This window comes from Flavobacterium sp. HJSW_4 (assembly GCF_042436695.1).
In the GTDB taxonomy this organism is placed as follows: domain Bacteria; phylum Bacteroidota; class Bacteroidia; order Flavobacteriales; family Flavobacteriaceae; genus Flavobacterium.
The window spans coordinates 57,672-115,342 of sequence record NZ_JBHNPP010000012.1 but is presented as its reverse complement, the minus strand read 5'-3'; the positions used below and the strand labels follow the sequence as shown (position 1 = coordinate 115,342).

At 33.4% G+C, this 57,671-nt stretch carries 53 protein-coding genes (2 of these 53 cut by a window edge); 12 read left to right on the top strand and 41 right to left on the bottom strand.

Translation table 11 applies throughout. The features are described from left to right. The 25 genes from ACE01P_RS13365 to truA all read right to left on the bottom strand — a co-directional run. Window positions 1–462 carry the 5' portion of an NmrA family NAD(P)-binding protein gene (locus ACE01P_RS13365; protein ID WP_379698599.1) on the bottom strand. 435 nt of this gene lie to the left of the window's left edge, so only the first 462 of its 897 coding nucleotides appear in the window; it begins with the start codon at window positions 460–462; the stop codon falls past the left edge of the window. A gap of 102 nt (window positions 463–564) precedes the next feature. After that, on the bottom strand, window positions 565–1,050 hold the full coding sequence (locus ACE01P_RS13360; protein ID WP_379698596.1) for an SRPBCC domain-containing protein: 486 nt from the start codon (window positions 1,048–1,050) through the stop codon (window positions 565–567). A gap of 104 nt (window positions 1,051–1,154) precedes the next feature. Beyond that, window positions 1,155–1,595: a hypothetical protein gene (locus ACE01P_RS13355; RefSeq protein ID WP_379698593.1), complete on the bottom strand. Its 441-nt coding sequence runs from the start codon at window positions 1,593–1,595 to the stop codon at window positions 1,155–1,157. Window positions 1,596–1,618: 23 nt separating this feature from the next. Further along, window positions 1,619–2,212, bottom strand: coding sequence for an NAD(P)H-dependent oxidoreductase (locus ACE01P_RS13350; RefSeq protein WP_379698590.1), 594 nt, complete (start codon window positions 2,210–2,212; stop codon window positions 1,619–1,621). Between the two features lie 79 nt (window positions 2,213–2,291). Then, window positions 2,292–2,498, bottom strand: coding sequence for a helix-turn-helix domain-containing protein (locus ACE01P_RS13345; protein ID WP_379698587.1), 207 nt, complete (start codon window positions 2,496–2,498; stop codon window positions 2,292–2,294). Window positions 2,499–2,508: 10 nt separating this feature from the next. Beyond that, window positions 2,509–3,051: a DUF2975 domain-containing protein gene (locus ACE01P_RS13340; RefSeq protein WP_379698584.1), complete on the bottom strand. Its 543-nt coding sequence runs from the start codon at window positions 3,049–3,051 to the stop codon at window positions 2,509–2,511. 135 nt (window positions 3,052–3,186) lie between these two features. Next, window positions 3,187–3,867: a DUF4919 domain-containing protein gene (locus ACE01P_RS13335; RefSeq protein ID WP_379698581.1), complete on the bottom strand. Its 681-nt coding sequence runs from the start codon at window positions 3,865–3,867 to the stop codon at window positions 3,187–3,189. A 182-nt stretch (window positions 3,868–4,049) separates the two neighbouring features. Then, window positions 4,050–4,436 carry a YdeI family protein gene (locus tag ACE01P_RS13330; protein ID WP_379698579.1) on the bottom strand — a complete coding sequence of 129 codons (387 nt, stop codon included), beginning with the start codon at window positions 4,434–4,436 and terminating at the stop codon, window positions 4,050–4,052. A 98-nt stretch (window positions 4,437–4,534) separates the two neighbouring features. Then, window positions 4,535–5,206, bottom strand: coding sequence for a DUF2625 domain-containing protein (locus tag ACE01P_RS13325; protein ID WP_379698576.1), 672 nt, complete (start codon window positions 5,204–5,206; stop codon window positions 4,535–4,537). A gap of 96 nt (window positions 5,207–5,302) precedes the next feature. Continuing rightward, window positions 5,303–5,689, bottom strand: a complete 387-nt coding sequence (locus tag ACE01P_RS13320) for a DUF1801 domain-containing protein (RefSeq protein WP_379698573.1) — start codon at window positions 5,687–5,689, stop codon at window positions 5,303–5,305. Between the two features lie 18 nt (window positions 5,690–5,707). Beyond that, window positions 5,708–6,139: a GNAT family N-acetyltransferase gene (locus tag ACE01P_RS13315; protein ID WP_379698570.1), complete on the bottom strand. Its 432-nt coding sequence runs from the start codon at window positions 6,137–6,139 to the stop codon at window positions 5,708–5,710. 13 nt (window positions 6,140–6,152) lie between these two features. Further along, window positions 6,153–6,491: a n-acetylglutamate synthase gene (locus ACE01P_RS13310; protein WP_379698567.1), complete on the bottom strand. Its 339-nt coding sequence runs from the start codon at window positions 6,489–6,491 to the stop codon at window positions 6,153–6,155. An 84-nt stretch (window positions 6,492–6,575) separates the two neighbouring features. After that, window positions 6,576–7,082 carry a TPM domain-containing protein gene (locus tag ACE01P_RS13305; protein WP_379698564.1) on the bottom strand — a complete coding sequence of 169 codons (507 nt, stop codon included), beginning with the start codon at window positions 7,080–7,082 and terminating at the stop codon, window positions 6,576–6,578. A 150-nt stretch (window positions 7,083–7,232) separates the two neighbouring features. Then, window positions 7,233–7,907, bottom strand: coding sequence for a carbonic anhydrase (locus tag ACE01P_RS13300; RefSeq protein WP_379698561.1), 675 nt, complete (start codon window positions 7,905–7,907; stop codon window positions 7,233–7,235). A 171-nt stretch (window positions 7,908–8,078) separates the two neighbouring features. After that, window positions 8,079–8,828: a DUF2314 domain-containing protein gene (locus ACE01P_RS13295; protein ID WP_379698558.1), complete on the bottom strand. Its 750-nt coding sequence runs from the start codon at window positions 8,826–8,828 to the stop codon at window positions 8,079–8,081. A 217-nt stretch (window positions 8,829–9,045) separates the two neighbouring features. Continuing rightward, complete coding sequence (gene lpdA / locus ACE01P_RS13290; RefSeq protein WP_379698555.1) at window positions 9,046–10,434, bottom strand: dihydrolipoyl dehydrogenase; 1,389 nt, start codon at window positions 10,432–10,434, stop codon at window positions 9,046–9,048. Window positions 10,435–10,772: 338 nt separating this feature from the next. Continuing rightward, window positions 10,773–15,896: a T9SS type A sorting domain-containing protein gene (locus ACE01P_RS13285; RefSeq protein WP_379698551.1), complete on the bottom strand. Its 5,124-nt coding sequence runs from the start codon at window positions 15,894–15,896 to the stop codon at window positions 10,773–10,775. 155 nt (window positions 15,897–16,051) lie between these two features. Then, window positions 16,052–16,636: an NUMOD4 domain-containing protein gene (locus tag ACE01P_RS13280; protein WP_379698548.1), complete on the bottom strand. Its 585-nt coding sequence runs from the start codon at window positions 16,634–16,636 to the stop codon at window positions 16,052–16,054. Window positions 16,637–17,133: 497 nt separating this feature from the next. After that, on the bottom strand, window positions 17,134–17,424 hold the full coding sequence (locus tag ACE01P_RS13275) for a ubiquitin-like protein (RefSeq protein WP_379698545.1): 291 nt from the start codon (window positions 17,422–17,424) through the stop codon (window positions 17,134–17,136). A gap of 358 nt (window positions 17,425–17,782) precedes the next feature. Next, complete coding sequence (locus ACE01P_RS13270; RefSeq protein WP_379698542.1) at window positions 17,783–18,073, bottom strand: ubiquitin-like protein; 291 nt, start codon at window positions 18,071–18,073, stop codon at window positions 17,783–17,785. Window positions 18,074–18,401: 328 nt separating this feature from the next. Continuing rightward, on the bottom strand, window positions 18,402–18,695 hold the full coding sequence (locus tag ACE01P_RS13265) for a ubiquitin-like protein (protein ID WP_379698539.1): 294 nt from the start codon (window positions 18,693–18,695) through the stop codon (window positions 18,402–18,404). 337 nt (window positions 18,696–19,032) lie between these two features. Then, window positions 19,033–19,326 (bottom strand): ubiquitin-like protein, encoded by a 294-nt coding sequence (locus ACE01P_RS13260; RefSeq protein WP_379698536.1) that lies wholly within the window; start codon window positions 19,324–19,326, stop codon window positions 19,033–19,035. Between the two features lie 347 nt (window positions 19,327–19,673). After that, window positions 19,674–19,967 (bottom strand): ubiquitin-like protein, encoded by a 294-nt coding sequence (locus ACE01P_RS13255; protein ID WP_379698533.1) that lies wholly within the window; start codon window positions 19,965–19,967, stop codon window positions 19,674–19,676. Between the two features lie 174 nt (window positions 19,968–20,141). Beyond that, the gene (locus tag ACE01P_RS13250; protein WP_379698530.1) at window positions 20,142–21,896 is read right to left on the bottom strand and encodes an ABC transporter ATP-binding protein; all 1,755 of its coding nucleotides are present in this window, start codon (window positions 21,894–21,896) and stop codon (window positions 20,142–20,144) included. A gap of 27 nt (window positions 21,897–21,923) precedes the next feature. After that, window positions 21,924–22,658 carry a tRNA pseudouridine(38-40) synthase TruA gene (gene truA / locus ACE01P_RS13245; protein ID WP_379698527.1) on the bottom strand — a complete coding sequence of 245 codons (735 nt, stop codon included), beginning with the start codon at window positions 22,656–22,658 and terminating at the stop codon, window positions 21,924–21,926. Window positions 22,659–22,903: 245 nt separating this feature from the next. Here truA and ACE01P_RS13240 point away from each other — a divergent pair, with 245 nt between their 5' ends. Next, a complete protein-coding gene (locus ACE01P_RS13240) occupies window positions 22,904–23,398 on the top strand; it encodes a metallophosphoesterase family protein (protein WP_379698524.1) in 495 nt (164 codons plus the stop codon). Between the two features lies 1 nt (window position 23,399). Here the strand turns inward: ACE01P_RS13240 and ACE01P_RS13235 are convergent, their stop codons facing one another. The 3 genes from ACE01P_RS13235 to ACE01P_RS13225 all read right to left on the bottom strand — a co-directional run bounded on the left by ACE01P_RS13235 (window position 23,400) and on the right by ACE01P_RS13225 (window position 25,514). Next, window positions 23,400–24,137, bottom strand: coding sequence for a sensor histidine kinase (locus ACE01P_RS13235; protein WP_379698521.1), 738 nt, complete (start codon window positions 24,135–24,137; stop codon window positions 23,400–23,402). A gap of 180 nt (window positions 24,138–24,317) precedes the next feature. Next, a complete protein-coding gene (locus ACE01P_RS13230) occupies window positions 24,318–24,977 on the bottom strand; it encodes a response regulator (RefSeq protein ID WP_379698518.1) in 660 nt (219 codons plus the stop codon). Window positions 24,978–25,103: 126 nt separating this feature from the next. Beyond that, window positions 25,104–25,514, bottom strand: a complete 411-nt coding sequence (locus ACE01P_RS13225; protein ID WP_379698515.1) for a DUF4293 domain-containing protein — start codon at window positions 25,512–25,514, stop codon at window positions 25,104–25,106. Window positions 25,515–25,696: 182 nt separating this feature from the next. On the opposite strand from ACE01P_RS13225, the gene rho reads away from it, so the two are divergent. Beyond that, window positions 25,697–27,532, top strand: coding sequence for a transcription termination factor Rho (rho, locus tag ACE01P_RS13220; RefSeq protein WP_379698513.1), 1,836 nt, complete (start codon window positions 25,697–25,699; stop codon window positions 27,530–27,532). Between the two features lie 163 nt (window positions 27,533–27,695). On the opposite strand, the gene ACE01P_RS13215 is transcribed toward rho, so the two are convergent. The 4 genes from ACE01P_RS13215 to ACE01P_RS13200 form a co-directional block, all read right to left on the bottom strand. After that, window positions 27,696–28,712 (bottom strand): M28 family peptidase, encoded by a 1,017-nt coding sequence (locus ACE01P_RS13215; RefSeq protein ID WP_379698512.1) that lies wholly within the window; start codon window positions 28,710–28,712, stop codon window positions 27,696–27,698. Window positions 28,713–28,721: 9 nt separating this feature from the next. Continuing rightward, a complete protein-coding gene (locus tag ACE01P_RS13210) occupies window positions 28,722–29,693 on the bottom strand; it encodes a DUF3667 domain-containing protein (RefSeq protein ID WP_379698509.1) in 972 nt (323 codons plus the stop codon). Between the two features lie 220 nt (window positions 29,694–29,913). Then, the gene (locus ACE01P_RS13205; protein WP_379698507.1) at window positions 29,914–30,687 is read right to left on the bottom strand and encodes a dienelactone hydrolase family protein; all 774 of its coding nucleotides are present in this window, start codon (window positions 30,685–30,687) and stop codon (window positions 29,914–29,916) included. Between the two features lie 108 nt (window positions 30,688–30,795). Continuing rightward, window positions 30,796–31,248, bottom strand: coding sequence for an Lrp/AsnC family transcriptional regulator (locus ACE01P_RS13200; protein ID WP_379698505.1), 453 nt, complete (start codon window positions 31,246–31,248; stop codon window positions 30,796–30,798). A 221-nt stretch (window positions 31,249–31,469) separates the two neighbouring features. Here ACE01P_RS13200 and rocD point away from each other — a divergent pair, with 221 nt between their 5' ends. Next, a complete protein-coding gene (gene rocD, locus ACE01P_RS13195) occupies window positions 31,470–32,723 on the top strand; it encodes an ornithine--oxo-acid transaminase (protein ID WP_379698503.1) in 1,254 nt (417 codons plus the stop codon). Window positions 32,724–32,869: 146 nt separating this feature from the next. Here the strand turns inward: rocD and ACE01P_RS13190 are convergent, their stop codons facing one another. The 5 genes from ACE01P_RS13190 to ACE01P_RS13170 all read right to left on the bottom strand — a co-directional run bounded on the left by ACE01P_RS13190 (window position 32,870) and on the right by ACE01P_RS13170 (window position 42,645). Then, window positions 32,870–34,486: a sulfatase-like hydrolase/transferase gene (locus ACE01P_RS13190; RefSeq protein WP_379698501.1), complete on the bottom strand. Its 1,617-nt coding sequence runs from the start codon at window positions 34,484–34,486 to the stop codon at window positions 32,870–32,872. 185 nt (window positions 34,487–34,671) lie between these two features. Next, entirely contained in the window at window positions 34,672–35,727 is a 1,056-nt protein-coding gene (locus ACE01P_RS13185; RefSeq protein WP_379698498.1) for a sterol desaturase family protein, read from the bottom strand. 180 nt (window positions 35,728–35,907) lie between these two features. Further along, on the bottom strand, window positions 35,908–37,824 hold the full coding sequence (locus tag ACE01P_RS13180) for an arylsulfatase (protein ID WP_379698496.1): 1,917 nt from the start codon (window positions 37,822–37,824) through the stop codon (window positions 35,908–35,910). A 201-nt stretch (window positions 37,825–38,025) separates the two neighbouring features. Further along, the gene (locus ACE01P_RS13175) at window positions 38,026–39,498 is read right to left on the bottom strand and encodes a RagB/SusD family nutrient uptake outer membrane protein (protein WP_379698494.1); all 1,473 of its coding nucleotides are present in this window, start codon (window positions 39,496–39,498) and stop codon (window positions 38,026–38,028) included. A gap of 15 nt (window positions 39,499–39,513) precedes the next feature. After that, a complete protein-coding gene (locus tag ACE01P_RS13170; RefSeq protein WP_379698492.1) occupies window positions 39,514–42,645 on the bottom strand; it encodes a SusC/RagA family TonB-linked outer membrane protein in 3,132 nt (1,043 codons plus the stop codon). 928 nt (window positions 42,646–43,573) lie between these two features. On the opposite strand from ACE01P_RS13170, the gene glp reads away from it, so the two are divergent. The 8 genes from glp to moaA all read left to right on the top strand — a co-directional run bounded on the left by glp (window position 43,574) and on the right by moaA (window position 50,148). Further along, window positions 43,574–44,746 (top strand): gephyrin-like molybdotransferase Glp, encoded by a 1,173-nt coding sequence (glp, locus tag ACE01P_RS13165; protein ID WP_379698490.1) that lies wholly within the window; start codon window positions 43,574–43,576, stop codon window positions 44,744–44,746. A gap of 241 nt (window positions 44,747–44,987) precedes the next feature. Next, entirely contained in the window at window positions 44,988–45,557 is a 570-nt protein-coding gene (locus ACE01P_RS13160) for a molybdenum cofactor guanylyltransferase (protein ID WP_379698488.1), read from the top strand. Between the two features lie 5 nt (window positions 45,558–45,562). Continuing rightward, window positions 45,563–46,351: a uroporphyrinogen-III C-methyltransferase gene (gene cobA, locus ACE01P_RS13155; protein WP_379698486.1), complete on the top strand. Its 789-nt coding sequence runs from the start codon at window positions 45,563–45,565 to the stop codon at window positions 46,349–46,351. A 2-nt stretch (window positions 46,352–46,353) separates the two neighbouring features. Continuing rightward, a complete protein-coding gene (locus ACE01P_RS13150) occupies window positions 46,354–46,593 on the top strand; it encodes a MoaD/ThiS family protein (RefSeq protein ID WP_379698484.1) in 240 nt (79 codons plus the stop codon). Window positions 46,594–46,602: 9 nt separating this feature from the next. Further along, window positions 46,603–47,694 carry a ThiF family adenylyltransferase gene (locus tag ACE01P_RS13145; RefSeq protein ID WP_379698482.1) on the top strand — a complete coding sequence of 364 codons (1,092 nt, stop codon included), beginning with the start codon at window positions 46,603–46,605 and terminating at the stop codon, window positions 47,692–47,694. A 104-nt stretch (window positions 47,695–47,798) separates the two neighbouring features. Next, complete coding sequence (locus tag ACE01P_RS13140; RefSeq protein ID WP_379698480.1) at window positions 47,799–48,230, top strand: molybdenum cofactor biosynthesis protein MoaE; 432 nt, start codon at window positions 47,799–47,801, stop codon at window positions 48,228–48,230. 9 nt (window positions 48,231–48,239) lie between these two features. Further along, the gene (gene moaCB, locus ACE01P_RS13135) at window positions 48,240–49,154 is read left to right on the top strand and encodes a bifunctional molybdenum cofactor biosynthesis protein MoaC/MoaB (protein ID WP_379698478.1); all 915 of its coding nucleotides are present in this window, start codon (window positions 48,240–48,242) and stop codon (window positions 49,152–49,154) included. Further along, on the top strand, window positions 49,141–50,148 hold the full coding sequence (gene moaA, locus ACE01P_RS13130) for a GTP 3',8-cyclase MoaA (RefSeq protein WP_379698476.1): 1,008 nt from the start codon (window positions 49,141–49,143) through the stop codon (window positions 50,146–50,148). Before moaCB ends, moaA begins: the two co-directional genes overlap by 14 nt. 175 nt (window positions 50,149–50,323) lie before the next feature. On the opposite strand, the gene ACE01P_RS13125 is transcribed toward moaA, so the two are convergent. From ACE01P_RS13125 to ACE01P_RS13115, 3 genes are all read right to left on the bottom strand, one after another. Further along, window positions 50,324–50,962: a hypothetical protein gene (locus tag ACE01P_RS13125; RefSeq protein WP_379698473.1), complete on the bottom strand. Its 639-nt coding sequence runs from the start codon at window positions 50,960–50,962 to the stop codon at window positions 50,324–50,326. A gap of 138 nt (window positions 50,963–51,100) precedes the next feature. Beyond that, on the bottom strand, window positions 51,101–52,531 hold the full coding sequence (locus tag ACE01P_RS13120; protein WP_379698470.1) for a rubredoxin: 1,431 nt from the start codon (window positions 52,529–52,531) through the stop codon (window positions 51,101–51,103). 81 nt (window positions 52,532–52,612) lie between these two features. Further along, entirely contained in the window at window positions 52,613–56,128 is a 3,516-nt protein-coding gene (locus ACE01P_RS13115; RefSeq protein ID WP_379698467.1) for a molybdopterin-dependent oxidoreductase, read from the bottom strand. Between the two features lie 155 nt (window positions 56,129–56,283). Between ACE01P_RS13115 and ACE01P_RS13110 the strand changes: the two genes are divergently transcribed. After that, window positions 56,284–56,988 carry a Crp/Fnr family transcriptional regulator gene (locus ACE01P_RS13110; protein WP_379698464.1) on the top strand — a complete coding sequence of 235 codons (705 nt, stop codon included), beginning with the start codon at window positions 56,284–56,286 and terminating at the stop codon, window positions 56,986–56,988. A 77-nt stretch (window positions 56,989–57,065) separates the two neighbouring features. On the opposite strand, the gene ACE01P_RS13105 is transcribed toward ACE01P_RS13110, so the two are convergent. Further along, window positions 57,066–57,671 carry the 3' portion of a class I SAM-dependent methyltransferase gene (locus ACE01P_RS13105; protein WP_379698461.1) on the bottom strand. Its footprint extends 18 nt past the window's final position, so only the last 606 of its 624 coding nucleotides appear in the window; its start codon lies beyond the right edge, outside the window; its stop codon occupies window positions 57,066–57,068.

Below are 57,671 nucleotides of genomic sequence, written 5' to 3'. Positions count from 1 at the left end.
CAAGTTGTAGTAAAAAGATGTCGGACGCATAAATGTAATCGAAACATCTAAAAGCTTGTTCAAAACCGCTTCGATTTCATTATAACGCTGAATAATTCCAGAACCCTGTTCTAAATGTGCACCAATACTGCTTAAAAACACGACACGTTTTACGCCAGATTTTGCGATAGCTTCTGCATAATTATTTCCAATTGCACGAGTAAAAGCATCCAAATCAAGATTCGGATCAAAATAATTTGCACGCGGAATCATGCAATATACGGCATCTGCTCCTGTAAAAGTTTGAGTTAAAAAATTGACATCATTTACAGAGCCAATTGCGGCTTGAGCTCCAAGATTTTCAATTTCCGATTTTCTTTCGCTACTGCTGGCAATTACCGTAATTTGATGTTCGTCATTTAATAAAGCTTTCGCTAAAGGCTTGCTAATGTTCCCTAGAGAACCTGTAATTATAATTTTCATAATACTATTTTTTTGATGATACAAAGTTGCGAAGCATCAGAGAAATAGATTTAGCCAAATCTATGATTGACGTAGTCTAAAATAATAATATGAAATATGATTTTATTTTTCGGATAATTTCCTTTCCGTTTCAATTTGAGGTTTTCCAGTAGCATTTGGCTGACCTTTTCCAGTTTCAATTAGCTTTTTCAAACTATTCTCGATGTAATTGGTCCAGCCTGCTTTGCAAACTTCAAAACATTCATATTCTGGAACTAGACCGACATGTGTAAAAGCGAGTTTTGTTTTGTCGTCTTCTTTCGAAATGTCAAAAACGGCTGTAGTATTAGTCCATTCCGTATCGTCTTTGGTGAAGCTGAAATAATTTTCCTCAATCAGCCAAACGATTTTCTGATTCGGAATTACTTCAATCAATTTTATTTTACAGCGATGAACATCTTCGTAATGATATTTAAATTCATCGCCTTGATTGGCTGTTTTTCCTTCAATTTCTTCAGACCACCAGCCACGAACATTTTGTATCGCTTTAAAAACTTCTCCTGGAGATTGATTGACAAGTATAGTTGTGGTAAAATCGTGAGTATTCATAATTAATTGATTTTTAAATTAGTAAAGTAAAATTACAATCTAAAAATCAATTGATTACGGTGTTAAAAAGACAATTTTAAGGTGTATTTCGGACAAGTTTTTTATTAAATGCCATAAAATAATATCGCAAGTGCCATAATTGAGGCAAATAAAATTGAAAAGCTCAGGAAAGCTATAAAAGTTACTCTCCATCCGCTAAAAGTGTCTCCTCCATTTTCGTTATGCTTTTGGATGTTTTCTTCTTGATAATTTTGAATTATTTGAGCAGCAATAAAGGAATAAAGAGCTGGAAAAATAATTTTAGGAAAGTTTTCAGGAAGGCTAAATGAGATTCCAATGATGGCAATTGTACATAATACTGTAATGATCCAAGTGTTTCTGGCTTTTTCTAAATCATTAAAAGTTTTAAAATTTTGTGCAATGCAATATCCAGCAACTAATGGACCGCCAAAAAAAGTTGCGGTGCTGATTGCTTTTTTAGAATATATTTTCTCTGTTGGAATTTCTTCAAAAACTGATGTTTCTACGTTATGGTCTTCTGTCATTTTTATGAATTGAGATTTTGGGTTTATAGTATTTTTTTAATTTTTTGTGGAATTTTATTAATGAGTTCAAAATGCTTTGACATCACATTTTCTAGATCTAAAGTTCCGCCTAAGATGATCATTTCTTTATGTGCGAAACGTTTTCCGAGTCGGTCTTCGAGCATGATTTTTTCCATGCTTTGCGCTATTTCAATTTCATGCAAGAACTCATTTGGATGTCCGGCTGTGCAAATTACAAGACCATACGGAATGGTTTTCATTTTTCTTGAAGTATCGTTTTGTCCGTAGGCATATCCTACGGAGTAAACGCGGTCAAACCAACCTTTTAATTTTGCTGGACAATCGCTCCACCAAACAGGATATAAAAAAATGATGCAGCCTGCTTTTTCTATTTTTTCTTGTTCAGCTAAAACATCTGCAGGAATAGTAAGTTGTGTTTTGGCAAAACCCTCACGTTCATATTCTTCTTCAGACATATCGCTGGCAAAATTAGACGCATATAAATCAGAGATTTCTACATTCCATTTTTCATTATTCAAGGCTAGTTTTAATCTTTCTAGAACTTGAAAAGTATACGATTTTCTGCTCGGATGTGCGTAAACAATTAGAATGTTCATTTCCAGATTTTTTGGATTTATAATTGCTTTAAAATTTCAATCTGATCTGTACGAAAATACAAATTAAATCCAAATAATATTATTCCTCAGAAAATTCTAAAATATCGCCTGGCTGACAATCCAAAACTTTGCAGATTGCTTCTAGTGTACTGAAACGAATTGCTTTTGCTTTTCCCGTTTTTAAGATGGAAAGATTCGATAACGTTAAATCTACTCTTTCTGAAAGTTCGTTTAATGACATTTTTCTCTTTGCCATCATGACGTCTAAATTTACTATAATGGGCATACTTTTTTGTTTAAATAGTTAAGTCAATTTCAGATTGAATTTCGATTCCTCTTTTAAAAATCTGTCCGACAACAAACATCACAATTGCCATAAAAATCCAAATGCTGTGGCCTTCTAAATTAAGTGATTCTAACGAAGGAAGTTTTACGCCTTTAAGAATTAACCAATTGTTGAATTTGAAAGCCCAAAAAGAAAACAACCCAATTCCGAAAGCCAAATAAGACAGATAAGATATAAAGCGTCCCATTTCAGCAGTAAAAGGCTGTTCGATGTTTAATTTTTTCTCGTGCAGCATTTTTACAATCAGGTAAAACATAATCGCTTTTAAGATTGCCACAATGCTGATAAAACATATTTCTTGAATGTAAAAACTAGGACTGAAAGTGTACAAATTTAGCAAATCGAGAAATCGAGCGTTATAGGAATTAATCATCATAGTGTAAATTCCGTTAAAAAGATACATACCAGCTTCTACGCATAAGCCAATAAAAATAATCCATGATAAAATATTTAAAATTTTTAGGATCTGCGGTGTTCCAATTTTAATTTCCATAATAATCAAGATTAAAAGTGATGCTGCTAAAAATAATAAAAATTTATTGATAATCAATAAATAAATGTTTTTTATCAAAAAAAAACTCCAGCTTTAGATTTGCTGGAGTTAAATTTTTTATGGTTTGAAGATATCTTATTTGAGTGCTTTTCGTTCGTTTTCAAGCATTTTTTCTACATTAAAATAAATTCCGTCTACATTATAAACGCCTTTTTCAAAACTTAGATAATCACAATTTCCAACAAGCGATTGCTCTTTCGATTCTATTTCAAATAGGTTGAGCAGAATATATTCGTGATCGACCATTAGGACATGAAAACCAGTTTCGCACTTTTTTCCGTCGCCAGAAGAGAGTATGACATTCAAGATGCTGTGAAATTTAAAAGCAATAATTTTTGCAGCCGCTTCATCGCCTTTTAAATGATAAACATAGGCTAGATAGTTGAGCTGACGCAAATCAAATGGAAATTCGGTTAGGGAATTATTGGAGAGTTTTATAATTTCATCGTAATCGGAAGCTTCGAGTTTTTCTTTCGTATAATATTTCTGAAGTTTTTCTTCATCTGAAGGTGTCCAAAAAGCATTGTATTTGGGCTGAAAAAAATAACCTAAATATAAATGGCTGTATTCATCATGCGTCAAAAGGGTATCGTTTTTTACCAATCTTTCCATCAATTTCGGATAAAAGAATTTCGAATTTTTATCATTGATTTCTTTTTCGATTGTTTTATAATCAGGTATTTTAAAACCAAGATCTTGAGCATTTAACTGGAATCCGAAACAAAAAATAAGAAGAAGGATAAATTGCTTTGGCATGATTTATAAGGTTTTAGGTGGAGGTTTTAGCCTAACTAAAATACAAATTATTTGAACACAAAATCTTCTTATGAATGCAGATGCGTGAAGGATGGGAGCGGCATCCTTTTGTGGTGTGGTTCACCACAAAAGATATAGCGAACAGCCTGACCCGGAGGGACACGCCCTAATAAAACTGAAACTTATTCTTCTGGAGCATCAATAATCCATTTTCCTTTTTCTTTTGCAATATCGATTAATTTTTGACCTTGCTCTGTCATTAAATTTAACTCAATCATGCGTTCGGCTCTTTCAATATTGGGTTTGCTCCATTTGCTGGTTTTTGGGTTTCGATGAGAGAAAGTAAGGTAATAGCTTTCGGCGTCACGTTTTTTGCAGAGACTATCAATCCAACCAAAGCAAAGGGCTTCTTCAGTTGCTTCGACTAAATTTACGCTTTCTGTTTTGCTTTTTTTGTGATACAAAATTAACCAAACCGATTTTTCCGTCTGACTGTTTGCTTCGAGCCAATTGCGCCAATCTTGTCTCGTTTGGGCATAAACCGCTAATTTACCGTCTTTAGTTTCCATCTTTTTAGTTTTATTTTATAAAGATAAAATGCCTTTGTGACAACAGTATGTCAGTAATAAAATTAAAAATCTGTAAATAAGAGGATTATAGTTTTTGATTAATGCCCAAACTGTTTTCTGAGATCTAAATTAAGACTGTATTGTTCTTCAACAGGAATGATTTTTCTTTGAACTTTGTTGATGTCGTTTCCTTCTTCTGTCCATAAAAACGGGTAAAAATTAAAAACTTGATCGCCTTGTAATGCGGTAAGATCTTTTTTCCAGTTTTCCCAGCGGTTGCCAGCATAATATTTATCTAAATCGTTATTGAAGCAAAACTCTAAAAACTGAGAATAGGTAATATCAAGCTGTTCGTATTCTAGGTTGTCTGGCGCAAAATAATATATTTTTCCAAGATCGTTTCCAAATGCGCCGCCATTTAGTATGTAAAAACCACCCAAAGCATCGTCGGCAATTAAAAGGTAAGAGGGAGCTTCTCCAAATTCGTTAAAAGATTTTCCTTTGTTCCAATCAGGAAGGCTTCGGTTAAGTTTGGTGCTTCCAGAACCAAGAATTCTGATCCAGCCATTATCAATTAAAATTCCGCCAGTTTTATAGACAATAGCGCCCATTGGCGAACTAGTTGTAACTTGGGTATGATATAAAGCATTTTTGGCTTTTTGAGGATCTGCTGGAAGAATTTCTACTTTGTTCTTGGCAGCATTTGCCCATTCTTTTACTAATTTCCATCCAGAATCTGTCTGATCGATGAGTTCGTTTACTGGTCGCATTTTTGTTTGTGAATAAGTTGTTGTAGAGGATAAAAAAATTAAGGCGGTTAAGGTGAAAAATTTCATTTTGGGTTTTATAGACTTTTGGTTAATTGGTTATTTTAGTCGGAGCAGAACTCCTTTTCGTTTGACAATATTTTTATAGTCCCATTGAATTTCTCTGCTTTTCTCCAGCCAGCGTTCGAGATCTCGCTCGTTTATTTGATCGACGTTTGTATAACGTTTTTCGGCAGCTTTAAATGAACCTTCGTTTTGGAGTTTTTCTTCGTCAAAAGATTGACCGCTCCAGAAAAGTAATCTAACTGAATCTTTTAATTTGCTGTAGCCTACAATTGGATTTCCATCAAGAAACCAAACAGGATGAGCATGCCAGATTTTGTTTTCGGCATCAGGAAGATTTTTGTTGATAATGGCAAAAAGAATATCGCAGATTTCTTTGTTTTCTGCTGTTTGAGCATCGTTATAATCTTGAATCTGATTCATGTCTTTAGCATTTTAGAGTTATTTTATATTTTGCGTTAACTCGAATAAAATATAAGTTCCGTTGCTTGAATGTCCTCTTGATTTTTCTGCAAACCCTTTTTTAATGTAAAATTCAACCGCTTTGGTATTGTTTACAAGACATTTTAAGGTAATTGGAAATGCAGTTTTTTGTATGGCGGCTTTTAATAATTCGGTGCCAATATTTTTTCCTTGATATTTGGTATCAACGTAAAGATGATGAATAAAATTGTTGGGCATCCAAATTGAAATAAATCCGACAGGAATATGGTTTATGTGAGCCGTTAAAATATATTCTCCTTGAGTTTGCTTTTCAAAATCTTCTAATTTGAATTCGGAGATATCTTGCTCTATAAATGTGCGTTGTCTTTCATTTAAGAATAACTCTCTTAAATGCTGTAAATCAATATCTCGAAATTCTATTATTTCCATTTAGAATTTACCTTTATTGTTCTTCGATTATAGAGTTTCCTTTTGATTGGTCGCCCGATGTCCACTGCCAAGTTTCATGAAGTCTTATTTTGCCATTTTCTAAAATTTCAGGTTTAGAACTGCAAATTCCTGTCATTAATTCTCCTTTTTCGTTTATTTGATGGTATCTCATTTCGATATTTCCTTCTTCATCAACTAAACCAATAAGATGGCCTTTTTTGATTTTTCCTCCTGAATATTCTGAAGTCAAAATATTTGCTTCTTGTTTATAGTGAAAAGCAGTTTCGTTAGATGTTTCTCCGTTTTCACTATTGCTGATAGGCTTGAAAATTTTATTATTGTAATTAATCATTTTAAATGCAGTTAAGAAAGAGACAAGATAAATAAAAAATCCGACCTGTTTGTACAAATCGGATTTTGTGTATGGATTGATTTTTTAAGGTTGCAATTTTTTCATGAATTCATTCGAAGCCATTTCTAAAGCTTTATAATAATTTCCTTTTTTAAGTTCAGGAACCGCAAATGTGCTAATTATAGTTTGTGTTTCTTCTGTAGTTAATTTGTATTTTATAAAATCTACGCTTAAAACCTGAATTTGTCTTAATGATTTGCTGACAAGGATTAAAATGGTAGGATCTAATCTCGGATCTTTTGATAAAAATTTGTCAAGATCTACAGCAAATTCTTCAAAAGAAGGAAATGGCTGAACAGAAGGAGTCGTGATGATAACAATTTTATAAAGATATTTTTTTTCAAAATTGTTTAGAGTCGTGTTTAAAACTTTAAGTTCTTCTGGTTTTAGAATTTTTTCGAAGTCGTTAACACAATCTGAAGACTGCAAAAAAGAACTTTTTAAATTTGAAGTAAACTCAGCATTGTTTTTTGTTTGGGCAGATAAAAAAACTGATGAAAACAGTATAATTGTAAAGAATAAATTTTTCATTCTAGGGCAGGTTAGATTTGGTGCAGCAAAAGTAGCACATTCTTGACTTTAAATAAGCTACGAAAGTGAAGAATATATTAATTTAAACGAAAAAAAAATCCAAGAGGCATAAGAGCCAATTGGATTTTTTTATGAATCTGTTTTCACAGACTATATTTTTTCAGTTTTTCCTGTATGTACGTCGTAACATATGGAGACTACTTTTACTTTATGCCCTTTTGCAATAGCATCATCCTGAATTTGTTTGGCTGAATGTTTGATGTTTGCCTTAATGGCGCCTAAATAATTTTGTGCTTTTGGTAAAATTTTGTCAGCTTGGATTTCTTCATCTTCATTTGAGATCGTTTCTACAATATCGTCAATATGATTTAAATGCTTTTTGTACGATCTGTCTTTGTCGTTAATATATGCTTTTACAGCACCGCATTCTGTGTGACCTAAAACAATAATTAATTTTGCGTCTAGATGTTCTATGGCGTATTCAATGCTTCCCATATCGATATTTGAAATTAGATTTCCTGCATTTCGTATTACAAATAAATCACCAATTCCTTGATCGAAAATAATTTCTGGTGACACTCTGCTGTCTGAACACGTTACAATAACCGCAAAAGGTTTTTGCCCATTTTGATTTGCGAGAACGGTTTTCTTATCTTGATGCGGATGAATAGATTTACCTTCTAAAAAACGTCGATTTCCTGTTTCTAATTGTTCTATTTCGGTGGTGTTTTTACCAGTATTTTTTTCTTTGTTATCCTTACAGCTCCATACAATTCCAGCTATGAAAAATGATAATAGAACAACGATAATAATTTTACCTCTCATTTTATAATTATTTTGCATTTAAAACATTACAAAACTAATCCGCTTTAAATTGATAAGAGGTTGCTAGAAGTCTTTTTTGTATTAAAATACGACGGATTATTGAATTTTAGATTTCCATACTTAAACAAAAAAAAATCCGACTTGCTTTTGCAAATCGGATTTTGAAATTTTCTATTGAAGTAAAGGAATTAAATGATCCCATTTCAGTTCTTTGGCAAAATCTAAAGCAGTTTTTCCGTTATGGGTTTTTGCAGCTGGATTTGCGCCTGCTTTTAAAATGAGTTCTACAGAAGTTTGATTTCCGGCAATAGCTTCTCGATGTAAAAATGTATAACCCAAGTCGTCTTGAGCTTCTATTTCTTCCGGATTGCTTTTTAAGAATTCAATGAGGCTTTCTTTCATGTTTTTGCTCATTGGATGTTCAATTAGATTTTCTGGTTTCTCTTTTTGTTCATTTACAACTAAAATATCATTAAAATCACCAAATTCTAATCCCCACGCTCCATCATGATCTTCTCTTTCTTCGTTGCTCATTTCTGAACGCATTGCGTGAATTGTAAATGCTCCGTAAGTTTTACCATTAATTGCAAATAACCAGTCACTAATTTGATTGATTGGAATTGCAATTTCATCACCATTATTAACATTCGTCAATTCATTAGGATCGTTTACTAAAATTCCGTAGATCGTTTCACCATCAAAATTTACATCGTTAATCCACATATGTTCTACGATGGTTTCATCGTCAATATCTTGAGTAAAAGCTAGTTTTACGCAAGCAACATCCAATCCTGGAATTATTCTTCTGTATTCCCAAGATAATTCTCTCCAGAAATATTTAAATGTTTCTTGAGCTCTTTTATAGGCTTCGATCATTTTTGGGCTTTCCCCGTCGGCGTAGAATATCTTTGTTTCAGACATGATTTTTATTTGATTTTTTTGTTAGATTATATTTATTAAAATTAAAGAATATTTGTTTGAATAGTGATTAGAAATTTGTTTTTCTTTCAACTTTAACAGTCTGTCGTCTTAGAGATATAACGGCATAAAAAAATCCGACCTGCTTTCACAGATCGGATTTTATAATTGAAAATTATATATAACTCCGTAAAGAAATGCATTCTTTACATTGTATATTTTACAAGTGAATTACTTCGCCGTAAGCATCAGCAACAGCTTCCATAACAGCCTCGCTCATTGTTGGGTGAGGGTGGATTGCTTTTAAGATTTCGTGACCAGTAGTTTCTAGTTTACGAGCTACAACTGCTTCAGCAATCATATCTGTAACACCAGCACCAATCATGTGGCATCCTAACCATTCTCCGTATTTAGCATCAAAGATTACTTTTACGAATCCGTCAGCAGCTCCAGCAGCTTTTGCTTTTCCAGAAGCTGAGAATGGGAATTTACCAATTTTTAATTCGTAACCTTTTTCTTTAGCTTGTTTTTCAGTTAAACCAACAGAAGCGATTTCTGGAGTTGCATAAGTACAACCAGGAATGTTTCCGTAATCGATTGGATCAACGTGTAAACCTTTAATTTTCTCCACACAGTTGATTCCTTCAGCAGAAGCAACGTGAGCTAAAGCTTGACCTGGAGTAACGTCTCCAATTGCGTAGTATCCTGGAATATTAGTTGCGTTGTAAGCGTTTACTAAGATTTTATCTCTGTCAACTGCAATACCAACTTCTTCTAATCCTATGTTTTCGATGTTTGTTTTGATTCCAACTGCAGAAAGTACGATGTCAGCTTCAAGAATTTCTTCTCCTTTTGCTGTTTTTACAGTTGCTTTTACTCCGTTTCCAGAAGTATCAATTTTTTCTACAGAAGAGTTAGTCATGATTTTCACACCAGCTTTCTTCATAGAACGCTCCATTTGTTTAGAAACGTCTTCGTCTTCTACAGGAACGATGTTTGGCATAAATTCTACAATAGTAACGTCAGTTCCCATTGAGTTGTAGAAGTGAGCAAACTCAACTCCAATTGCTCCAGAACCTACAATAATCATAGATTTTGGTTGAGTTGGTAATGTCATTGCTTGACGGTATCCAATTACTTTAACACCATCTTGAGGTAAGTTTGGCAACTCACGAGAACGAGCACCAGTTGCGATGATAATGTGATCAGCGCTGTATTCTGTAACTTTATTATCTTTATCAGTAACGTCAAGTTTTTTTCCTGGTTTTAGTTTTCCAAAACCTTCAATAACGTCAATTTTGTTTTTTTTCATTAAGAATTGAACTCCTTTGCTCATTCCTTCCGCAACACCACGGCTACGTTGAATAACTGCTGGGAAATCTTTATCAAATTCAGAAACTTTCAATCCGTAGTCAGAAGCGTGTTTAAGGTAATCAAAAACTTGAGCAGATTTTAAAAGCGCTTTTGTTGGGATACATCCCCAGTTAAGGCAAACTCCACCAAGATTTTCTTTTTCTACTACAGCTACTTTAAAGCCTAATTGAGAAGCTCTAATCGCTGTTACATATCCTCCAGGACCACTTCCTAAAACAATAACGTCGTATTTCATTTTTTTTGTTTTTAGTATTAACTATCGAAAATGAAGTTTGTATTTCCGAAACTCATCTTTCGATTTCTTCTTTAGTTATTTGTGTTTGCGAATTTAAGGATTTATTTTAAATGAACACTTGAAATTTTGTTTTTAAAGAGAGAGATTTTGGTCTTTTCACAGAGATTAAATGAAAAGTTAAATGAAAAGGTAAAAAAAGAATAATATCCTGCTTTTTTTTAATAAAATCACAGCAAAGTTGCTGGTGCGAAATTCAGAATCGAAGTTTATATAAACCAAAAACCACACTTTTAAATCAATAAAAGTGTGGTTTTTGGTTTTAAAATATAATAGGATATTTATTGAATAATGACTTTTTTGACAATGTGTGCGTCTTCATTTTCAAGGAAAAGATAGTAAACACCACGTGGAGCTCCTTCAAGCTTAATGTGATTTTCATCTTTTTCAGAATCTAAAAGCATCACTTTTATCAGTTTACCTGCGTTATCGTAAATGCTTGCTTTTTTCATTGAAGCATTCATGATATAGAAATCTCCATTTGAAGGATTTGGATAAATTATCGCTTTATTGAAAACTGAATCTGGAGTTCCCAATGCACTGCATTTTGCTGTATATTCTGCTGTAGCATCTTTTGCGCCAGACCAATTTGCATTAGAATAAGCTGGATCGTCAACTTTAATGCAAGATAGTTGAGCGTTATTTTTGAAATCTAAATTTACTAAAAGATCATTATGACCGTTTTGTAAATTTAATTCAGATAAATTATTATTAGAAGCGTTAATGTCCGTCAGATTCGTATTTTTTGACAAATCAAGACTTGTTAACTGATTATTTGAAACGCTAAGTTTAGTCAACGAAGTATTATTTGATAAATCTAAACTTGTCAATCCGTTTGAAGTTGAAACTGACTTTCTAACAATAATCTGCATTCCATTAACATAAAATTCTTTTAGTAATTTATTGTTTGAAACGTTCACATTTGTTAACGGATTATTTGAGATATCCAAATAAGTTAATTGCGTATTAGCAGTCAAGTCAATTGTTGTGAGTGAATTTCCAGTGCAAATTAATTTCTCTAAAGCTGTAAAGTTTTCAAGCCCAGTTAAATCGTTGATATTAGAATTTGAAATGTCTAAAGTTTTAATACTTGAAATACTTGAAGTTGAAACTTTTCCGTTTTTTCCATCTGTATCAATTCCAGCCGCAATAAGAAAATCTTCAAAATTAGAATCAGTAATCAATGTTGTATTGTTGCAATCAGTGCTAAAGTTTGCAGAAGAATCTTTTCTAGAAGACCATTTTTCATTTGAATAAGCAGCATTGTCAACTTGGATACAAGTTAAATCAGGATTATCTCTAAAATCTATTCTATAAATAATCAAATTAGGATCAAGTTGATAAGAATCAAATGCAGTATTGTTTCCGTTTTTCAGATTCAGATTTTTTAATTTATTTGATTCGCATTCTAATGAACTTAAGTTCTTATTATTTGAAACATCAAGATTGGTAAGTTCGTTATGACCACAATCAAATGTTCCAAGTTTCGCATTTGCAGAAACATCTATAGCAGTCAGTTTGTTATCGTTACAATATAGAAATTGTAGGTTTAAGTTTTTAGAAACATTTAAGCTTGTTATTAGATTCGTACCACAATCAAATGAACTTAAGAAAGTATTTGTTGAGACATCTATGCTTGTTAGTTTGTTTCCATAAACGAGTAATCTTGTTAATGCCGTATTTGCAGAAACGTCTAATGCTGTCAGCTTATTTGTATTACAAACTAATGTATTCAAAGCAGTATTTTTAGATACATTTAAAGTGCTGTATTGGTTATTCCCAGCCCATAACTCTACTAGTTTTGTGTTAGTGCTAATATCTAAATATGCAATTTGATTTGAGGTACAAGTCAATGATGTCAATTCTGTGTTTTTTGAGACATTTAGATATGCAATTGTATTATAACCAACATTCAATTTAGTTAAAGCGGTATTGTTAGAAACATCTATGTAAGATATTTTGTTAGATGAACATTCTAAAGAAGTTAGATTTTTATTGTTACTAACATCTAAATAGGACAATTTATTAGCTGTACAATTAAGTGAAACTAAATCAGTATTCTGATATAAATCCAAGTAAGTTACAAGATAGTTATTGTTACAATCTAATGTTTTTAGAGCTTTGTTTCTTGTAACATCTAAAGCCTGTAAAGTAAAATTACCATTACATTTTAGGGAAGTTAAAGAGGTAAAAGCTTCAAGACCAGTTAAGTTTGTAATAGAGCTGTAAGAAATATCTAAATCAGTTATTTTGTCAATGCTTGAAGTTAATACTCTTCCATCTGGAGCTCCAGAATCAATTCCTAAAGCAATTAATTTTTTCTCAAAGTTGCTGTCTGGAATTGCTGTATATGAATTTGTTTGGCATTCATTAGAATAACTTGCATTTGCATCTTTCGCATTAGCCCAATTTGCAGTTGAAGTCGCAGCATTATCAACCTGAATACAAGTTAAATTAGGGTTTGTTTTGAAGTCGATACTTTGCGGAACAATTAATCCGTTTTGACCATTTTTTAAATTCAAACTTTTTAAATCGCTATTGTTTGAAAAGAGACCTACCATAGCTGGATTGCTTGAAATGTCTAATGTCGTTAGTCTAGTGTAATTAGTTGATAAATAGCGTAAGGTTGGAATTTGTGAAACGTTAAGTTCTGTAATAAGATTATGGCTTACATCTAAATTATCGAGTTTAGTATTTTTAGAAACATCAATTGCTGTAAGTTTATTGACGCTACAGTTAAAAGAAATAAGTAAAGGATTGTATGTAACATTTAAACTTGTAATCTGGTTGTATGAAACATCCAATACAATTAAATTCACGTTTTTAGAAACATCAATACTTGTTAGTTTACCATTTCCGCCGTCACCTGCGCGTCCTGTATTTCCATGGCAATACAATCTTTGTAATGCGGTAAAATCTTGTATCCCTGTTAGATCAGTAATGGTTGTATTAATTCCTAAATCTAGAGTTGTTAAAGAAGAAACATTTGAAGTCAATACTTTTCCGTCTGGAGTTCCAGAATCAATTCCTAAATCGATAAGCTTGTTTTCGAAATTAATATCGGGAATCAAAGTATAAGATGAAGAAGGCTGACAATCTGTAGAATAGTTCGCTGTAGCATCTTTCGCATTAGCCCAATTTGCAGTTGAAGTTGCAGCATTATCAACCTGAATACAAGTTAAATTTGGGTTTGCTGTAAATCTTATGCTTTGAGTTGCAATTAATTGATTCTGGCCATTTTTTAAATTTAGACTTCTTAAATCACTATTGTTACAAATTAAGCCTACTAGTTTAGAGTTTTGTGAAAGGTCTAATGTTGTCAATCTGGTAAAATCAGTTGATAAATAGCGCAAAGTTGGAATTTGTGAAACCTTAAGCTCTGTAATCAGATTGCTGCTTACATCTAAATTATCCAGTTTGATATTCTTAGAAACATCAATTGCTGTAAATTTATTAACCTGACAATTTAATGAGATTAATAGCGGATTGTTGGAAACATTTAAACTAGTAAGCTGATTGTACGAAACGTCCAACACAGTTAAATTCACGTTTTTTGAAACATCAATATTTGTTAGTTTACCATTTCCACCATCACCTGCGCGTCCGGTATTTCCATGGCAATGTAATCTTTGCAATGCTGTAAAATCTTGGATTCCTGTCAGATCAGTAATGGTTGTGTTAGTGCCAAAATCTAATATTGTTACAGAAGAAACATTAGAAGTTAATACTTTTCCGTCTGGAGCTCCAGAATCAATTCCTAAATCGATAAGCTTGTTTTCAAAATTAATATCAGGAATCAAAGTATAAGAAGAAGAGGACTGGCAGTCTGTAGAATAATATGCTGTAGCTTCTTTTGCACTAGCCCAATTTGCAGTTGAAGTCACAGCGTTATCAACCTGAATACAAGTTAAATTAGGGTTTGCTGTAAAGCTAATGCTTTGAGGAACAATTAATTGATTCTGGCCGTTTTTTAAATTTAAACTTCTTAAATCGTTATTGTTACAAAATACGCCTACCAATGCCGTGTTTTTTGAAAGGTCTAATGCTGTTAGTTTGCTATAGTAAGCTGATAAATAGCGCAAAGTTGGAATGTTAGAAACGTCAAGCTCTGTAATAAGGTTGTGACTTACATTTAGATTATCCAATTTGATATTTTTAGAAACATCAATGGATGTAAATTTATTAACCTGGCAATTTAACGAAATCAATAGGGGATTGTTTGTAACATCTAAACTTGCAATTTGATTGTACGAAACGTCAAGTACAGTTAGATTAACATTTTTAGAAACATCAATAGTTTTTAGTTTGCCATTTCCTCCGTCACCTAAACGGCCTGTATTTCCATGGCAATATAATCTTTGCAATGCTGTAAAATCTTGTATTCCTGTTAGGTCAGTAATGGTTGTATTGACACCGAAATCTAATTGCGTTACAGAAGAAACTCTTGAAGTCAAAACCATTCCGTCTGGTGTTCCAGAGTCAATTCCTAAAGAAATAAGTTTGTTTTCAAAATTAATATCAGGAATCAAAGTGTAACTTGGACAAGTTGTAGCATAACTTGCAGTAGCATCTTTTGCATTTGCCCACTTTGAATTGGAATAACTCACATCATCTACCTGAATGCAAGTCAGTTTTGGGTTGTTTATACAAAAGTTCTGACCAAGATTTATCGATGTATTATTTCCGTTTTTTAGATTTAAGCTTACAAGCTTGTTTGATGACACATCAATATTTCGGAGCTCTCTTATTTTTGAAGCATCTATTAGAGTGATTTCGTTATTTGCGCAAAACAAGTGCATTAAACCACTATTTTTAGTAACATCAAGCACATTTTTTATCTTATTGTTGGTACAATTAAGAAAAATAAGGAAAGGGTTGTTCGTTAAGTTTAATGAACTAATTAAGTTATCAGAACAGTAAAGTTTGCTCAGTTCTGGATTTTTAGATGTATTTAAAGCGGTTAATTGATTTTGAAAACAATATAAATCTATTAAAGCTGTGTTCTTTGAAACATCCAAAGCGGTTAATTGATTGGTGTAACAATCTAAAGTTCGAAGGGATTTAAGTTGCGTAACATCTAAACTTTTTATTTGATTGGCATAACAAGACAAAGTAACCAGTTTAGTATTTTGACTAACATTTAAAGCGGTTAATTCGTTGTAAGCACATTTTAAGGTTTGAAGATTAACAAAATCCTGAATTCCTGTAAGATCTTTAATTGAAGAGGAACTTACATCTAAAGAAGTAATAGATGAAATGTTCGAAGTTAGTACTTGTCCGTCTAAAACTGTATCCAAACCAAGTGAAATTAGTTTTGATTCAAATTTCGGATCTGGAATTAAAGTGTTTTGTGAAAAAGAGGATAAAGTAATTAAAAACAATAAAATAAGTAGTTTTCTCTTCATAAAAGGGGCTTTAGATTTGGTATGCAAGTTTACAATTAATAATTTTATTAATCATATTATTCTTCCTTTTATTTTTAAAAACTACTGTGGTATAAACGAAAAAAAAGAGCCTATTTACAGACTCTTTTTAATGAATTATATATTTTAAATTTGATTTAAATCTTCACATGTCCCCAGTTTTCTCCGCTGGCAATTCTTCTGATTTGCATTTCGCTTACACCAAATTGTTTTGCAATCATTTTAAGACGTGTTTTTTGTTCAGGTCTTGCTAGGATTTTTTTAATTAACATCACTTTTGTAGTGGTTAGTTTTCGTCCGTCGGCTTTAAGGTTGTGTTCAATTAAGTTCTTTTTTGCCTGAATAACACGCGGACTTTTACGGCTGTGGGCCATCATTTCTTCTTTCGTTGCCCATCTAAGATTCCTAACATCGTCGTTGGCTCTATTGTAATCTAAATGCAGAACATATGTTTGCTCTTCAGATTCTTTTGGTATAAAATATTGGGCAACTAACTTATATAAGAAGAGATATTTATTTACGATTTTATCGTCTTTTTTAACCTTGAAACGGAAAGTTGGATATCCGTCGCTTAAACCTCCTTTTAAAATGCGTCCATTTTCAATTTCGTCTGTAAAACTTATTAAACGACCTCTGTTCGAAATGGCGTATCTTAATTGTAATGAGGCATTTATTTCTATTTCTTTGAATTTTTCATCAGGATAAAATCTATTTTGTGGCATATTCTTTTACATTTGATTTCTATACTCTCAAAGATAAAGAATAAACAAAAAATTCCTGCTATCTAACTGATTGGAAAAGAGCAATTTTATGATTTCTATAACGCTAATTTAACGTTTTAAAGCGTTTTTGACAGTTTTTAGTCGGATTTTAAATCACAATTTATGAATACTGCAGTTTTTTAATTTAAGAAACAAACGTCAATTTATAGCTAAATAATTATTAATTTATTGGTTTTGACAACTCTTAAAATAATTAATTTCCTTCTTTACTAATAAAAATAGCGTAAAGATTCAGTTTGAGGGATATTCAAAATCAATTCTTAGCTCAATTATATTAAAAAATGGGTTTGACTTTTAATTAGAAGCCAAACCCATTTTTTTAAACTTGGATACTTTTTAGGAGAGTATTTTGATCTCCTAAATAGTGTATTTGAAATTGAAGCAATAAGTGTATCAAAATTTCATTCTAAATACACTGACACTTTCTTTAAGAGTGATTATTTGCAAGGTTCTCTAAGAACCATATGTAAAACCATTTCTTTTTGAATGTTATAATCGCATAATGTCCTTCCGTCTTCAAGTTGTTTTCCTGCATATAATAATCTAATGCAATCAGGATTAATTCCTTCTTTGTCATGTATTTTAGACTTAATATTATCAATAGTATCTGAACATTCAACTTCAAGAGTTATAGTTTTTCCTGTCAAAGTTTTTACAAAAACTTGCATTGAGAACGCATTAAGCGAAAAGGCTAAAAATAAAACGGTAATTAATAATTTTTTTTTCATGAGGCTTTTTTAATGATTATTTATTCACCAAACATACTTATTTATTTGTAAGAATACAAGTGATGTTATTGAGTTGTTATAAATTCAATTTATCCTAAATACAGTCAATAATGATAATTTTTAGCGTTTAAATTTTTGTAAGATTTTGAAAGTAAATGATGTAGGTAATTTCGTAAAGCTAATAAATTACTGAAATTGCATATTCAGCTGGAGAAAACATTTAAAAATTAATTGGGCATTTATATGATAAAAGGGTTTGACTTTAAAAAAGTCAAACCCTTTTATTGTAATAATTGTATTGAAAGCTATTTTTAAAACGTAATCAATACAATTTTATTTTTTAATAAATGGATTAAAATTATGGACATGGAACTCTTATAACTACATGTATAGTGCTTTCTTTTTGAATGTTATAATCAGATAATGTTCTGCCGTCTTCAAGTTGTTTTCCTGCAAATATTAATCTTATGCACTCAGGTTTAATTCCTTCTTTATCAAAGATTTTAGCCTTAATATTATCAATAGTGTCTGAACTTTCAACTTCAAGAGTTATAACTTTTCCAGTCAAAGTTTTTATAAAAATTTGCATTGAGAATGCACTAGCCGAAAAGGCTAAAAAGAAAACGAGAAAAAGCAATTTTTTTTTCATGTGTATTTTTTAAAATGATTATTTATTCATCAAACATACTTATTTATTTGTAAGAATACAAGTGAAATTATTGAGTTGTTACAAAATAAAGTTTCCCTAAATACAGTGAATAAGGATGTTTTTAGTGTTTGTGTTTTTGTAAGGATTTGAACATGAGTAATGTAGGTAATTTCTCAACGGTCAATTAGCTTCTGTTGGTGAAATATTTAAGATCAATTCTATAGTCATATGAATAAAAGGGTTCAACTTTTTAATTAAAGTTGAACCCTTTTATTTTTAATCTCACAGACTTTTTAGAAGTGTTTCTTGTTGCTCATTTAAGAATGATCTAATTGCATGGATAACCAATAACTAGATGTACATAAGACTCTTTTTGTATGTTATAATCAGATAATGTTCTGCCGTTTTCAAGTTGTTTTCCTGCAAATATAAGTCTTTGGCAATCAAAGTGAATTCCTTCTTTATCTTGTATCTTAAACTTGATATTTGCAATAGAATCAGAACTCTCCACTTCAAGGGTTATGGTTTGTAAAGAACCAACAACTCTTATAATAATTTGCATTGCAGATGCATTAGCAGAAAAGGCTAAAAAGAAAACGATTAATAGTAGATTTTTTTTCATAAGTATTTTTAAAAATGATTATTGATTCTCAAACTTACTCATTTATTTGTAAGAATACAACTGAAATTATTGAGTTTTTGTTGAAATTATTTTCTTTATATACAGTGAATAAGGATGTTTTTAGTGTTTAAATATTTGTAAGATTTTGAAAATCAAAAACGTAAGTAATTTCGTAAAAATAAATAACTTGCTAAAAATTGCATCAGATTCGGCTGGAGAAATATTTAAAAATTTATTCTAATAGTTATATGAAAAAAGGGTTTGACTTTTAATTAAAAGTCAAACCCTCTATTTTAACACTTTTTAGAAGTGTCTTCCTTTTTTATATAAATGAATATTAATTACAAGGATGTCTAAGAACCAAGTGTATAAAAGATTCTTTTTGAATGTTATAATCAGATAATGTTCTGCCGTCTTCAAGTTGTTTTCCTGCAAATATAATCCTTTGGCAATCAGGTTGAATTCCTGCTTTATCTAGTATTTTTAACTTGATATTTGCAATTGAATCAGAACTCTCAACCTCAAGAGTTATAATTTGTAAAGAATCAACAATTCTTACAATAATTTGCATTGCAGATGCATTAGCAGAAAAGGCTAAAAAGAAAACGATTAATAGTAGATTTTTTTTCATAGGTATTTTTAAAAATGATTATTGATTCTCAAACTTACTTATTTATTTGTAAGAATACAACTAAAATTATTGAGTTTGTGTTAAATTTATTTTCTTTAAATACAATGAATAAGGATGTTTTTAGTGTTTAAATAGTTGTAAGATTTTGAAAACTAACAATGTAGGTAATTTCGTAAAAAATAAATAACTTGCTAAAAATTGCATCAAATTCGGCTGGAAAAATATTTAAAAATTTATCTAATAGTTATGTGAAAAAAGGGTTTGACTTTTAATTAAAAGTCAAACTCTTTTTATTTCAATCTTATACACTTTTAGAGGTGTCTTTTGTTTTCTAATTAAGAAAAAAATTAATCACAATGAGTTCTAACAATCAGATGTACAAAGGAATCTTTTTGAATGTTATAATCAGATAATGTTCTGCCGTCTTCAAGTTGTTTTCCTGCAAATATAAGCCTTTGACATTCCATCTTAATTCCTTCTTTATAAAATATCTTAGCCTTAATATTATCAATAGTATCAGAACTTTCCACTTCAAGAGTTATAGTGTGTAAAGAATCAGTAACTCTTATGATAATTTGCATTGCAGATGCATTAGCCGAAAAGACTAAAAAGAAAACGATAAAAAGTAAATTTTTTTTCATAGGTATTTTTAAAAATGATTATTTATCAAACTTACCTATTTATTTGTAAGAATACAATTAAAATTATTGAGTTTGTGTTAAATTTATTTTCTCTAAATACAATGAATAAGGGTGTTTTAGCACTTAAATATTTGTAAGATTTTGGAAATGAATAAAGTAAGTAATTTCGTAAAGTTAATTAGCTACTGAAAATTGTGAATCGTATAGGTTTTTATAATAGCCATCAGTTTTAGTGAGTAATTCCTGATGCGTTCCTTGTTCCACAATTAAACCTTTATCCATTACCACAATCTTATCTGCATTTACAATTGTTGCTAGTCTGTGAGCTATAATAATAGAAGTTCTTCCTTTTGTAATCGTTTCTGTCGCACGCTGAATCATTTCTTCAGAATATGTATCGATAGAAGAAGTCGCTTCGTCCAAAATCAAAATACTTGGATTGCTCACATAAGAACGTAAAAAGGCAATCAGCTGGCGTTGTCCAGACGAAAGCATAACACCGCGCTCTTTTACATCAAAATCATAATTGTCTGGCAGATTCATAATAAAATCATGAACACCAATTTTCTTCGCCGCATCAATTACTTTGTCTCTTGTGATTTCTGGATTGTGCAAAGTAATATTGTTATAAATCGTATCGGCAAACAAAAACACATCTTGCAAAACAACAGCAATTTGTTTTCTTAAAGAAGCCAAAGTATAGTTTTCGATATTTTCTCCGTCAATGCAGATTGTCCCGTTATTGATTTCGTAAAAACGATTCAGTAAATTAATAATTGTAGATTTTCCTGCTCCTGTAGATCCTACAATGGCAATAGTTTGTCCAGCAGAAACCGATAAATCGATTCCTTTTATGACTTCTTCTTCTGGAATGTAGCTGAAACGAACGTCTTTAAAATCAATTCTTCCATCAAAAACGGGTGCTTCAATTGTTCCTGTATCTTGAATGTGATCTTGTGTATCGATGATGTCAAAAACACGATTGGCGGCAATCATTCCTAATTGCATCTCGTTGAATTTATCTGCAATTTGTCTTAATGGATTGAAAAGCATTCCGATAAACATCGTGTATGAAAATAAATCTCCAAAAGTCGTAAAATGATCTCCGTTCAAAATTCTGAAACCACCGTAAACCACAACCAAGCCTAAAGTTATTGACGAAATAATATCGGCAATAGGGAAGAAGATAGAGTTGTATAAAATAGTCTTAATCCAAGCAACTCTGTGTTTATTGTTGATTTCTTTAAAGTTTTCGGCTTCGATTTTTTCACGATTAAAAAGCTGAACGATTTTCATTCCTGTTACACGTTCCTGTACAAACGAGTTCATGTTGGCAATCTGAGTTCTTACTTCTTCAAAAGCAACCTGCATTTTGCGTTGAAAAATTCTAGTCACATAAACTAAAATTGGCATTGCAATTACAACGATCCAAGTCAGTTTCCAGTTCATGTAAAACATAAAAATTAAGACCACAACCATTTTCATCAAATCGCTTATAATCATAAATAAACCTTGACTGAAAATACGAGCAATCGACTCAATATCTGAAACGGCACGTGTGACCAATTGTCCAACTGGAACCAAATCAAAATATTTCATTCTGAAACTCAAAATGTGCTTAAAAAGCTTAGTTCGAATGTCTTTTACAATATCTTGTCCAAGCCAGTTTGCCCAATAAACGAAGTAAAACTGAGAAAAAACTTCCATCAGCAAAACTACTCCCATTAAAATGATGTACATCAATAATCCCATTTTATCATGGGTTTTGATGTAACCATCGACAGTTTCTTTTAATAAATAAGGACGAAGTGCTGCGAAAATTGATAGTGAAATGGCAAATACGATTACGCCATAATAACGCCATTTATAAGGACGCGTATATTTTAAAATTCTTTTGAATAATCCAGTATCGAATGCTTTTGCTTTCATTTATTTTTTGTGCTTTAAGCTTAAGCTTTATAAATAATCGTAATCTATTTTGGTTAAATATAAACCATGCGCGGGAACCGAAAATCCTGCTTTTTCTCTGCTTTTGCTGGCAATGATGTTTTCGAAATCGGTTAAAGTGATTTTCTTTAAACCGATATTGATCAAAGTGCCAACAATTGCGCGAACCATATTTCTTAAAAACCGATTTGCTGAAATAGTAAAAATCAGTTTTCCTTTTTCTTGTTTCCAGTATGCCTCAAAAATCGTGCAATCAAATGTGTTTACGTCAGTATTAACTTTTGAAAAACATTGAAAATCGGTATGCTTCAATAATAACTGAGCTGCTTCATTCATTAAACTAACATCTAATTTTTGCGTAACATACCAGCTCAATTCCTGTAAAAACGGATTTTTTACTGTATTGATATGATATTCGTAAGTTCGTTTTGTGGCGTCAAATCTGCAATGCGCCTCATCGTGAACTGAAATAATATCAAAAATCGCGATGTCTTTTGGTAAATAAGAATTCAGTTTATGAATTAAAACCGGAATATCTAAGGTTTTTTCTGTGTCAAAATGACCGTACATTTCGCTCGCATGAACACCAGTATCCGTTCTTCCGGCACCCATAATGCTGATAGTTTCATTTAATAAAACAGAAAAAGTCTTATTTAAAGTTTCTTGAACTGAAGAAGCATTCGGCTGTATTTGCCAGCCATGATAATGTGTTCCGTTATAAGCGAATTGAATAAAATATCTCACGATTGAGGTTCAAAGGTTCAGAGCAACAAAGGTACAAAGGTTTTTTTAAAAGATAACTTTTAAAGGTGTAAAGGTGCAAAGATTCAGAGCTTCAGAGATTTAAGTTTTTTACGTGTTTTAGTTGTAGAGATGCACTGCAGTGCGTCTAACGTTTGATTGATAAAAATAAATATCAAAATGGCATTATGCGTCTAAAGAAAAACCTTTGTACCTTTGTTGCTCTGAACCTTTGTCCCTAAAAAAGAATGACTAAAATCCTCCTTCTCTCAGATACTCACAGTCACATCGATGATACAATTTTAAAATATGTTGCTCAGGCAGATGAAGTGTGGCATGCTGGAGACATTGGAGATTTGGCTGTTACAGATGCTATTAAAAAGCTAAAACCTTTAAGAGGAGTTTATGGGAATATTGACGATGCAAAAGCAAGATTAGAATTTCCATTAAATAGCCGATTTTCATGCGAAAATGTTTCGGTTTGGATTACGCATATTGGCGGTTATCCTGGTAAATACAATCAAAATGTTAGGGAAGAATTGGCTTTGAATCCGCCGAAGCTGTTTATCTGTGGGCATTCACATATTTTGAAAGTCATGTTTGATAAAAAGAATAATTTATTACACATGAATCCGGGCGCGGCAGGAAAAAGCGGATTTCATAAAGTAAGAACCATGCTTCGATTTGTAATTGATGATGATAAAATCAAAGATTTGGAAATTATCGAAATAGGAGCAAAGTAATTTAATGAAGAAGCGGAATCTCAATTTTTATTTTAGTTCCCTGATTTTCTTTTGAAACGATAGATAGAGTTCCTTTATATTTTTTAATTCGAGCTCTAATTCTGTTTAGGCCAAAACCTTCTGCATCTTTTAATGTTTGGGTTTTAAAGCCAATTCCGTCATCATATATTCTTAGGATTAATTGGTTTTCTTTTTCGGTCAAAGAAAGCTTTGCTTTTTTAGCATTACTGTGTTTGGTTATATTGCTGAATAATTCGCTGACAATGAAATAGATTTTCATTTCAAATTTTTCAGCATATCTTTTGTTAGTAGGGATCGAGCTTGAAAATTCAAATTCAATAGCAGAATTAGAGTTTTTTTCGCATAAATCTTCCAAAGCATAAATTAATCCGAAACGAACCAAAAGCGAAGGAACAAGATCGTGAGACATATCGCGTAAAAGTTCATGGGCTTCCGATAAAATAGCTTTTACTTTTTGTATTTCATCCGATTGTATATTGTTCTGTGTTGTAAAAGTATTTAAATGCAATCCCGCAGAAGACAATAGCGAATTGATATTGTCGTGCAGAAAAGAAGCAATTTTTTTTCGCTCTACTTCTTGAGAATCAATGCCAGAATTAATAATGTCGAGAAGAATTTTCTGCTTAGTGTCCTTTCGTTTTATTTTCTGTTTTAGTCTATTGTTTTGGTATAAAAAGTAAAACAAAAGAAAAATGATGACAGTAAGTATAATAGACAAACTGGCTATTTTTTTGTTCCGTAATTGTTCTGATGTGCTAAGATGGGGATTTGCGGATTTGCTGTTAATTTCAGTTTGAGAAACTTTTATAGTGTCATTTAGTTGTGCTACGCTAATTTCTCCAGCAGCAAAAAATAAAAGCAGAAATATAAAGGGTTTGAAACGAAACATGAAACAATTTTAAGGATTAATCAAATTGTTTTTAAGAGCGTATTTTACCAATCCAATTGTGCTTTTAACATTGAGTTTTTTCATGATGTTTTTGCGATGCGTTTCGACAGTATGTGAACTAATAAAAAGTTTTTCGCTAATTTCTTTTCCACTGTATTCCAAAGCAATTAGAATAATGATTTCAAGCTCTCGCGGACTTAAAATGGGATTTTCTAAAATCACATTGGTGTTCAGTTTAGGATTGTCTCTGAAAGTGTTGAAAATCTTTTCTCTAACAGCATCGCTAAAGTATTCCTGACCTTGGTAAACAGCTTCAACAGCTTCAATAATATTTTCGCCAGCGCAATTTTTTGTCAGATAGCCTTTTGCGCCTAATTTCATTACTTCTTTAATGATTTTTAGATCATCATAACTAGATAATATAATGACTTTGCAAGGCAATTGTTTTTCGTTAAACTCTTTAAGGGTTTCAATGCCGTCCTTTTTGGGCATGCTTATGTCTAAAATTAAAACATCGGCCTTGTCTTTTACTACATCATCATAAACTGTGGTGCCATCAAGCGAACCTCCCACAACTTCAAAGTTTGAAACAGTTTGAAGCAAGTTTGATAAGCCATCAATTAAGACTTGATGATCGTCTGCAAGATGTATTTTTATTTTAGAAGTCATTTTAGAGAAACCAATTAAACGACAAAATTATGAAAATTATCTTACAATTATTTCGTTTTAGACATAAAAAAAACCCAAATCAAAATTTGGGTTTTTCTTCGCACAAAATAAACTAAGTTTATAGGTTTACCTCAAACGATCTACAGATTTTACAAGATCTTCGTCCTTTTTGATGGCCTTATTAGCTAAAACTAATAACACGATAGCAACAATCGGCATGAACATCCCAATACCTTTCTCAGAAACCTCAGTCTCTCCAGATAAATTTAGTGATCGATATACAAATAATCCTAATAAAATTAAATTTAATATTATATTAAGTCTGTTTAATACAAACTGATTTTGTCTTTTTTTAAATGAAATAATACTGATGATGCTAAGCATAGTCGTTAAACCTAATAAAACAGTATAAAGTTGATCCTGCATAAAAAAGAATGGCTTTCCTGCACTAGTTGTCCAAAGCGGAACAAAAAGCAGTAAAATGCCAGTTACCGCAAAAGCCAGAAATAAATATACAGTTTGAATTCTTTGTATCATGGTATAAAATTGTTTTACAAAAATATATTTTCTTTTTTTAAAATACTATTGTATGATAAAATTTTATTCGTATTATTGCATCATAATACCGTAAGCACTTCATACTGCGGTCAATTCAAATTAATTATCTACCATTCTTTTTACAGTATTTCCTTTAAAATAATTAAATTCATAGAACATTCATGTTTGATATTTCTGCATTAAAAGAAATGAAGCTTGCTGAGCTTCAAGAAATAGCTAAGTTAGCTAAAACAATAAAGATTACCGGTGTCAAGAAAGAGACTTTAATTAGTCAGATTTTAGCACACCAAGAGAGCACTAATGCTCCGGCTCAAGCACCTCAAGCAGAAGTAGTTTCTGATGCCAAAGAAGAGAAACCAAAACGTGCTAGAATTGCGCCAGCAAAACCAAAAGCAGCAAATACCAAAAATACTCCCGTTTTAGAATTTGATAAAGTAGAGGAAACTGTTCAAAAAAACGAGACTGCTGAAACAGTTCAGCCAATTGCAGAAACGGCAACTGAAGCAGTACAGGAAGATAATACGCCAGCAGTAAAAAAGGAGCCTAAAGGAGGGAAATTCAATAAACAGGCATATGAGAAGAAAGTAGCGCTGAAAAAAGAAAAAGAAGCAGTTGCTACAGAGGAAGTTGCAGAGTCAACTCCATCAGAACCAGTTGTTTCTGAGACAACAGCCGAAACAGCTGAGAAAACTCCACAAAATGCTCCTGCAAAAAAGATCAATCCGAATCAGAATAAAAATCAGAACCAGAACCAAAATCAAAACCCGAATCAGAATCAAAATCAGAACGGGAATGGCAATGGAAGCGGAAATCATAACAACCAAAACCCTAATCACAAGAATAAAAAGAACAATAATAACTTCAGAGATTCAGATTTTGAATTTGACGGAATTATTGAAAGTGAAGGCGTTTTAGAAATGATGCCAGACGGTTACGGATTTTTACGTTCATCAGATTATAATTATTTAGCTTCTCCAGACGATATTTATTTGTCAACTTCACAAATCAGATTATTTGGTTTAAAAACCGGAGATACTGTAAAAGGAGTGGTTCGCCCGCCTAAAGAAGGTGAGAAGTTTTTTCCATTGGTTCGTGTATTAAAAATTAATGGACACGATCCGCAAGTAGTTCGCGATAGGGTTTCTTTCGAGCACTTAACACCAGTTTTTCCTTCAGAAAAATTCAAACTAGCCGAAAAAGGCAGTTCTATTTCAACAAGAATTATAGATTTGTTTTCACCAATAGGTAAAGGTCAGCGTGGTATGATCGTTGCACAGCCTAAAACAGGTAAAACAATGCTTCTTAAAGATATTGCAAACGCAATTGCAGCCAACCATCCTGAAGTTTATTTGATTGTTCTTCTTATTGATGAGCGTCCTGAGGAGGTTACAGATATGCAAAGAAGTGTTCGTGGTGAGGTTATTGCTTCAACTTTCGACAGAGAGCCACAAGAACACGTAAAAATCGCTAACATCGTATTAGAAAAAGCAAAACGTTTGGTAGAATGCGGTCACGATGTTGTGATTCTTTTGGATTCTATTACGCGTTTAGCAAGAGCTTACAACACGGTTCAACCAGCATCTGGAAAAGTATTAAGTGGAGGTGTGGATGCGAATGCATTACAAAAACCAAAACGTTTCTTTGGAGCAGCTAGAAATGTAGAAAATGGAGGTTCTTTAAGTATCATCGCAACTGCATTAACAGAAACTGGTTCTAAAATGGACGAAGTTATCTTCGAAGAATTTAAAGGAACGGGTAACATGGAATTACAATTAGATCGTAAGATAGCTAATAAACGTATTTTCCCTGCTATCGATCTTACTTCTTCTAGTACACGTCGTGATGACTTGTTATTAGACGAAAAAACATTACAAAGAATGTGGATCATGCGTAAATATTTATCAGATATGAACCCAGTAGAATCTATGGACTTCGTAAACGATCGTTTCAAGAAAACGAAGAATAATGAGGAATTCTTGATTTCTATGAATGACTAGAGGAAGGGACAAAGGCTCAGAGGTTCAAAGGAACAAAGGTTTTGTCTTTGAGTTTAAAATATAAAATGCATAAAAAAAGGATGAGTTTTACTCATCCTTTTTTTATTGGTAAAGATTAGAAGCCTTTGTTGCTTTGTTCCTTTGTCCCTCTGAACCTTTGTAACTATTTTTTATCAACTACAGGTCTATTCTCTCTATTAGCTAAATCCCAAGCTACTACAAAAGCAAGTTGAGTTCTTTTTGTTAAAGCGTCGTATTCGATTTTTTGAGGTTCGTCACCTTTTCCGTGGTAATCTTCGTGAACTCCGTTGAAGAAGAAAACAGCCGGGATACCATGTTTTGCAAAGTTATAGTGGTCAGAACGCTCGTAGAAATGGTTTGGGTCTTTTGGATCATTAAATTTGAAATCTAAGTCCATTTTAATGAATTTCTCATTTTGAGCTACAACAGCATTGTGTAAATCAGATGATAATCTGTCAGCACCAATTACATATACATAATTGTTTGTATTTGCATGTTCTACATCACGACGTCCGATCATATCGATATTGATGTCTGCAATTGTGTTTGCGATTGGAAATAACGGATTTTCAGAGTAATAACGAGATCCGTGTAAACCATGCTCTTCACCAGTTACATGCAAGAATAAAATAGAACGTTTTGGTCCGTGTCCTTGTTTTTTTGCTTTCGCGAAAGCTTTCGCCATTTCCATAACAGCAACAGTTCCAGAACCATCATCATCAGCTCCGTTGTAAACTTCGCCATCTTTGATTCCAACGTGATCGTAGTGCGCAGAAATTACTAAGACTTCATCTGGTTTTTCAGAACCTTCAATATAAGCCCAGATGTTTTCTGAATCAGGTAAATTTTGATTACGTTTTGCGTTCATAAATGCGGCAGGAACAGGCTGGTAGTAATCTGACGCTCCTTTTGGAAAAGAGATTCCATTTTTTTTGTATTGCTCAATCATGTAAAGACCCGCTTTTTTCTGTCCTTTAGAACCAGTTTCGCGACCTTCCATTTCATCAGAAGCAACAGTATAAAGCATCGTTTTAAGATCTTTTTCGCTGATCGCCTTAATATATTTTGAAGGATCCGAATTGTCTTTCGATGCGGTTGACTGCGTAGTTTTACAAGAATACGCAGTGACAATTAAAAATAAAATGAGTAATTTTTTCATTCTAAATAGTTAGTGTAAATTAATAAATGTGTAAAGAACGTAAAGGGTCAGTAAAAATAGAATAAAAAGTGAGTTTATTACAAAGAGCATAACGCTTTTAACAAATGACACAATTCTAGATTCACCATAAAAACGATGATGCGCAGGATAAAAGTAGTAACACATCCAAATGGTTCCCGCAAATGTGGTAATGCCTGAAATAAAAGTTAACGGACTATTTTCTCCAAATAAACCAATAATCCTGTCTACAATAAACATAATAAGGGAAATCAATAAGAGAAAGGAGAAATAATGGAGTGTGAATATTCCGTGATCAAAATAATACCATCTTTTTTTGTTGTGAAAAAGCCACAAGAAAAAAGCGAAAAACGGCATAATTATAAATAGAATTTTAGGAAGATTATGAAAGAAACCTTCTGCAAATTTTTCATAAATCTCTTTTTTGGTATATTTCTCAGTGACGTGACTTGCTTTTTCTACAAACCAATAACTACTAGCATTAAGTTTGTCTTCTTCTTTGCCATTTTTCTGAATAGAATCAATTTTCTTCATGTTCAAAAAACTGAAATATTTCTTGTTTTCTTTTTTAATATCCAGTCCTTGAGTGGCTTTAGCAAGTTCCTTATTTATTTCTTTTTCGCTTTTGTCAATGTCGCCACTCACTTTACTAGGAAACATAGCAATCAATAAAAAGGTAATAAAACTGATGAAAATATACAATCTCACAGGAGCTAAATAAGACAAACGTTTTCCTGAAAGATATTCTTTAGTAAGCGTTGAAGGCTTAAAAAGAAGATTTTTTATCGTTTTCCAGAATGCATTTTCATAATGAGTTAAATCCTCAAAAAAATGAACAAATAGATGGTGGAAAGTTTTTCTGGAATCACTGTTTTCTTGTCCGCAGTTAGGACAAAATTTTTGCTCGACAACGTGCCTGCAATTTAAGCAGGTTTTGTCTTCTCTAATTTTGTTGTGTGACATTGGCTATTTCAGTTGATTTGGTTTTGGTTAGTTTTTTGTTTTAACACATTGGATGCAATTTGTTTTAACACATAGAAACATAGCTTTTAAGAATTTAGTAAAGGCGTTTCACTTAGAATAATACACATAGGACTATGTGTTAAAGCTTGCTTTTTCTGTAATCTTAAACAAAAGCAATAAAAAACTATGTTTTTATGAGTTTAAATTATTTTGCGTTCAATTATTTTTTAAGTAATTCGTTTAAGAAGAGCTGCAAATGCTCAAAAGATCTTTTGGCTGCAAGGGCGTTGTAAGCTGCACCTTTAGAATTGTCACTTCCAGCTTCTGGATTTGTAAAGGAGTGCACAGAATTTGCATAATAAATCATTTGCCAATCAGCTTTAGAATCGCGCATTTCTTGTTGGAAAGAAGCAATTTCGTCTTTAGAAACAAACGGATCATCAGCACCGTGACAGATTAAAACTTTTGTGTTGATAGCTTCTGTTTTTCTGCTGGCATCTTTTCCTAAACCGCCATGAAAAGAAGCGATTCCTTTTACATTCAAATGTCCGCGAGCTGCTTCTAGAACCCCAGTTCCTCCAAAACAATATCCAATTGCGACGATATTATCTGCGTTTGCTCCAGATTTCACTAATTCTTTCAAAGCAGCATCAATACGTTTTTGATACGCTTCAAAGTTTGTTTTATAAAAACCAGCTTGTTTTCCAGCTTCACCAGTATTTTTAGGGTAGTTTCCTTCGCCGTAGATATCAGCGATAAAAACGTTGTAGCCTAGTTTTGATAATTCTTCTGCAATTCCTTTTGAAGCATTGTCAATTCCGAGCCAAGCAGGTAAAAGCAAAATTCCAGGATTGTTACTGCTTTTTTTAGCAGATTTAATAAATAAGCCATTTAGCTGTTGGCTCCCTTCGGTATATTTAACGGGTTTTAACTGCGCATTCATAAGGTTAGAAAATAAGATTGCACTGAATAAAATAAGTAGGGTATTTTTCATAATTTGGTAATTTTTAACAAATATCAGAAATATTATGTTACAAAAAAACCTCACAACTAAATTATTGTGAGGTTTGTAACGAATATTTTGAAATAATATTTTTCTTTTCTATAAGGATATGTTTCGTTTAAATGCGCAGCCCAGTTCTACAATAGAATCGGTTTTATCGATACCTGGAATTCCATCGATTTTTTCGTAAAGAATGCGGCGCATGTGCTCATGATTTTTGGCAATAATTTTAATGTAAAGCGTAAAAGAACCTGTTACATAATAACATTCAGTAATTTCAGTAATTTCTTTAAGCGCTTCAATAATCCTTTCAGAATCAGAATCTTTGTTTAATGTAAGTCCTGTAAAGGAAGCCCAGTCGTAACCTATTTTCTTTTCTTGAATGATGGGTTTGATACCCCCGATTACACCTTGTTCAATCATTCTGTTAATACGCTGATGCACCATCGTATTTGATATTTTTAAATTAGCAGCGATTGACGAAAAAGCCATTCTTCCATCTTTTTCCAATTCCTTAATAATGCTAATATCAAATTCGTCTAATAATTCCATGCAGTAAAAAATCGTTTAAAATTGCGTTTTTGTAATTCATAAAAGTAATTATTTTTTTTAATAAACATTGATAAATAATATTTCTCTCAAAGGGAATTTACTTTTTTTAGAGTTTAAAATATTTGTTTTGACTTATAATTTGTTATTTTAAAGTCAAAATTTAATTTTAAATCCCTTTTTTAATTTAATTTTGATATTTTTGTAGAAATAAAAAGCATATTATGATAAGTACAGAAAATACACTTTCGTCAAAATCTGAAGTTTTGATTGAAAAAGAAAACAAATATGGAGCTCATAATTACCATCCGCTTCCTGTAGTTTTAGAACGTGGAGAAGGAGTATATGTTTGGGATGTTGACGGAAAGAAATACTACGATTTTTTATCTGCTTATTCTGCAGTAAATCAAGGTCATTGCCATCCGAAAATTGTGAATGCAATGGTAGAGCAAGCGCAAAAACTGACTTTGACTTCTCGTGCTTTTTACAATGATAAATTAGGAAACTACGAAGAATATGTAACCAAATATTTTGGTTTTGATAAAGTTCTTCCAATGAATACAGGAGCCGAAGCGGTTGAAACTGCTTTAAAAATTTCTAGAAAATGGGCTTACGAAGTAAAAGGAATTCCAGAAAATCAGGCGCAGATTATTGTTTGCGAGAATAATTTCCACGGAAGAACGACTACAATTATTTCATTTTCAAATGATGAAACAGCGCGTAAAAACTTCGGGCCTTTTACAGATGGTTTCATTAAAATTGAATACGATAATCTTGAAGCACTTGAAAACGCTTTAAATTCATCAAAAAATATCGCTGGATTCTTAGTTGAACCAATTCAAGGAGAAGCTGGAGTTTATGTTCCTTCTGAAGGTTATTTAGCGAAAGCGAAAGCTCTTTGCGAAAAGCATAATGTTCTTTTTATTGCTGATGAAGTTCAAACAGGAATTGCAAGAACAGGAAAATTATTAGCCGTTCACCACGAAAATGTACAACCAGACGTTTTGATTTTAGGAAAAGCAATTTCTGGCGGAGTTTACCCAGTTTCTGCGGTTTTGTGTAATGACGAAATCATGAACGTAATTAAACCAGGACAACACGGATCTACTTTTGGAGGAAATCCAGTTGCTGCGGCTGTTGCGATTGCGGCTCTTGATGTTATTAAAGACGAAAAGTTGGCTGAAAATGCAGAGCGTCTTGGAGTAATTTTAAGAAAAGGATTAAACGATATTGCAGCTAAAAATGATTTGATTACGCTGGTGCGCGGAAAAGGTTTATTGAACGCAATTGTAATCAACACAGATGAAGAATCTGATTTGGCTTGGGAAATCTGCCTAAAATTTAGAGACAACGGATTATTGGCAAAACCAACTCACGGAAATAAAATCAGATTGGCTCCGCCTTTGGTAATGACTGAAGAACAAATTCAAGAATGTTTGGAGATTATCGAAAAATCTTTGAACGAATTCAGAAAATAAAATACTCTTTTTGGGATCAAAATAAAAAAGCAGCAAATTTAATTGCTGCTTTTTTTGTAGACTATTTTTTTTAAAAGCGATTGCTGTAGCAACAACCGCTTTTGTATAATTACTTAAAATATCAAAAAAAGTAATTATAGCGAATATTATAAATCAACAAAGTATTTCTGCTTTCCAAAGTCAAATTCATAATAAGTTAGATTGGGCCAAAGCGGTTTAATTAAACCTTTTTCCCAAGTTTGTAATGCTGTTTCCAGTTCTTTTACTTTTTCAGGATTGAGTTGTGAGAGGTCTTTTGTTTCCGATTTATCTTTAGCCAGATTGTAAAGCCATCTTTCATGCGTTTTTCCGCTAATGATTAATTTCCAATCACCGCTTCGAACTGCTTTTGCATCGCCAGAACGCCAATATAAATCGTTGTGAGCGATTTTATTTTCATTTACTGTTTTAATTAAATCGACACCATCATAAACTCGATCTTTTGGCAAATCAGAACCAATCGCCGAAGCAATTGTGGTAAAGATATCCAAAGTGCTTACAGGGGTTTTGTAAATAGTATGAGGTTTGATTTTTCCTTTCCACGAAAGTGCAAAAGGAACATTAATTCCGCCTTCAAAATGAGAAAATTTTCCGCCTTTTAACGGAGCATTTGTGGTTGCAAAAGTATAATCGGCACCGCCATTGTCGCTCGCAAAAATGATTAAAGTATTATCTTCCAAACCTTCTTTTTTTACTTTTTCGCGAATTCTTCCAATTGCATCATCTAACGCGCTAATCATAGCAAAATAAACACGTTTGTTTTCGTCTTTTACATTCGGAAAACGATCGTAATATTTTTTACGAACCTGGAATGGCGTGTGAGGTGCATTAAACGGAATGTAAAGTAAGAACGGCTTGTTTTTATTCTTATCAATAAAAGCCTCTGCTTCTTCAGCAAATTTCTCTGTTAAATATGCTTTTTCATCAATAATCGTTGTATCACGACGAATTTGACCGATTCCAACTCGGCCTTTCCCCCAAATGGTTTTATCTGTAAAATCTTTGTGATGATGATTAATAATGTCTGGATTGTCATCTTCTGGCGCATAAAGCGAGAAAGCCTGATAAAATCCGTAATGATAATCGAAACCACGATCTAAAGGAAAAAATCCTTTGTTGTGGCCCAAATGCCATTTACCAATTATTCCGGTGCTGTAACCTTGTCTTTTGGCCAAATCTGCAAAAGTGATTTCCGATTTTGGAAGCCCCTGCGTTGCGACTGAAGCATCATTTGGATAATCGATTTTGTCATTTAATCTCCAATTATCAGTTTCAATTAAGTAATTAAAAGCATAATATTCGAGATTATTTTTTGGATAACGATCGCCTGGCTGATATTCGTGTCCAAAACGTTCCTGATATCTTCCTGTAATTAATCCCGCTCTTGAAGGCGAACAAATGGAAGCTGAAACATAACCATCTGTAAAAGTCACGCCAGAAGCTGCCAAAGAATCGATTTGTGGAGTTGGGGTCGATTTTCCCCCGTAGAGCGAAATATCATATTTCCCTAAATCATCAGCCAAAAGGATAATAATATTGGTCTTTTTTCCAGAACCAGAATCTGTAGGTTTTGAAGCTAAAAATTCTTTTTTTCCTTCTGCGAGTTTAGGATCTTCTTTGATTAAAGTTCCATAGGTATTAATTGGCCAGAATAAAAAAGCCGCAATTAATAAAAGTAAGAGTAGCGGAATTAGTATTTTTTTATTGAATTTGAAGTTTGCCATGTTTTTTTGGGTTGGTGGTTTTCGAATTGTTTTTCGCCACAATTTGTCATTTCGAGGAACGAGAAATCACACTCGATTGTCCGCAAAGATTTGTTTTTTATAATCGGAATTTCTTGTGTGATTTCTCCTCCGTCGAAATGACAAATCCTAAAAGTTTTCTTCAAAAAAGTTAGAAAAATCAAAGATTAAACCTGTTCTAACACTGGAGCAGGAGTTTCTTCGATAACAACTTTTGGCTTTGTCGAAAATGCTAATACGCCTTCAGCAAGAGGACTTCCTTCTTTTTTAGATTTGAATATTGGCCATAAAAATTGAGCGTACCATTCTTCTTGTTTGTATGATTTTGTCCCGTACGATTCTGGGAATTTTCGAGTGATTAAACCCGTTCCGAAGATTACGTCCCAGATGAAAAACATATTTCCAAAGTTTCCTTTAAAGTAGCCAACACCATCTCCGCTTGTATCTGCGTGATGTGCATGATGTGTTGCAGGAGTTGAAATCAATCTTTCTAAAATCCAAGCAATTGGATGCAATACTTTGTATTTGTAAAAAGGCTTATCCCACGCAATGCTTGAATGCGCGCCTAAAGTGATGAAACTTTTAATTACCAAAACAAACAAAGCTGGTAATCCTAAACCTAAATAAGTTAAAGTTGCTGTCAAATAAATTTGAGAAAAGAAAACTGTGTAGATAAAGTTTTGTCTCGAAAGCATTGCCATTCCCATATATGGAGCAGAATGGTGTGTTCTATGAAAACGCCATAAAAATGGAACTTGATGGTGCAATCTGTGATACCAATATTGCGTTAAATCGTCGGCAATTGCAATTAAGAAAAAGCCTCCCCAAAAAGGAACCCATGATAATGCATTTGCGGCATTTGGAAATAAATAAGGCAAAGCTGTTAAGCTGAAAAATGCAATAATTGGAGGTAAAATCAATTTTGGAGCTAAGAAAGAAACAATATCAATTTTGCGTTCTTCGCCCGTCCAATCGTCATCGTATAAACCTGCCGCAAATTCTATAATTCCTAAAACAATCATAAATACTGTTAGTCCCCAAGTTCTGATGTTTGCGAAAACAGGCTGCGCAAATTCTAAAAATGAAGGTAGCGTGATATGTGATTCGCTAACAGCGCTTCCGCCCAATTTAAAATAAAGATATATCGCCAACACTGGTAGCGAATAAATGAAGAAACTAATAGTCAAGTCTCTTGTTAATTTTTCTTTTTGAACTATTGCCATGATTCCTTTATTTTAAAAATTGATTTATTATTGATAATCCTCCCGCTAAAATCGCCAGCGGAACTAAAAACAAGATTATCCCAACGACAATCTTTTTTCCTATAATTTCATAATCTACTCGTTTCATAATCGTTTATTTTAGAACCTGCAAGGCGCTTAAAACCTTGCAGGTTGTGAGTTTTAATTGTTTGTTCCTCCAGGTTTAGTAACCTGTTTGATTAAATCAGAAACTGTTTTTCCTTTTTCAGCTCCTGTGTTGTGAATTCTTCTGTTGTAAACATCTTGCCAATCGATCAACGGATAGACATTATTTTCTTTTGCTTGTTCGTCAAATAATTTTTGAAGTTCAGCTAGTTTTTCAGGATATTTTTTCGCCAGATTATTACGTTCGTTAAAGTCTTCGTTTAGATTGTATAATTCCCAAACATCAGTGTCGAAGTTGCTTGGAGCAGGTTTTTCGTTGCTTCCAATAGATTTTTTTACTGCGAAAGAATCAGGTAAATGCGCTGCAGAAGCTTTCCATCCGTCTTTATAAATTGCTCTATTTCCGAAGATGTAGTAATACTGAACTTTATGCAATGATTCTGCTTTCGGATTATCTAGAGAAGCTTTGAAAGTCGAACCTTGAATAATATCTTGTTTGATGTTTTTGATGTATTCAGGAGCTTTAATTCCAGCGATATCCAAAGTTGTAGGCAAAAGATCGGTTACGTGGCTGTATTGATTTCTGATGCCGCCTTTGTCTTTAATTCCGTTTGGATAAAATACGATTAATGGATTACGAGTTCCGCCTTCAGATTGTGCGTCTTGTTTCCAATTTTTGAAAGGTGCATTTGTTGCTTGAGCCCATCCTAATGGATAATTCGTATTCAAACCTTTAGCTGTTCCAATTTCTCCAATGTTATTTAAATTGCTTTGGAAATTCTCTTCGTCTGTTTTTCCTTGAGAAAATAAACTTTGATTAATAGTTCCTTGTAAAGTACCTTCTTTACTAGCTCCGTTATCTCCAATCGCAACAAAAATCAATGTATTATCAAGCTGACCACTTTGCTTCAAATAATCTACAACTCTTCCAATTTCGTAATCGGTATACGTTAAGAATCCAGCGTAAACTTCCATAAATCTTGCATACACTTTCTTTTGGTCTGGAGTTAATTTTTTCCATTCTGTAATTAAGGCGTTACGTTCTGGTAAAACGGCATTTTGTGGAATTACACCTAATTTTTTTTGGTTTGCCAATACTTTTTCGCGGTAAACATCCCAACCTTCATCAAATTTTCCTTTGTAAGGTTCAACCCATTTTTCAGCCACTTGATGAGGTGCGTGAACTGCTCCTGGCGCATAGTATAAGAAAAATGGTTTTCCTGGCGCAGCTTTTTGCTGTTTCTGAATATAACTGATTGCTTTATCAGTAATTAATTCATTTAAGTGACGTCCGTCAGGTTTAATATGAACTTGATCTTCCACTAAATCAGGATTGTATTGATCGGTTTGAGAACCTAAGAATCCGTAGAAATGATCGAAACCTTTTCCTGTCGGCCATCTGTCAAACGGACCTGCATCTGTTGCATCTTCGTCTGGCGTAACGCCATATTTTCCAACTGCAAACGTGTTGTAGCCATTCTCACGTAGAATTTCTGCAATTGTTCCTTTATCAGAAGGAATTCTTCCATCCCAACCAGGGAAACCAGCAGAAAGTATCGTATGAGAAAATCCGCTTACGTGAACTCTTCCTGAGTTTCTTCCAGTTAACAAAGCGGCGCGGGTAGGAGCACAAATCGCTGTCGTGTGAAAGTTCGTGTAACGAAGTCCGTTATTCGCTAGATTATCAAAAGTCGGCGTGTTGATTAAACCTCCGAAAGCTGTTGCCGCTCCGAACCCAACATCGTCTAACAGAATCCAAACCACATTCGGAGCGTCTTTTGGAGCTTTTACAGGATCTGGCCAATATTCTTTAGAATCAGCCAAAGTTTTACCGATTGTACCTTTAAATTCTGTTTTCTCTTGCGCTAATCCCAATTGTGCAATCAGGATAGCAGTAATCAAAAGTCCTTTTTTCGGACTCTTGACAGCAATGCTATTTTTAAAATTTTTCATAGTTTATAGTTTTTTTAGTTATATAATTTTAAATAATGGTTCTTATTTTTTTAACACATAGAATCATAGACTTACTTTGTCTTGAAAAGGCGTTTCACTTATTTGAATGCACATAGCAATCTATGTGTGGAGAAACGAGTTTCTCTTCTACTTTCTTTATGATTAATAATTTAAAATCTATGTTTCTATGTGTTTAAATTTTTAGTAGCCAGGATTCTGAGGTAAACCGTCAGGATTAATATTTCTTTCGCTTTGCGGAATCGGATAAAGATTATTTCTTTCTGAAACCGAGTTTTTAGCCGTCACTTTTTTAATTTCCGTAACCAAAGTTCCCCAACGCACCAAATCAAACCATCTTTGTCCTTCTTGAACAAATTCTTTTTTGCGTTCTTCTTGAATTGCAGCTCTAAAAGAAGTCTGATCTAATCCAACTAAATCAACAGTTGCATCAGGTGTTGTAATTGCTTTTCCGAAAGCTCTTCTTCGTACTTGATTGATTAATTCATAAGCTTCAGCTGTTGGTCCGCTTTGTTCGTTTATCGCTTCCGCTAAAGACAGAAGAATATCTGCATATCGAATAACAGGAAAGTTTATCGCTACGTTCGCAGGAGTTGCCAGATTGCTTACATCCAAATATTTTTTGAAGATGGGTTTCGGAAATGTATAAAGCGTTCCAGTTGCCGGATTTAGAAGCTGTTTTGCATAACTTACATCTCTTCTTTTGTCTCCAGTGGCATAAATGTCATAAAACAAAGCAACGTCTGAGATAATATCTGCTGGTTCGGTCGCTGTAAATCCAGTAAAAGCTGTTGCTTGAAAAGTGCTTCCGCTAGAACCGTTTCCAGCTTGATTTGGCTCAAACTGAACAGAGAAAATATGCTCTTTTCCGTTCTTTTTAGTTTTAGTGAAAATGTCTTGAAAATCTTCAAACAAAGCATATCCGTAACCACCATCAATTACTTCTCTAGATTTTGCAATCGCATTTGGCCAATCTTTTCGAGTCAAATAAACTTTTGCTAAAATTGCTTTTGCTGCACCAGAAGTTGCGCGTCCTGCATCTGCCGCTGTATACGTTTTTGGTAAAGCTTCAGCATCTGTTAAATCTTTAACGATTTGATTGTACACTTCGTCAACTGTTGAACGATTGGTTTTTAAATCTCCTAAATTGATTGATTTTGATTCATGCAAAACAATCGGAACTCCTCCCCAAAGGCGAACAGCTTGAAAATAAAGCAAACCTCTGATAAATTTTGCTTCATTGATTAATCTTGTTTTGATTACTTCAGAACCTGATACTTTCGGAATATTATCAATAGAAACATTGGCTCTATTAATTCCCGCATAAATTTGTCTCCAAGCCACTTGAACACGATCAGAAGTTGCGTCATGGGTTAAACTGCTCAAAGCTCTAACCTGCGGATTCGTTGCAGAAACTCCCGCCGCCGCATAATCTGAAGCCATGTCAGTTAAGAAATAAAGGTTTCTTCCAAACAAACTTTGCTCACCAGGATCAAGGCTTAAAGAAGCATAAACAGCGGTCACACTTGCAGTTGCATCATCTTGCGTGACAAAATAATTGTCTTCGGTTACAAAAGAGGTAGGTGTTACCTCTAGATCAGCGCACGATGTCAATAAACCGACGCTTAAAAGGAATGTTATAATGATTTTTTTCATTTTGATATTTTTTACTTAGAAAGTTACGTTCAAGCCCGAGATGAATGTTTTGGAGTTTGGATAAGAACCAAAGTCAATTCCCGGATATAAGTTGTTTTGTTCGTATGAACTTACCTCTGGATCATAACCAGTGTATTTCGTCCATGTAATTAAGTTTTCTGCAGAGATGTAAACTTTTACGCTTTTAGTTCCCAGTTTTTTAGAAACGCTTTTTGGTAAAGTGTATCCTAAAGTGATTAATTTCAATCTAAGGAAAGACGCATCTTCTACGTAGCGTTCAGAAACAATTCCAAGTGGCGAACTAGAAGCTCTAGGGATTTCATTACTCGGATTTGTTGGTGTCCAGCGATCATTTAAAGTTGCCGCAGCATTAGTTCCAAGGGTAGAAATTTCTAATTGCTGATTTAAAGCATTGAAGATTTTTCCTCCGTAAGCTCCTTGAAATGAGAAATTCAAATCAAAATCGTTGTATGAAACGGTGTTGCTGAAACTTCCAACAAATTTTGGCTGAGAAGTACCTAAATTTCCTTTATCCAAAGCTGTAATTACGCCATCTCCGTTGGTGTCAACATATTTTCTGTCTCCGACTTTCGTATTTGCTAAACTGTTGATTTTTGGTTGTGTGTTAACTTCTTCTTGAGTTTGAAAAATTCCATTGGTTTTGTATCCCCAGAAAGTTCCTAAAGGCAATCCCACTTTTACAATTACGGGTTGCTGTTGAAGCAAAGAACCATTTGGCACTACAGGGAAAAATTCGTTTACACCATTTCCGATTTCGGTAACTTTATTTCTATTTAAAGAAAATACTATGTTCGAATTCCAAGCGAAGTTTTTTGTTTTCACGTTTTCAGTTGTTAAACCAACCTCAAAACCTTTATTTTCAACTCCTCCAATATTTTGAAGAACAGTTGCATACCCCGAACTCAACGGAACAGGAACATTGATTAATAAATCTTTTGTCTTTTTGTAATATACATCAAAAACAAAATTGATTTTTCTATCTAATAATGATAAATCCAATCCAACGTTGTACTGATTTGTTTTTTCCCATTTCAAATCAGGATTTGCCAATCGAGTAGGAGCAAGACCAGTGTATAATGTTCCTCCAAAAGAATAATTTACAGAACCCATTGAAGCCAACGGAAGGTAATTTCCAATTTCTTGATTTCCTGTTGTTCCCGCTGTAATTCTCAGTTTGGCTTCCGTTACACCTTTAATGTTGTTTGCGAATTCTTCATCAGTAATATTCCATGAAAATCCAGCAGAAGGGAAGTAGCCCCAAAGCGATTCAGAACCAAATCTAGAAGAACCATCTGCACGTCCAGATAAGGTGAAATTGTATTTTCCTTTATAAGAATAATTTACTCTCGCTAACCAAGATTTTAGAACACTTTCGTAAGCGTCGCTATATGGTTTTACTGGCACACCATCTTGAATAGCGTTGTAAGTATTATTATCATTTACAAAAGTATTAGCGCCAGCATTTACCACTTCTCCTTTTGTATATTGAAGCGTGTAGCCTCCTAAAGCAGAGAATTTATGATTTTCGCCAAAAGTTGTGTTATAATTAAGTGTGTTTTCATTCAAAACAGAACTAACCGTTCTTTCTCCAATAGAAGCCAAGCCTTTTGTTCCCGCACCTGTAGTTGTGTTTGAAGGAGCGTAGTAATTCTGTTTCGTATTCAAGACATCACCGCTTACAGCTACTTTTGCAGTCAATTCTTTATTGAATTTATATTCGCCAAATAAACTGGTTAGAATTCTGTTTAATTTGGTTTCATTCGTCGTGTTATCCAAATCGTTGATCGGGTTCGGAACATAACCATTTACAGAAGTTGCGTAAGGATTATTAGTTACATTATAACTTCCATCAGTATTTTTGATAGGAACAACCGGAGCAGTCAAAAGTACACTAACCAGCGGGTTCGGATTTCTTCCAGCTCCTGCACCTCCATTTGTTCCGACACCATTTGAAATGGAGTTTGTATAATTGGTATTCACACCAAATTTGAACTTCGTAGAATAGTTTCTCTCATAGTTTGCACGAAGCGAAATACGTTTGAAATCTGATCCTAAAACAATTCCGTCTTGATCAAAATAGCCCGCAGAAACAGCATATCTTGATTTTTCATCTCCTCCAGAAAAAGATAAATTATGATTCTGAACAGGTGCCGCAGTTACAAATGCCGCCGATTGCCAATCGTAATTTCCAGAAGTTTTTAAAGCCTCAATTTGCTCAGGAGAAAAAGAAGGCGCTTGGCCAATACTTGCTTGAACATCGTTTCTTAAACTTGCCCATTCGCTAGCATTCATTAATCTCAATTTCTTTGAAATATTCTGGAATCCGAAATAACCTTGATACGAAATATTATCTTGTCCTTTTGTTCCTTTTTTAGTCGTAATAATTACAACACCATTCGCACCACGTGAACCGTAAATCGCTGTTGCTGAAGCGTCTTTCAAAACTTCGATAGATTCGATATCAGCAGGATTAATGGTTGAAAGAACGTTTACACTTGCGCCTGAATAAGCTACTCCAGCGCCACTATTGCTATTATCGTTGTAAATTAAGATTCCGTCAACTACATAAAGCGGTTCGTTACCAGCAGTAATTGAGTTTCCTCCGCGAATGCGAACACTTGAAGAAGCGCCTGGACGTCCAGAACTTTGTGTAACTACAACCCCCGCTACAGCACCTCGTAATAAGTTATCTGCCGAAGAAGTTACCTGAGACAAATTGGCCTTTGGAACCGAGGCTACAGATCCTGTAATATCTTTTCTCTTTTGAGTTCCGTAACCTACAACTACTAATTCGTCTAACTCTTGACGTTCTTCTTTAAGATTAATAATAACTGGATTTTTCTCAACAATAATTTCCAGTTTTTTATATCCAATGTAACTTACAATCAAAGTATAAGGGAATTTTTGTCCCGTTTGAAAGTAGAATTTCCCTTCAGCATCTGTCACAACACCATGAGTTGTTCCTTTAATGGTAACCGAAGCACCTATAACTGGCTGATTTGTAATAGCATCTACAACAGTTCCGTCAAGTTTAGATTGAATAAGAGGCGTGGTATTTTGGGCGTGTATTCCTGCTGTTATAAAGAGCAACTGCAAGAGTATATATAGGTTTAATTTTTTTTTCATTTCTTTGTACTGGTTTTAAGTAATTAACAAGACGCCCTGAGCACTGTTTATACAGCACTCTAAAAGTGTTCTTGATTTAGTGATAAATGTTCTTTAAGCCTCGCCATTTCTGTTGCCGCAGAAATGGCTTTTTTTATTTACAGCAACAGCTTTGCATTGTTTTCATTTTAGTTTTTTTAATTGTTAGTTATTTAATTTATTGAATAATAGATATAGTTTCAAGAATCTGACCCCAACACAAACAAATGCATCGGAAGAGATCTTTGGTTAAATTCAGTAAATATTTTTGGTGGTGTTTTTAAAAGATTTGCTTCGATATGAAATCTAAAGGCAAACAAAATAAGTAGGTAATTAACAACAGATACACATATAACAAATAGTGCTATAAGTGTAGTTTTTACGAAGATTGTAACGCGATATGCTTTCTGTTGTTTTCACAATAATAGTTTTTAAGGTTTTGAAATACTATTTAAACTCTACTAATCCTATAGACAAAGTTAAATTTTATATAATAAAAACCAAAAGTTTGTGGAGTTTTTTTTGAAAAATATGCTTCTATAGGCGCTGTGGAGAATATTGATTTCACGTTGAAGCCTTATTTTAAAAGACTTGATGAGGTATTTGAATTTTTTGAAATTGTTAAAATAAATTTCATTTACAAGTTAAAATTGTAGTATTTTACACTTTATTTTGAACTTTAAAATAAGCCAAAAAAGAATTTTTAATGGTTTTAAGGCGATAAAAAAGCCATAAAAGAATGTCTCTTGGATTATTTTATAAAATCTATATGGAAATTTTAAAGTTGATTTTGAATAAATTAGAGTAATTTTATAGATAATAAAAGAAAATAGAATTTTTTTAATCAACCTAATGATAAATACTTATATTTATATTAAGTATTTTTACTTAGTTTTATAATCAAAAAGAAATGATAGAAGTAAAAGAAGCCTTAGAAATTGTTGCTGCAAATAGTTCCGTTTTGTCAACTCAGAAAATTTCGGTCAGTAAAGCGCTAGGGTATATTTTGGCAGAAACAGTTTATTCGCCTATTTCAATGCCACCGTTTCGTCAGTCAGCTATGGATGGCTACGCTTTTACTCATTCTATAAGACATCAATTTGATGTGGTCGGAATTTCGCAAGCAGGCGATCATTCGAACATAAAACTAAAAGAAAATGAAGCGGTACGTATTTTTACAGGAGCTTACGTTCCTAAAAATGCAGATACTGTGGTCATGCAAGAGCATGTAATGGTAAATGGTGATTCAATTTTGATTGCCAAAAAGCCAGAAGCTTTTGCTAACGTAAGAAGCAAAGGCGAACAAATAAACGCTGAAGATGTTGTTTTTGATGCTAATACATTGATTACTCCAGCAGCGATTGGTTTTCTAGCGTGTTTAGGAATTACAGAAATAACAGTTTACAAAAAGCCGAAAGTGGCCATTTTAGTAACAGGGAATGAATTGGTGAAACCAGGCAAGAAACTTCCGAAAGGAAAAATCTATGAAAGCAATTCAATAATGTTGCAAGCTGCACTTCAGACTATCGGAATTAATAAAATTAAAGTTCATACCGTTAAAGACAATTTAAAAGCGACGAAAAGAGCATTGCAGTCAATCCTTAAAAAGAATGATGTTGTATTGATTTCTGGCGGAATTTCGGTTGGAGATTATGATTTTGTAAAAGAAGCATTATTGAAAAATGGAGTAGAAGAGCTTTTTTATAAAATCAATCAGAAACCTGGAAAACCGATGTTTTTTGGTGCTAAAAAAGATACTTTGGTATTTGCGCTTCCGGGAAATCCAGCGTCGTCATTGACTAATTTTTATATCTACGTATATCCTGCTGTCAAAAATAGAATGGGATTTTCTAATACGCATTTGCCAAAAATTGTCCGTAAATTAGAGAATCAGATTACCAATACAACAGGAAAAACACTTTTCTTAAAAGCTTTATATAATGAAACTAGTGTTGAGATTTTAGAAGGACAAAGTTCTGCAATGCTGAATACTTTCGCTATAGCGAATGGATTAGTGATCGTACCACAAGATGTTGAAAGCATAAAAAAAGGCGCATCGGTTACAATTATGCCTATAGATTAGTTTTTTTAGAAAGGATAGAAGAAAGAGGCGAGAAGGAAGAAAAAGAGTAAAGAAGCAAGAAGCAAGAAGCAAGAAGCAAGAAGAAAATAGCAAGAAGAAAATAGATTTTATGGCCAATGATGAAAAGCGCTGTATAAATAAAAGCATATAGCTTAAAAAAAGGAAAGAACAACGAATGGTTCGACAACTTGGACACACAGTGAGCAAAACTTGAAACGTTAAACCTGAAACAAAAAGAACAATGAAAATATCAGTATTTATTCTTTGCGGAGGAAAAAGCACCAGAATGCAGTCAGAAAAAGGATTGGTTTTGTTTCAGGATAAGCCATTTATTGAGCATATTATTCAGGCGATTTTACCCATTACAGATCAGATTAAATTGATAACGGCATCAAAAGAATACGATTATTTGGAGTATGAAAAAATACCTGATTTAATTGTAGATAAAGGTCCGTTGGGCGGAATTTACACTGCGTTATCTCATTCTAAAACCAAATTCAATCTGATTTTAAGCTGTGATATTCCGTTAATTTCAACAGAATTATTGCAGGAATTAATTTCAAAACATACCAAAGAAGCTGAGATTACAGTTTTTGCTTCAGAAAGTAAAACGCATCCGTTAATCGGAATTTATTCCAAAAATATTGTTCCGACCATCAAAGAAGCAATTGATTCGAATGAATTAAAAATGATGGATTTGCTAGCGAAATTACCCCATCAAATTATCAATATAGAAGAAAGCGAAAACTTTCATTTAACCAATATTAATTCGGCCGACGAATTAAACGACCTGAATATCAATTTAACTTAAAGACTATGCGAAATTTAAAAACACCAAAATTGACGATTGTAGGCGCAGGTCCAGGCGACGTTGAATTGATTACTTTAAAAGCAATTAAAGCTTTAGAAAGTGCCGATGTAGTTTTGTACGATGCTCTTGTAAATGAAGAATTACTAGAATATGCATCAAATGCAGAGATTGTTTTTGTTGGAAAACGTTTAGGCTGTCATGCTTACACGCAAGATCAGATTAACGATTTGATTGTTTCGATGGCAAATCTTCATGGACACGTGGTTCGTTTAAAAGGGGGCGATTCTTTTGTTTTTGGAAGAGGAAGTGAAGAAATTGATTATGCGGTAAAATTTGGTTTAGAAACGGCTGTTGTTCCAGGAATTTCGTCTGCTTTGGGCGTTCCAGCTACGGCAGGAATCAGTTTGACGCAACGTAAAATTGCTGAAAGTTTTTGGGTAATTACGGGAACAACTTCAAATCACGAATTATCAAAAGACGTTCATTTAGCTGCAAAATCGGCTGCAACGGTGGTTATTTTGATGGGAATGCATAAATTAGAGGAGATTATTTCAATTTATCAAGAGAATAGAAAAGACGATCTTCCAATCGCAATTATTCAGAACGGAACGAAAAATTCAGAACAAAAAGTTATAGGAACTATTGGTACAATTACTAAATTGGTATCCGAAAAGAATATTTCATCACCAGCAATTATTGTGATTGGCGAAGTGGTGAAAAATACATCAAAATTGACAGAATATTTTCAAGAGCATTTTGATGATGAATTCATTTTTCAAAATTTAAATTTATAAAAATGATCGAGGTTAAATATTTTGGAGCTGTTGCTGAGAAAACAAAATGTGAATTCGAAAAACTAACTTTTTCAGAGGAATTATCATTGCAAAAACTTTTGCAGGATTTAGATGAAAAATACGAGTTCGAATCATTGACTTTCAGCGTTGCGGTAAATCAAAAAATAGTTTCAAAAGACGCAAATTATACTTTGCAAACCAGCGATATTGTAGCTTTATTGCCGCCATTTGCTGGAGGCTAAAATAAATTTATGAGCGGAACTGAACGATATAACAGACAAATTATACTTCCTGAAATTGGAGATGTTGGTCAGTACAAATTGCTAAAATCTAAAGTTTTGGTAATTGGCGCTGGAGGTTTGGCTGCTTCCATTCTGCCTTATTTAGCTGCTGCAGGAATCGGCGAAATCGGGATTGTAGATGATGATGTTATCGAAGTTTCAAATCTTCACAGACAAGTAATTTACAAAACTTCGTCGGTTGGAAAAGGAAAAGCGGCAGAAGCAAAAGCCATGATTTCAGAATTAAATCCGCAGGTTAAAGTGAATGTTTTTTCGGAGAAATTAGCTGGAAAAAATGCCTTTTCTTTATTTGAAAAATATGATATTATTGTTGATGCAACTGATAATATTTCGATAAAATATTTAATTAATGATGCTTGTCTTGTGACGAATAAACCAATGGTTTACGGTTCTATTTTTAGATTTCAAGGACAAGTTTCAGTTTTCAATTATCAAAACGGACCAACATATAGATGTTTATATCCAGATGACAATTCGAACGCTGCAAATTGCGAAGATGCTGGTGTAATAGGAGTTTCAGTTGGAATTATCGGAATGTTTCAAGCCAATGAAGTCATAAAAATGATTCTTGGAATTGGAGAAGTTTTAAGTGGAAAGATATTGGTTTACAATATTTTGAAAAATGAACAGCAAAAATATGATTTCGAAAAAACTTCAACTTTAGAAATAACCAAAGAAGATTTCGAAAAAAAATATAATTCAGTTGAAAATCAAATTAAAGAAGTGAAATTTGAATCTATTTTGGATGAAATAGAAAACGATGCCGTTCTTTTTTTAGATGTTCGAAATGAAGAAGAATTGCCAAAAATAAAATTTAAAAATAGCATTCAGATTCCGTTAATGAATTTAGAAAATGAAATTGAAAAATTAGATAAAAAACAAACGATTTATATTTTCTGCCAATCAGGAATCAGAAGTAAAATTGCTGCAGAATTGCTTCAGAAAAATCAATTTGAAAATGTAAAAAGCATTATTGGTGGCGCTTTAGAGATGAAGCATTTATTGATAGAAAAAAAGAATAGCCACGAATTCACAAATTAATCCAATGCTTTGCGGATAAATTTTAAAAAATAAATTTGTGTAATGTTGAATTGCACGAATCATTAAGTGATAATTCGTGAATTCGTGGCGAAAAAAATAAAAAAATGAGTAAAAATGTATTTGTAGAAGGACCGATTTCTCCAGAATTTATAGCAGAATCGATCGCGAAACACCAGTCTAAACACACGATTGGCGCACACAATATTTTTCTAGGACAAGTTCGTGCCGATGTAATTCACGATAATACAGTTGTAGCAATTGATTATTCGGCTTATAAAGACATGGCAAATGAGGCGTTGTACGTGATTCGTGAAAAAGCTTTCGCTAAATTCGATTTAACCTGCATGCATATTTTCCACAGTTTAGGCGTTGTAAAAGCAGGCGAAATTTGTTTGTTCGTTTTTGTTTCGGCAACACGTCGCAAACAAGTTTATGAAGCCACAGAAGCCATCGTAAACTGGATAAAAACAGATGTGCCGATTTTTGGTAAAGAAATGTTTGAAAACGATACATTCACTTGGAAACAAAATACCTAAGAAATTAAAATGGTAGATATTACGCATAAAATAAGCACTTTAAGAGTCGCAACCGCAACCGCAATTGTCAAAGTCAGCAAACAAGAAACAATTGATGCGATTGTAAACAATTTAGTGCCAAAAGGAAACGTGTTTGAAATGGCAAAAACGGCCGGATTATTTGCGGTAAAAAACACCCATTTGTCTATTCCAGATTGTCATCCGCTTCCAATTGAATTTACTTTTGTAGAATATAATATTGAAGGTTTGGACATTCATATTATTTTCAAAGTAAAAACCGTTTACAAAACAGGGGTTGAGGTTGAAGCTATGCATGGCGCATCAATCGTAGCGTTGACGATGTACGATATGCTGAAACCAATTGATAAAGAAATAGAGATTTCGACCATCAAATTAATCAATAAAGAAGGCGGAAAATCGTCTTTCAAAAATAAGTTTCCAAATGCAATAAAAGCGGCAGTTTTCGTTTGTTCTGATTCGATTTTTGCAGGTGATAAAGAAGATCGTTCTGGAAAAACGATTGTAGAAAAATTAGATTCATACGGAGTTGAAACTTCTCATTACGAAATCATTCCAGACGAATTGGATATTATTCAGGAAAAAACAAAAGCTTTCGCTAAAGAAAATCAGTTAGTGATTTTTACAGGCGGAACAGGTTTGTCTCCAAGAGATGTTACTCCGGAAGCTTTGGTTCCATTATTAGAAAGCAGAATTCCAGGAATTGAGGAAGCAATTCGTAGTTACGGACAAGATAGAATGCCGTATGCGATGCTTTCTAGAAGCGTTGCAGGAACTTTAGGAAAAGCGTTGGTTTTGGCTTTGCCAGGTTCAACAAACGGAGTACGAGAATCGATGGACGCTGTTTTTCCGCACGTATTACACGTTTTTCATATTTTAAAAGGTAAAAATCATGACAGCCTCTAACACTATTTTGACGGATGGTTTTGGGCGCAAGCATAATTATTTGCGCATTTCGCTGCTGGAAAAGTGCAACCTGCGTTGTACGTACTGCATGCCTGCGGATGGAATCGCTTTATCTCCAAAAGCCAGTTTAATGACGGCTGAAGAGATTTTTGCAATTGCTCAGACTTTCGTAAAAACTGGTGTTGACAAAATAAGATTAACAGGCGGCGAACCTTTACTCAGAAAAGATTTTCCTGAGATTGTTTCTAAATTATCGAACTTAAATATTTCACTTTCTATCACCACAAACGGAATTCTAATCGACCGTCATATTGATGTTTTAAAGCAATTTAATGTCAAAAAGATCAATTTGAGTTTAGATACTTTGGTTTCGTCTAAATTTCATTCTATAACACTTAGAAATCAGTTTGAGAAGGTAATTGATAATTTGCATTTGCTTTTGAATAATGATTTTCAGGTAAAAGTAAATGTCGTTTTGATGAAAGGTTTTAATGATAACGAAATTGTAGATTTTGTAAAACTGACTCAGTTTTTACCAATTTCAGTAAGATTTATAGAGTTTATGCCTTTTGCAGGAAACGAGTGGGACAGAAGCAAAATGGTTTCGCAAAAGGAGATTTTATCTTTAGTGGAAACTCAATTTTCATCAGATGAAATTCAAAAATTAGAAGACGAAAAAAACTTCACAGCAAGAACGTATAAAATAAAAGGTTTTCAAGGCGATTTCGGAATCATTAGTTCCATTACCAATCCTTTTTGTGACAGCTGCAACCGCATCCGCTTGACGGCTGACGGAAAAATAAAAAATTGTCTTTTCTCCAATTCAGAAACCGATTTATTGACCGCTTTTAGAAATGGAGAATCTATTACTGATCTGATTTCTGATTCTATTCAGAATAAAAAGAAAGTTAGAGCGGGAATGTCTACTGTTAACGAAATTAACGATCCAACACTTCATTCGGATAATCGTAGTATGATTGCGATTGGAGGGTAAGTTTTTCTTTTGAGAATCTTTGTCAAAGTTTTTAAAATTTGACAAAGATAATTGACCACAACGTTTGTCATTGCGAGGAACGAAGCAACCTCACTAGCATATTATAGCAAATGTGATTGCTTCGTTCCTCGCAATGACAAAAAAAGGTTCAACTTTACGTCAAACCTTTCTTCGATTATTTTTTCTTTTTAGCTTTTGCTTTAGCCTTTTTCTGAGCTATAGCTTTCTTCGCAGCGAGTTTTTTAGCTTGAGCTTTATCTTTTGCCTTTTTCGCTTTTTCTTTTTTCTTCGCGGCAGCTTTCAGTTTTTCTTTTTTAGCTCTTTCTAATTTTTTGATTACTGCTTTAATCGCTTTTTCTCTTTTCTTTTCCTTCTCTTTTTTTGCTTTAAGTTTAGCTTTAAGCTTTGATTTTATATCGTTTTTTTCTTTGCCAATTTTCTCAACAGTTACAACAGGTTTGCTTTCTGAAACATCATTGGTTTTAATTTCTACAATTTCAGAAACAATAGGTTCTTTTTTTGCAGGAGTTGTAGCAGGTTTTTTCACCGTTCCGCTCGGAGTTGTTTTAGAAGCAGCTCTTACAGGCGTTTTTGCTACTGGTTTTACCGTGGCAGCTGGTGCTTTTGCGGCTGTGGTTTTTGCAGCTGTTCTTGGCGTAGTCGCTTTTGTAGCAGGCGTTTTTGTGGCAGTTCTAGTTGTTCTTTTAACCGTTGTTTTTGTTTCTGGTTGCACTTCTGTAGTAGTTTCTACAGCTGTTTCCGCTGGAATATCAGTATTATTTACAGCAGGAGTACTTGGATTTCGTTTTATCATAACTGTATTTTTAATTGAGTAATAGATGTTAACCAATTGTATTTAAAGCTTTTGAAGTACAATGCTTTAATGCGAATTCTTAGTTAAGCTAAATATACGCAATTTTTGAATACAAAATACGGCAGTTTTTAGAACTCATTAATTTTCAACTGCTTCCAATATTCTAAAATTGCTTTTTGGTGCTTCGCAAAGAGAACAGCAATAATTTTCAGGAAGATTTTCAAATAAAATGCCTTTTGGAATTCCTTGAGTTTCATCTCCATATTCCGAATTATAAAGCGTTAGACATTCTTGACATTGGTAAATATCTAATTGAGGTTTTTCTTTTTTCTGCGGATTTTCAGCTGCTTCTGAAGTCGAATTTCCAAGTTCATCGAAATATTTTCGGCTTAATTCTATTAAAATAGTTGGAAGTTCCAGTTTGTCAATATCCTGTGAATGAACAATGTATTCGCGCGTATTAGGGTCGAAATTTTTCGCAAACAAAACATTATAAGTATCTCTAATTTTAATGGATTCTAAAGCCGCAGGAAGTTCGTTTTTTTCGATGACAATCGAAGTAAAATAATGTCCGTCACGATTGTATTCTGAAATTCCGAAATTTAATCCGTAGGTACTGATATCGAATTGATCTAATGTTCTAACCAGAAACGTTTTCAAGTTCAACGCCCATTCCATTGCAACGGGTAAATGCCAGTTTAATTCTAATAGCGAATGACGAACGTTGATTCCTCTTTTTCCAAGAAATTTTTCCCATTCTAATTTTCGATCTTTCGGAATTCCTTTGATGATGAAAGATTTCCAAGGCGTAATACAGATTTTCCCGATTTTGCATTCAAAACACAAATCGCACATTTCTTTCAGGAAATCCAAATCGTATAAATTATTTCTCCAATATAATCCCAGCCAATATTGATCGATTCCCATTCTGTTCATTCCTTCGTAATACGGAAATGGATAAAACGGAATATTTAGCGGTTTGGCGATTGTTCGATTATTGGTGTCTAAAGCTTCGCTTACCAAAGTAAAAAGCATTTCTATATCTTGGGAATCTTCTTCTGAGATTTTCTCGATTTCATAATAAATTTTAGCCAAATCCCAGCTGTAAAGTAAAACCGGATAAACTTCCATTTTCTCCCATTTTGGAAGACGAATGTATAAATACCAATAATCTTCAAGCTCTGAAGCGATAAAATTCAAATGTCCTGTAAACAACGGAACCAATTGCTGCTTCGGATCGGTGATGTTGACTTTTAATTTAGGCTGTTCTTTAAACTCTTCTAAAACATATAAAAAACGGTTTCCAGTCAGCCAATTTGTATTTCTAAAAATATCGGTCGAAACATAAGAAGAAACAATATTATTGCCGCTTTTCTGATCGGGATAAACAAAATGATGTTTTCCTAAAGTGGTTTTGTCCAAAGATTTAAACCCTTTTGGGAAAATAATATCTTGCCTTGAACCAAACGAAATAGAATCCAGTCCTTCTTCCAAAGCAATATTTACTACTTCTCGTAATTCCCCAGGCGAAATAACGCCTCCTTTTACTATTAATCTTGTTAGTTCCATTTTTCTTTAGTTTACAGTCTCAGTCTCAGTTTTCAGTCTCAGTTGCAGTATTCACTAGAAACTGCGACTGCGACTGAAAACTTATTTACACTTCGCCAATATCTCTTTTACTTCTGTTTTACAACTTCCGCAGCCTAAACCTGCGCCTGTATTTTTGCATAATTCGGTGAAATCGTTGACACCACTTTTGATGGTTTCTTCAATGTTTCCAGCTCCGACTTGACTGCAGGAACAAACTAATTTTCCTAAAACAGGTTTTGCATTTGAGCTTCCTCTTAAAAGCGTATTTCGTTTGTCTGATAATTCGATTTTGCTTTCAATCATCGTTTTGAATTCGGCAAATTCGTTTTTATCGCCCATTAAAATGGCACCGACTAAAAGATCATCTTTTACGATGCATTTTTTGTAATAACGTTTTTTCAAATCGGTGAAAACAATTTCTTCATACGAATCATCATTTTCTGGAATTGTCAAATCGCCAATACTGCAAAGGTTGATGTCTTCTAATTTTAAAATATTCATTAAAATCGAGCCTTTGTAATAACTGCTGATATCGCCCGCAAGGAAATTCGCCAGAATATTAGCTTGCTCTTCGGCTGCAGAAGTAATTCCGAACAATTTATTTTCGAATTCGGCTATTTCTCCAATCGCAAAAATATCTGGATTTGAAGTTTGTAAATACTGATTTACTTTTACGCCGCGTCCGCATGCTAAACCGCTTTCACGTGCAATTTCTATATTCGGAATTGTTCCAATCGTATAGACAATCGCATTTGCCGTAATGATTTTTCCGCTTTTTAAAGCAATCTCAATTTCATTCGGATTATCAGTTTCGAAAACAGTACTAACTTCATTATCAAAATAAATTTGAATATCACGAAGCTGAACTTCCTCGGCTAATAATTTGCTCGAAATTCGGTCCAATTGACGTTCCATCAAACGAGAAGCGCGCTGAATAATCGTAGTTTTTACTTTTTTATGTTTTAAAGCGGCAGCTAATTCTAATCCTAATAATCCGCCGCCGATAATGACAACATGCTGTTCTTCTGGCGGAAGATTGGTGCTGTCTAGATGTTTTTTTAAACGATCAGCATCTTCTTTTCTTCTCACGGTAAAACGTCCCGGAAGATGAAGTTGTGCATTTTCAGGAACAAAAGGACGGCTTCCTGTTGCCATAATCAATGAATCAAAAGTATGAGTTTCGCCTTGACTGTCTGTAATCGTTTTTAGTTTAGTATCTATTTTGTCAACAGAAACTCCAGCTTTCATTGTAATTTTCAATTTATTGAAAGTTTCGCCGTCTTTGACTTTTAGAAGTTGTTCCCAAGTAAATTCTCCCGTCATATATTCGGGAAGCAAAACGCGGTTGTAAAATGGATTTATTTCATTCGAAAAGACAATAATTTCGTCAGTCGAATTGAATTCACGATAGTTTTGAATGAATCTGAAAGAAGCCGCTCCAGCACCAACAATCGCAATTTTTTGAAATGGTTTTACATATTTCTTAATCGAAACCGTTGTGAACTTAAAATCAGGTTCTTTTGAAATGGGATCGACAACTATATTCGTTAAATTATTCGTTCTATTCAAATCATTTTCAAGCTGTTTTCCCCAATGCATCGGTAAGAAAACAACTTTTTCTTTGATAGAATCGGTGACTTTTGCTTTTACACGAACTTCTCCGTTTTTGCTAGAAACGACTACAATATCGCCTTTTTTAATATCATTTTTAAAAGCGTCAATCGGATTTATTTCTAAAACCGGACTCGGAATATGCGTTAATAAACGAGATACTTTTCCAGTTTTGGTCATCGTATGCCATTGATCGCGAATTCTTCCTGTTGTCAAAATAAAAGGAAATTCATCATTTGGTTGCACAGATGTATTTTCGATAGAAACAGGTAGATTAAAAATTGCTTTTCCAGAAGGCGTGTAGAATTTTTTATCTGTAAACAATCGTGGAGTTCCCGGATGATTGTAATCTGGAACCGGCCATTGAAAAGTTCCTTCGGATTTTAAACGATTATAATTTAAGAATGAAATATCAATATTCGTGTTTTTGGTAAGTGCGCAATGTTCTTTGTAAACTTCCTCGGCACTATTGAAATTGAATCCGTTGAAATTCATTTTTTTAGCAAAACGAATCAAGATTTCAATATCTGGAAGTGCTTCTCCCGGTGCGTTGATTCCTTTTGGTAGAAAAGAAATACGACGTTCTGAATTCGTCATTGTTCCTTCTTTCTCTAACCAACCTGCGGCAGGCAATAATAGATCAGCAAATTTTGCTGTGTCTGCATTATGCGAAATATCTTGAACAACAACGAATTTTGCATTTTGAAGCGCTTTTTCGGCTCTTCTAGAATCGGGTAAACTCACTAACGGATTGGTGCAAATTATCCAAACGGCTTTCATTTTTCCAGATTCTAAGGCTTCAAACATTTCTGTAGCTGTTAAACCCGGTTTATCTGATATCTCGTCAACGCCCCAAAAGTCGGCAACTTCTTTACGATGCGTTGGATTGGCGATGTCTTTATGCGCTGCCAAAAGTGTAGCCATTCCCCCCACTTCGCGTCCGCCCATTGCGTTGGGCTGACCTGTTAATGAAAATGGTCCAGAGCCAGGTTTTCCAACTTGGCCTGTTAATAAGGATAAATTTAGTAAAGCCGTATTTTTATCAACTCCAACTGCACTTTGATTTAATCCCATCGCCCAAAGCGAAATAAATCCCTTTGCTTTTCCGATAATATCAGCTGCTAGTTTGATGTCGTTTACAGGAATACCACAAAGTTTGGAAGCTTTTTCAAGCGAAGTTCCTAAAACTAAGTCTTTATATTGTTTGAAATTTTCTGCGTGATTTTTAACGAAATCATGATCTACGTAACCCTTTTCGATAATGCGTTTCGCAATGGCATGATATAAAATAATGTCTGAACCCGGAATAATCTGTAAATGTAAATCGGAAAAAACAGCCGTATCTGTTCGCCTCGGATCAATACAAATTATTTTCGTTTTCGGGTTTTTCTCTTTATGTTTTTCTAATCGTCTGAAAAGAATAGGGTGGCACCAAGCCGGATTTGCGCCTGTAATTAAAAAAGTATCTGCCAATTCGATATCATCGTAAGCAATTGGTACAGAATCTTCTCCAAAAGTCTTTTTATAGCCCACAACCGCAGAACTCATGCAAAGTCTGGAATTGGTATCAATATTATTGGTTTTCAAAAACCCCTTTACAAGTTTATTGACTAAGTAATATTCCTCAGTCAAACATTGTCCTGAAATATAAAAGCCAACACTATCTGGTCCGTGCTTTTTTATGATAGAAGAAAAAACTGCCGCGGCGCGATCCAAAGCCGTATCCCAACTTACACGTTCCAGTGGGTAATTTTTGCTACCGCGCATTTCGGGATATAAAATTCTGTCAGAAGTATCATTAACTACGTAGTGCAGATTCATTCCTTTAGAACACAACATTCCTTTGTTTACAGGATGATCTTTATCGCCCTCGACCATAACACCATTTTTAGCATCGTTGGTCACGACTATACCACAGCCAACGCCACAGTAGGAACAGGTAGTTTTGATCTTAGTACTTTGCATCACGTTTCGGTTTTAAATAAATCACTTACTTAACTTGAAACAAAAATAAGTATTTTTTAAGTATTAATACTTAATTTGTGATTTATTTTTTTACTTTTGATAAAAATAAATGAGGAACAACAAATTAGTTTTTAACGTGCTAAAAATTAGGACTCATGAAAGCAGATCAAGCGGTATGTTATTCCTGTACGAATGAAAATTGTTTTATCAAGAAGCACCTGCATTTAGAGCAAATGGCAGGTTATATTTCTAAAAAACAGAATGTAATCTGTAAAAAATCTGATCGTTTTATTACGGAAGGCGCGCCGTTGCAGGGACTTTATTTTATTTGTAAAGGAAAAGCGAAAACGGTAAAAACTGGAATTAACGGTAGGGAACAAATTGTTCGCTTAACCGCAAATGGAGATATTATTGGTTTCCGCGGTTTCGGAACGAGCAAACGTTATTTAATTGGAGCTTATGCGCTGGAAGATACTGTATTGTGTAATTTTAGTAACGAAACCATGCAGGAAATTTTACAGCACGTTCCTGAATTTACGTATGCTTTAATGTTGTTTTATGCCGAAGAATTGAATAAAAGTGAAAATAATATCCGAAAGATTGCTCACATGAATGTTCGTGAACGTGTAATTGATTTACTGCTTTATATTCATCGCAAATTCGGACAAACAAACGGTTTGATTGATATTGAGCTTTCGCGAAAGGAAATCGCAGATTTTGCTGGAACTACCGAAGAACAGGCTATTCGTATTTTATCAAGTCTTAAAAAGGAAGCTTTGATTAAAACAGAAGGTAAACGTGTTGGGATTTTGGGAATTTCAGAATTAAGATCAGAAATTATGGAGCATAAATATTTTTAAGGTTCTAAGTTACTAAGATTCTAAGATGCTAAGTTTTTTTGTAGAGACGCTTTGTTGTGTGTCTCTACGTCGTATTTTTATTTTTTTCTTCCTATAAAACGAATCACAGAACCAATTCCATTATGGAATAAACCTTCGTTGAGTTCGATTTCCTTTTCTTCTAATTCGATGATTTCATAATTTGGGAAATCAGCTTTGATTTCTTCTATCGAAAATAAGGATTCGATGTCTTTTGGTCCGCCGACTTTTTCATTTTTGGTTACATATTCTAAATGTTTTTTGCTGAAAGCTTCAAAAATAATAATTCCGTCTTTTTGCAAAAGTTGATTCAGTTGTTTGTGAATTTCAGATTTGATTGAAGCTGGAAAATGTGCATAAATTAAAGCAATTGCATCAAATTGCTCTTCTTGAAAATCTAAAGTTTCCAATTCTCCAACTTGATAATCAATAGAAACATTATTGTTTTCTGCGAGAAGAAGTGCTTTGTTTCTGCCTTCTTCGCTAATATCAAAAGCAGAAACTTTCCAGCCTAGTTTTGCTGCGAAAATGGCATTTCTTCCTTCGCCTTCAGCAGGGAAAAGAATCGAGCCTATTTCTAATTTTTCGATTTGTTCTTTTAAGTAATTGTTGGGATCTTCACCGTATGCAAATTCTTCGCTTTTGTAACGGTCGTCCCATCTTTG

What these genes read in the sequence shown, in the direction of transcription:
- ACE01P_RS13360 (WP_379698596.1), bottom strand. Translation starts at nt 1,050, where the DNA reads ATGAATACTCACGATTTTACCACAACTATACTTGTCAATCAATCTCCA.
- ACE01P_RS13355 (WP_379698593.1), bottom strand. Translation starts at nt 1,595, where the DNA reads ATGACAGAAGACCATAACGTAGAAACATCAGTTTTTGAAGAAATTCCA.
- ACE01P_RS13350 (WP_379698590.1), bottom strand. Translation starts at nt 2,212, where the DNA reads ATGAACATTCTAATTGTTTACGCACATCCGAGCAGAAAATCGTATACT.
- ACE01P_RS13345 (WP_379698587.1), bottom strand. Translation starts at nt 2,498, where the DNA reads ATGCCCATTATAGTAAATTTAGACGTCATGATGGCAAAGAGAAAAATG.
- ACE01P_RS13340 (WP_379698584.1), bottom strand. Translation starts at nt 3,051, where the DNA reads ATGGAAATTAAAATTGGAACACCGCAGATCCTAAAAATTTTAAATATT.
- ACE01P_RS13335 (WP_379698581.1), bottom strand. Translation starts at nt 3,867, where the DNA reads ATGCCAAAGCAATTTATCCTTCTTCTTATTTTTTGTTTCGGATTCCAG.
- ACE01P_RS13330 (WP_379698579.1), bottom strand. Translation starts at nt 4,436, where the DNA reads ATGGAAACTAAAGACGGTAAATTAGCGGTTTATGCCCAAACGAGACAA.
- ACE01P_RS13325 (WP_379698576.1), bottom strand. Translation starts at nt 5,206, where the DNA reads ATGCGACCAGTAAACGAACTCATCGATCAGACAGATTCTGGATGGAAA.
- ACE01P_RS13320 (WP_379698573.1), bottom strand. Translation starts at nt 5,689, where the DNA reads ATGAATCAGATTCAAGATTATAACGATGCTCAAACAGCAGAAAACAAA.
- ACE01P_RS13315 (WP_379698570.1), bottom strand. Translation starts at nt 6,139, where the DNA reads ATGGAAATAATAGAATTTCGAGATATTGATTTACAGCATTTAAGAGAG.
- ACE01P_RS13310 (WP_379698567.1), bottom strand. Translation starts at nt 6,491, where the DNA reads ATGATTAATTACAATAATAAAATTTTCAAGCCTATCAGCAATAGTGAA.
- ACE01P_RS13305 (WP_379698564.1), bottom strand. Translation starts at nt 7,082, where the DNA reads ATGAAAAATTTATTCTTTACAATTATACTGTTTTCATCAGTTTTTTTA.
- ACE01P_RS13300 (WP_379698561.1), bottom strand. Translation starts at nt 7,907, where the DNA reads ATGAGAGGTAAAATTATTATCGTTGTTCTATTATCATTTTTCATAGCT.
- ACE01P_RS13295 (WP_379698558.1), bottom strand. Translation starts at nt 8,828, where the DNA reads ATGTCTGAAACAAAGATATTCTACGCCGACGGGGAAAGCCCAAAAATG.
- lpdA (WP_379698555.1), bottom strand. Translation starts at nt 10,434, where the DNA reads ATGAAATACGACGTTATTGTTTTAGGAAGTGGTCCTGGAGGATATGTA.
- ACE01P_RS13285 (WP_379698551.1), bottom strand. Translation starts at nt 15,896, where the DNA reads ATGAAGAGAAAACTACTTATTTTATTGTTTTTAATTACTTTATCCTCT.
- ACE01P_RS13280 (WP_379698548.1), bottom strand. Translation starts at nt 16,636, where the DNA reads ATGCCACAAAATAGATTTTATCCTGATGAAAAATTCAAAGAAATAGAA.
- ACE01P_RS13275 (WP_379698545.1), bottom strand. Translation starts at nt 17,424, where the DNA reads ATGAAAAAAAAATTATTAATTACCGTTTTATTTTTAGCCTTTTCGCTT.
- ACE01P_RS13270 (WP_379698542.1), bottom strand. Translation starts at nt 18,073, where the DNA reads ATGAAAAAAAAATTGCTTTTTCTCGTTTTCTTTTTAGCCTTTTCGGCT.
- ACE01P_RS13265 (WP_379698539.1), bottom strand. Translation starts at nt 18,695, where the DNA reads ATGAAAAAAAATCTACTATTAATCGTTTTCTTTTTAGCCTTTTCTGCT.
- ACE01P_RS13260 (WP_379698536.1), bottom strand. Translation starts at nt 19,326, where the DNA reads ATGAAAAAAAATCTACTATTAATCGTTTTCTTTTTAGCCTTTTCTGCT.
- ACE01P_RS13255 (WP_379698533.1), bottom strand. Translation starts at nt 19,967, where the DNA reads ATGAAAAAAAATTTACTTTTTATCGTTTTCTTTTTAGTCTTTTCGGCT.
- ACE01P_RS13250 (WP_379698530.1), bottom strand. Translation starts at nt 21,896, where the DNA reads ATGAAAGCAAAAGCATTCGATACTGGATTATTCAAAAGAATTTTAAAA.
- ACE01P_RS13240 (WP_379698524.1), top strand. Translation starts at nt 22,904, where the DNA reads ATGACTAAAATCCTCCTTCTCTCAGATACTCACAGTCACATCGATGAT.
- ACE01P_RS13230 (WP_379698518.1), bottom strand. Translation starts at nt 24,977, where the DNA reads ATGACTTCTAAAATAAAAATACATCTTGCAGACGATCATCAAGTCTTA.
- ACE01P_RS13225 (WP_379698515.1), bottom strand. Translation starts at nt 25,514, where the DNA reads ATGATACAAAGAATTCAAACTGTATATTTATTTCTGGCTTTTGCGGTA.
- rho (WP_379698513.1), top strand. Translation starts at nt 25,697, where the DNA reads ATGTTTGATATTTCTGCATTAAAAGAAATGAAGCTTGCTGAGCTTCAA.
- ACE01P_RS13215 (WP_379698512.1), bottom strand. Translation starts at nt 28,712, where the DNA reads ATGAAAAAATTACTCATTTTATTTTTAATTGTCACTGCGTATTCTTGT.
- ACE01P_RS13210 (WP_379698509.1), bottom strand. Translation starts at nt 29,693, where the DNA reads ATGTCACACAACAAAATTAGAGAAGACAAAACCTGCTTAAATTGCAGG.
- ACE01P_RS13205 (WP_379698507.1), bottom strand. Translation starts at nt 30,687, where the DNA reads ATGAAAAATACCCTACTTATTTTATTCAGTGCAATCTTATTTTCTAAC.
- ACE01P_RS13200 (WP_379698505.1), bottom strand. Translation starts at nt 31,248, where the DNA reads ATGGAATTATTAGACGAATTTGATATTAGCATTATTAAGGAATTGGAA.
- rocD (WP_379698503.1), top strand. Translation starts at nt 31,470, where the DNA reads ATGATAAGTACAGAAAATACACTTTCGTCAAAATCTGAAGTTTTGATT.
- ACE01P_RS13190 (WP_379698501.1), bottom strand. Translation starts at nt 34,486, where the DNA reads ATGGCAAACTTCAAATTCAATAAAAAAATACTAATTCCGCTACTCTTA.
- ACE01P_RS13185 (WP_379698498.1), bottom strand. Translation starts at nt 35,727, where the DNA reads ATGGCAATAGTTCAAAAAGAAAAATTAACAAGAGACTTGACTATTAGT.
- ACE01P_RS13180 (WP_379698496.1), bottom strand. Translation starts at nt 37,824, where the DNA reads ATGAAAAATTTTAAAAATAGCATTGCTGTCAAGAGTCCGAAAAAAGGA.
- ACE01P_RS13175 (WP_379698494.1), bottom strand. Translation starts at nt 39,498, where the DNA reads ATGAAAAAAATCATTATAACATTCCTTTTAAGCGTCGGTTTATTGACA.
- ACE01P_RS13170 (WP_379698492.1), bottom strand. Translation starts at nt 42,645, where the DNA reads ATGAAAAAAAAATTAAACCTATATATACTCTTGCAGTTGCTCTTTATA.
- glp (WP_379698490.1), top strand. Translation starts at nt 43,574, where the DNA reads ATGATAGAAGTAAAAGAAGCCTTAGAAATTGTTGCTGCAAATAGTTCC.
- ACE01P_RS13160 (WP_379698488.1), top strand. Translation starts at nt 44,988, where the DNA reads ATGAAAATATCAGTATTTATTCTTTGCGGAGGAAAAAGCACCAGAATG.
- cobA (WP_379698486.1), top strand. Translation starts at nt 45,563, where the DNA reads ATGCGAAATTTAAAAACACCAAAATTGACGATTGTAGGCGCAGGTCCA.
- ACE01P_RS13150 (WP_379698484.1), top strand. Translation starts at nt 46,354, where the DNA reads ATGATCGAGGTTAAATATTTTGGAGCTGTTGCTGAGAAAACAAAATGT.
- ACE01P_RS13145 (WP_379698482.1), top strand. Translation starts at nt 46,603, where the DNA reads ATGAGCGGAACTGAACGATATAACAGACAAATTATACTTCCTGAAATT.
- ACE01P_RS13140 (WP_379698480.1), top strand. Translation starts at nt 47,799, where the DNA reads ATGAGTAAAAATGTATTTGTAGAAGGACCGATTTCTCCAGAATTTATA.
- moaCB (WP_379698478.1), top strand. Translation starts at nt 48,240, where the DNA reads ATGGTAGATATTACGCATAAAATAAGCACTTTAAGAGTCGCAACCGCA.
- moaA (WP_379698476.1), top strand. Translation starts at nt 49,141, where the DNA reads ATGACAGCCTCTAACACTATTTTGACGGATGGTTTTGGGCGCAAGCAT.
- ACE01P_RS13125 (WP_379698473.1), bottom strand. Translation starts at nt 50,962, where the DNA reads ATGATAAAACGAAATCCAAGTACTCCTGCTGTAAATAATACTGATATT.
- ACE01P_RS13120 (WP_379698470.1), bottom strand. Translation starts at nt 52,531, where the DNA reads ATGGAACTAACAAGATTAATAGTAAAAGGAGGCGTTATTTCGCCTGGG.
- ACE01P_RS13115 (WP_379698467.1), bottom strand. Translation starts at nt 56,128, where the DNA reads ATGCAAAGTACTAAGATCAAAACTACCTGTTCCTACTGTGGCGTTGGC.
- ACE01P_RS13110 (WP_379698464.1), top strand. Translation starts at nt 56,284, where the DNA reads ATGAAAGCAGATCAAGCGGTATGTTATTCCTGTACGAATGAAAATTGT.